Origin of the sequence: Alterileibacterium massiliense, from assembly GCF_900104645.1 — a bacterium.
Taxonomy (GTDB): domain Bacteria; phylum Bacillota; class Clostridia; order Peptostreptococcales; family Anaerovoracaceae; genus Alterileibacterium; species Alterileibacterium massiliense.
On record NZ_FNWE01000002.1, the window covers coordinates 634,388 to 692,058 of the forward strand.

Sequence of the window (57,671 nt, forward strand, 5' to 3'; positions counted from 1 at the left end):
GTTTTTATAAGTGCTTTTTTGGAATTTCTTGTTTTATTTTTGCTTTTCATTAAGATGAACCTCAAAATACTCGTGATAATACAATTAAGTTATAATAGATAAATTCATGCAAATTATACCATTATATGGAGTTATATTTAATATATTGAGATAAATAAATAATTATTTCACATATTTAACTACAAACTATTTTTCTTTGTGTTATAATAGCATAAAGAAAGAATTCTAGGAATCGTAAGACTAATTTAATGTTTCTGAAAGGAGATTTTTTCGAAATGGTTAATGAAAAGTATTATGGCTATGGTACAGCCCCATCTGTAATTAGAGATTTATTCGCTTATGGACTTGAGGCTGCAAAGAAGGTAGGCAAGGAAAATGTATATGATTACTCACTAGGTAATCCAAGTATTCCTGCTCCTGCAAAGGTTAATGAGAAGATTAAAGAATATGCTGATGGAGATTCAATTGCTCTACATGGCTATTCAGTAGCTGCTGGACATGAAGATGTTCGTCAGAAGCTTGCTGACAACCTAAATGAGAGATTTGATGTAAATGCAAAAGCTTCAGAGCTATTCATGACTTGTGGTTGTGCACCTGCACTTATTTCTACAGCTAAGGGTATTGCAGCAGATGAGAATAGCGAATTTATCGTTATCGCTCCATATTTCCCAGAGTACAATATCTTCTTTGGTGCTGCTGGAAAAGTTAAGGTAGTTCCACCTGACACAGAGCATTTCCAGATTAATATGCCTGAGCTAGCAAAGGCTGTTAATGAAAAGACAGTTGCTGTTGTTATCAACACTCCTAACAACCCATCAGGTGTTGTTTATACAAGAGAAACGCTACAGAAGATTGGTGACTTCCTCAAGAAGAAGGGTGAGGAATTTGGACACCCAATCTATATCTTAGCTGATGAGCCATATAGAGAGCTTGTATATGGTGGCATAGAAGTACCATTTATTCCAACTATCTATGACAACACAATCGTTTGCTATAGCTGGTCTAAGTCACTATCTCTTCCTGGAGAGAGAATTGGTTATGTTTATGTTCCTGAAAAATGTGCAGATGGCAAAAAGGTATATGCTGCTGTTGCAGGTGCTGCAAGAGAGCTTGGACAGGTTTGCCCTCCAACATTGATTCAGAAGGTTGTAGGCGACTGCGTAGGTTGTATGCCTGACCTAGAAGCATATGATGTTAATAGAACTCTTCTATACAACAGCTTGATTGAATATGGTTATGAAGTTGCTAAGCCAGACGGTGCATTCTATATGTTTGTTAAGGCTCCAAATGGTGACGCAAATGCTTATAGCGAAAAGGCTAAGCTTGAGCACAACTTGCTCGTAGTTCCTGGAGATGGATTCGGATGCCCTGGATATTTCAGACTATCATACTGCGTATCTAAGAAGACAATCGAAGATTCACTTCCAGCATTCAAGGCAATGATTGAAAGCTACAAATAGTAGTTTCTGATTATTATCTAGAATAGAAAATTTTAGCTTTTAAAGAGGTATGGGAAATCCTATGCCTCTTTTTTATTTTCTAATTAATTCTATTTAATTCTGATTAATTCTTGCTATCTCTGATTAATTTTTGCTAATGATGATTTAATTCTGATTGATTCTGGTTTTTTGTTAATCAGTATTCTTTTGAAATTTATCTCTATGAGAAATTTGAGATTTTTATTAAATTCACTGGTGATAACAAAATATTTATAATTAGTTTAGACTAAAAAAATTTAAAAAAAGACTTGCAAAATTATCTAAAAATATTATACTTAATTCGGTTAGTTAAATATAACAATTTAAATAAATATTTGGGAGGAATTTATGGAATTAAATTTTTGCAAGTCAAAGCTACTTTCTTTGATAGCTATGGTAATCATGGTCTTATCTTTAGCACCATTTAATGTTTTTGCTAATGATACAAATGCAAATGATGTAAATCCTATTGATAATAATGGTGAAAAATTTGTTATGATGAATGTTCCATATAGTGATTTTTATGGAGAGCAAGTTGATGCTGTAACTTCTGCAACAAAGAAAAAGACACAAAATGAAAGATTGGTTGCTGGTTCTTATCACACACAAGATGGAAGCAAAATTTTGGGAGTTACCTGCCCGGTTAAGATATCTGATGGAATTGATTTAAGTAAATATAAAAAAGTAAATTCTGAAGCAGAGCTTTTCTCAGCCGAGGATTATTCTTATGCCGATATTAATTATGTTCCAAGCTTTTATCTTGAAGCAACAAACAATGCTGGAGCATTAAAATTTAATATTCCTAAGAGCGTTGAAGACGCAAAGAAAGAAGTAAATCCTGATGTTGGTGAAGTCATTACAGATGATCATCATGTAGATTACGCAATCAAACTTAAAAATGCGGAAACATTTTTGCTAGATAGCACAAAGGTATTTGGAGTAAAAATTAAGGGATACGGAAGTGGTTATTCCAAGAAAACAAAGAATTTAACTCAGCTAAATAATATCTTCGCAAAAAACCAAATAGGTGGTTCTAAGGAAGATTTTGGAGACTTTATTGGTGGAGTAATTGAAAAGATTATCTATTATACATCTGACGGAATCTATGAAATTAATAATATAAGATTGAATGTTCCTAAGATTGTAGATAATAAGAATGGAGAAGCTCTTAAGGTCGATGACGCACCTTATGGCACCGGCAGTACAAAGGTTAAAGTAAATTTACCTCAACACTACATAGCAACCTATTATCTCGATGGAAATGAAATAGAAATTGATAATGGTAGAATTGTGACTAAGAATCTTTCAATTGGAACGCATAAGTTAACTGCAAAGGACAGGTTTAAAGAATTTTCTAATATTGATGCTATATTTACAATTACAACTGATAAGATGCCCGCTAAATACGACGGAAGTAAAGCAATAATAAAAAATGATAATGCTACAGATGAAGAATTTAATGCCTATCTTAATAATATAACAAGGGTACAAATCAAGGTAGGAAATAAGGTTAAATCATATAAAATAAATGGTCGACACGGAGTTCCAATTATAGATAAGAAGACTGGCGAGCTCGATTTTGAATCTGATAAGGTTGCAAGAATAAAAGCAGATTTCCCAGATCTATCAAAAGCAGAAGTTACAATAATGTCAGCTGGTTATCCTGAACTTTCATTTGAATTGAAAGAAAAAACAGAAGATATTAATGGCGGTAATCAAAATGACGATAAAAAAATAAATGATAATTCTGATAAGAATAAGGTTGATACAAATAAAAATAAATCAAGTAAACCTCAAACTGGCGATGAAAGTTCATTTATTTCTTTAATATTACTTGGAATTATAATATCAGGACTTGGAATATCTTCATTAAAAAAACAAAGATAAAAATAATACAATTTAAACATTATTAAAAAATATTATAGCTATGGCAAAAGGCAATAAAAAAAGAACGATGGGAGACACTTCCATCGTTCTTGGCGTAATTAACTTTTACGCTGTGGGGACGGGTGAGAATTATTTATCTGACTTTAGATTGTTTAAGCGTTTTTCGAGTCTTGAAACATTCCTAGCTGCAGAATTCTTGTGAATAACATTCTTTGATGAAGCCTTCATAAGAGTTTTCTGTGCAAGCTTAAATGATTCTTCAGCTTTTGCTACATCATTATCAGCTTCAGCTAGAGCAAAGTCCTTAAGTGCTTTTTTATAATGAGCCTTAGCCTTTGCATTGCGTACTCTCTGCTTTTCCTGAGTCAGAACTCTCTTTTTTGCGGATTTAATATTTGCCATTTTATTCCCCACTTTCTTTAAAATAATGTATTAATTCGCAACGGCAATTATACAATAGCAAATTAAATAAAGCAAGCTTAATACACTTTTTTAGCTCATATTCCTTATGTTATAATGAGACGAAAAGCTTCAAAAACAAATCAACTAACTAAAAGAAGATAAAAATCATTAAAAAAATATTAAGTATGAAGAACTAAAATAAGTAAAAACATAAATTATTAAGAACCAAAAAGTAAAAAAAGAAATATCAAGATTTAAAAGGAAATAAAAATATGAATTATCTCGATAAAATTAGAAATTTTAGCATTATCGCCCATATAGACCACGGAAAATCAACTCTTGCAGACCGTCTGATTGAAACCTGCGGGCTTGTGGAAAGCCGTATTATGACCAATCAATATCTTGATAATATGGATATTGAAAGGGAGAGAGGTATTACAATAAAGCTTCAGACGACTAGATTAAGCTATAAATCTAAAGATGGAGATGAGTACATATTAAATCTCATCGATACCCCAGGTCATGTGGATTTTAATTATGAAGTGTCAAGAAGCCTAGCAGCCTGTGACGGAGCAGTTCTTGTTGTCGATGCAACTCAGGGAGTAGAAGCACAAACACTTGGTAATGTTTATCTCGCATTAGATGAGGACTTAGAGATAATGCCTGTGCTCAACAAGATGGATTTGGAAAGTGCAAGACCTGAGGAATGTAAAGATGAAATCGAGGAAATAATAGGGATCGAGGCAAGCGACGCTTCTTGCATATCTGCAAAGACAGGAATGGGAATAGATACCTTGCTAGAGGATTTAATACATAAGATTCCTGCCCCTAAGGGGAATCCCGATGGGAAGTTAAAAGCTCTTATTTTTGATTCCAAATATGATAGTTATAAAGGTGTCGTAATATACACAAGGATATTTGACGGAAGGGTAAAAAAGAATGACATCATCGAGCTTATGAATACAAAGAAGCAATATGAGGTCACAGAAGTGGGCTTTTGCATACCGGAAATGAAACCGGCTAAAGAACTCAAGGCAGGAGAGGTAGGATATATATGTGCAAGCATAAAGCAGGTTAGAGATGCAAGAGTTGGAGATACTATAACACTTGCAAAAGATAGAGCAGACCAACCTTTAAAGGGATATAAAAAAGCTAATTCTATGGTATTTTGCGGAATATATCCTGCAGAAGGTGAAAAATATGAAAATGTTAAAGAAGCTCTTGAAAAGCTTCAGGTAAATGATGCTGCTTTTAATTTTGAACCAGAAAATTCGACAGCCTTGGGATTTGGATACAGGTGCGGATTCTTGGGATTGCTCCACATGGATGTCATAGTTGAAAGACTTGAAAGGGAATTTGATTTAGACATAATAACCACACTGCCGAGCGTAATATATAAGGTGATAATGAAAAATGGCAAGGAAATTATGGTTCAAAATCCGTCCAATTTACCTGATCCTGCGGAAATTGAAAGTATTGAGGAACCGATAGTTCTTGCAGATATAATGACTCCGAAGGAATATGTCGGTTCTGTCATGACGATATGCCAAAAGAGGCGTGGGCTTATGACGAAGATGGAATATCTTACGGAAACAAGGGTTCAAATTCACTACGAAATGCCTTTAAACGAGGTTATTTACGATTTCTTTGATGTGCTAAAATCTAATACCAAAGGTTATGCCTCGCTTGATTATGAATTTTTAAAATATAAGAAAGCCAAACTCGTTAAACTCGACATACTACTCAATAAACAGCTGGTCGATGCCTTCAGTACGATTGTTCCTGAAGAAAGTGCATATGCAAAAGGCAGGAATATGTGTGCTAAGTTAAAGAAATTAATTCCAATGCACCAGTTTGAAGTGCCAATACAGGCTGCAATTGGAAATAAGGTTATCGCAAGGGAGACGGTTAGAGCATATCGAAAAGATGTAATTGCAAAATGTTACGGAGGAGATATTTCAAGAAAGAAAAAATTGCTTGAAAAACAAAAAGAGGGAAAGAAAAGAATGCGTCAGTTTGGAACAGTCGATGTACCTCAGGAAGCTTTTACAGAGGTTCTTAAATTTGGCGATGATGAATAAAAAATCAGGGATTTACATACATATACCTTTTTGCTTGAAAAAATGTAGCTATTGCGGTTTTCTGTCAAAAGAGATAAGAAAAGATGACGATATAGGAGAAATAGATTTTTACATAAATAATCTTCTAAAGGAAATAAAGATTAGAAAAAATGACACAAATGGTAGCATTTTTGATACGATTTATTTTGGAGGTGGAACGCCGTCATTACTCAAAACGAAGCAGATAGAAAAAGTGCTCGATATACTTTATTCAAATTATAAATTTGATGAAGATATTGAGATTACCTTGGAAGCAAATCCCGAAACATTGAATAAGAGCAAGCTCAAAGAAATTAAATCTACAGGAATTAACCGCCTTTCTATGGGCATTCAGAGCTTTGATAATAAGGTTTTAAAAAGGATAGGCAGAATACACACAGCGGAAAAAGCGATAAGTGAATATAACAATGCAAGGGAAGCAGGTTTTAAAAATATAAGCATTGACCTAATGTTCTCTTTACCAAATACGGGAATTAATGATGCGAGGGAAGATTTGAAAAAAGCTGTCAATCTAGACCCTGAACACATATCATTTTATAGCTTGCAACTTGAAGAGGGGACTAAGTTCTTTGAGGAGTTTGAAAAGGGGGAGCTTGATGAGATTCCTGATGAGATAGATCGAAAAATTTATCATAGCGGAATTGAGATTTTAAAATCGCATGGTTATGAGCAATATGAGATTTCAAATTTTTCAAAAGCAAATTCAGATATAGGAATTAATTATCATTCAAGGCACAATTCAAAATATTGGAACATGAGCCCTTTTTCAGGATTTGGGCTTGGTGCAAGCTCCTATTTTTATTCAAAAGAAGAAAAAAATGAAGAATTTTCTGGAAATTTAAGGGTAGAGAATTACTCGGATATGAAAAAATATTCGGAAGCGATAAAAAGCGGAATAAGGCCATTCTCAGTTAAAAATGCAAATACATATGATGATGATTTGAGCGAGGCTATTTTTACTGGGCTGAGGAGAATAGATGGCATAAAATATGATGAAATAGGTGTGCTATCAAGAGAAGAATTTGAAGATATTTTTAAAGAGTCAAGGGATGAATTGTTAAAATTTGAGTCATTAGGATATATAGAGATGAATGATGAGGGCTTGAAACTAACAGAGAGAGGGATTGATATAAGCAATAAGATAATGTCGATTTTTGTATAATTAAGAGGTTGAAAATATGATTGATAATGAAAATAAATATATCATGGCACTAGACGAGGGAACAACAAGCGTAAGGTGCATAATTTATGACAAGGTAGGTAAGCCTTTAAGCGTTGCACAGTCTGAATTTGAACAAATTTTCCCAAAACCTGGCTGGGTTGAGCAAGATGCGATGGAAATCTGGGCTAAGCAGATTGCTGTTGCTAGTGATGCTCTATTAAGGGCAAATTTAAATTTTAAGAACATATCGGCGATAGGAATAACTAACCAGCGTGAAACGACTATCGTGTGGGATAAGAATACGGGTGAACCTATTTACAATGCTATTGTGTGGCAGTGCAGGAGAACTTCAGAATATGCTGATGAGCTAATTTCTGGCGGTTATATGGAGATGATTCAAAGAAAAACCGGACTGATAATAGATGCTTATTTCAGTGCAACCAAGCTTAAATGGATTCTTGAAAATGTCAAAGGTGCAAGACAAAGAGCTGAAAGAGGAGATCTTTTATTTGGTACGGTAGAAACTTGGCTAATTTGGAAGATGACCGGTGGAAAGGTTCACATAACAGATTATTCAAATGCAGCTAGGACGATGATGTTTAATATTCACACTTTAGACTGGGATGATGAAATCCTTGAGCTTTTAAATATACCAAGGATAATGCTTCCAAAACCTGTTCCAAGCTCGGGAATTGTCGGAAATAGTGTGAAGGAAATTTTTGGAGGAGAGATTCCAATAGCTGGAATGGCTGGAGATCAGCAGGCCGCACTTTTTGGAGAAACCTGTTTTAAGATTGGAGAATGTAAGAGCACATTTGGGACCGGAAATTTTCTTCTTCTTAATACCGGAGAGAAACCTCTAATATCTAAGAATGGACTTTTGACAACAATTGCTTGGGGTATAAATGACAAGGTATATTACGCACTTGAAGGGTCTGTCTTTGTATGCGGTGCGGCAGTTCAATGGCTTCGTGACGGTCTTGATTTTATGAAAGCTTCTCCAGAATCGGAGGAAATGGCAATGAGTGTTAATTCATGTGGCGGAGTATATGTTGTTCCTGCCTTTGCGGGACTTGGAGCACCTTACTGGGAAGCAGATGCAAGAGGAGCAATATTTGGCATTACAAGGGGAACTACAAAAAATCATATTACAAGGGCAACCCTAGAGAGCCTTGCATATCAGAATCAAGATTTAATTTCTGCAATGTCAGCAGATTTGGGAATTTCTATTGAGGAACTTAAGGTAGATGGAGGAGCATCTGAGAATGATTTTCTTATGCAATTTCAAGCTGACATATCTAGAATGAATATTATCAGGCATAAACAGACGGAATCGACATCACTTGGAGCGGCATATTTAGCAGGTCTTGCAACGGGTTATTATGAAAGCATGGAAGAGATAATTAAGAATAGTGAAATCGATAAAATCTTTTCACCATATATGAGCATGGAGGATAGGGACGAACGATTAAAAGGCTGGCATGATGCGGTGGACGCAACTATAAGGCTTGCAAAGAAGTCATAGAATGATGATTTAATAATTCGTCACAATTTACGAGCTAAATTATTGCAAATTATAAGCTGTATTATTACAAACCATATTATCACAAACCATATCATCGCAAGCCATATTATTTCAAATAGTAATATTATTAGTCATATTGTTTCATTAGTCATCTTGCCTTATTAGTCATATTGCTTATAAATCGTATTGTGATGCCATAGAAAATAGGTGCTTTTTATATTTTTCAAGGACGCCTTGAGAGCCACCGATAACTTTTATAGTATCACCGAGGCTGAGCAAATTATAATATAATCCATCTGTATCACGGCTTATTATTGTGAAGGTTCCAGCTTCTCCAGGAAGCGGATTTACATTAGTAAGTCCCATCTTGTCATATAATACATTTGCATCAGCACCGCTTTTCCTATTTATCCTTACCTTTACTAATACGGTCTTTTCGCCGTGGAAATTATTGGTATTATTTTCATGAAAATTTTTAATTTGCTCCGTTAAATCTCCAGATGGGGTATTAGATGGCGGTATCCTGTCGGTTTTCAATATATCAATATTATACATATGGTCCAATCTATATGTTTTAAGCTTAGAATCACCTGTATAATTTTCAACATAACCAATTAGATATAAAAATTTATCACTAATTTTAATGCTATATGGGCTCATCAATCTTGCAGGCTTTGAATCCTTTTTTATTCTCTTAAAATCGTCCAGCTTTGAATAATTAAATCTAATCTTCTTTTTATCATAAATTGAATATAGAACTAGGCTCAAATTATCTCTAAAACTACTTATCTTTGAATAATTCTTTTCTGACGGAGAGAGGTTTGCACTAGCAATTTCTCTTTCTTTTTTACTCGTCATATTCATTAGAGTACTGGAAATTTTTTTAATGTCACTATATTCAAGGAAGCTCTCCTGTGATATTACATCTATCAAAATTTTTATTTGCCATGCCTTGAAATAGTTGTTTTCAAAACTTCCATAGACACCACGACCAAGTTGCTTATTAGGATATTTTGCCATTATTAGGCCCGCAGCAGAAAGAGCTTTCAAATCATCTGTAACAGAACCTTTTGCGACAGATATATTGTATTTATCTTCAAGTAGCAATATGATGTCATCTCTTGTCATCGCAGTATTCTCATCAATTTCTTTTAAAATTTTATATATTAATAATAATCTGTCTTTGCTTTGAACCGAATTCTTTTCCAATTTATCCACTTTATTCACTCCTGAAATTAAAAAAATTTTAATCTATAAAATAAATTTATCCCATTATATTTTTTAATTATAACACATTTTAGTGCAAAATTTTGAACTAATGCCAATAGAGCTTGTGATAATATCGGGCTGTAATAAAGAATAGATTTGATTAGTTGAGAGGAGATGGGTAAAATGAGTCGTAAGGTTATGGAAAATTTAAAGATTTTTTTAATAACAATAGGAGTTATGGTTTTGGTTGGCGGGGCTGATTCTATCGGAGATTTGATTTTTTAAGCTCTTTATTATCTGAAATTTCAATTTTTCCAATCAATATTACTCCATATATATTTTAAAGGTGGTTGAATTAGATGAATATACTTGTTGTAAGCGATACGCATGGGCAGATACAAAAAGCGGTTACTATGTACGAGAGATTAGGACAGGGAATTGATATAGATTTGATAATTCACTGCGGGGATCATAAGAAAGATGCAGTATTGATGTCTAAACTCTGTAATAAGGAAGTCATATCGGTAGCAGGGAATAATGATGGAAAGCCGGATGGGGAAATTGATTTGGTTAAAACGCCTGCCGGATTAATTCTTGTGACACATGGTCATACAGAAAATGTATCGCCTGATAATTACGATGAATTAATCAAATTGGCAAAACTCTACGAAGCTAAATGCGTATGTTTTGGACATACTCATGTTCCATTGTACAAAGAAATTGACGAAATAATTTTGCTAAATCCCGGAAGCATAAGCAGACCTCGTGACGGTTCAGAAGGAAGCGTAGCTTTTATCACTGCTGATAAAGAGTTTAATGCTTCGATTATTCCTTATATGCCATAAAACATAAAGATAAAGCAAAAGAATATGCAAAAGAATATAATAAAAACAAAGAGTATATAATAACTAAGTAAAAATATGAAGTAAAGCCACGAAATAAAAATATGAAATAAAGCAATGAAATCATCAACGCACATTTTGGCTGCCGGATATATAACAATGGCAGCATCTTTAAAAATGAATATGAGGTTGGACGAAACATTTGTCGTATTAGCTATGTCATCAGCAGGCTCAATATTACCTGATATTGATAAGAAAGGCTCAAAGATAAGTGAAAAGAACTTAGTAGCGGGAATTAGCGGTAGCTTATTAAGAATATTTACCTCTCACAGGGGTTTTACTCATACAATTGTAGGAGCAGGATTGATTAGCATCTTGATTACCTTAGCTATAAATCTGCTGCCGCTTAATCTAGATAATAATATTAATTCTATTATTGGAATGAGCTTATTTTTTGGTATGCTGTCACATATAATTCTTGACTCCTTAAATCCGAAAGGTGTCATGCTTATTTGGCCATTATCAAGGAAAAGATTTAATCTTATGAATATTAAGACAGGAAGTATTAGCGAATTTATTTTTAGAATGATACTTTGTTTTGGCTTGATAATTTTTGCAATATATTTTCTAATGGAGAAAGGAATGTTTAATTTATAAATATGGATATACATAAAATACTTACCCTATGTGATCATACCTTGCTAAAACCTGACGCAAGATGGGAAGATATAAAGGAGCTGGCTGATGAAGGCATTTATTATAATACCGCATCTATTTGCCTGCCGCCATGCTATGTTAGAAAAGCTAAGGAATATGTAGCAGATAGAATTAAGATAACTACTGTAATAGGGTTTCCCCACGGAAATCAGACAAAAGATACAAAGGTTTATGAAGCTAAAAAAGCGATTGAAGAAGGTGCTGATGAGATAGATATGGTAATAAATATCGGTGCTTTAAAGTCAGGGGATACAGATTATGTGCTTGATGAGATAAAAGAGGTTAGAAAAGCAAGCGAGGGTCATATTCTTAAAGTTATAATTGAAACCTCCCTCCTAAATGATGAAGGAAAGCTGATTATGGCTGACATTGTTTCAAAATCAGGTGCTGACTATATAAAAACTTCGACCGGTTTTACTGGAGGCGGGGCAAGGGTAGAGGATATAAAATTAATCAAAGAAAATATTTCTGACGAGCTTAAAATAAAAGCCTCAGGTGGGATAAAGAGTATAGAGGACGCTGAAAAGCTTTTGGAAGCAGGAGCTTCTAGGCTTGGTACAAGCAAGATAGTTAAAATATGCAAAGCTAATGACAAGAGGTGATCATGATGAATGAAATTAAATGCCCCAATTGCGGAACCACTTTTAAAGTAGATGAGAATAGCTATGCTGATATAGCTAGGCAGGTTAGAGATGAGATTTTTAATAGAGAAATAAATGAAAGGCTCGCACTGTATGATAAGGAAAAGGAGTCTGCAATAGCTTTAACAAAAGCCAATATTGAGAAGAAAAATGAAATGGAGCTCAGCAGGATAAGAGAAGACAATCTAAATGAAATAAAAAAGAGGGAAGATGTAATAAATTCACTAAGCTCAAAAATCGATAAATTTGAAAGCGAAATCAAAATAAAAGAAATTGAAGCAGAAAATGAAATGCAGTCCATGAAATCCGATTACGAAAGGAGATTAAAGGATAAGGAAGAAGAGGTAGAGAGATATAAGGATTTAAAAATAAGGCAGTCTACAAAAATGGTAGGTGAGACCCTCGAACAGCACTGCGAGATAGAGTTTAATAAAATAAGAGCAGCTGCCTTCCCTAATTCATATTTTGAAAAGGATAATGAAGTAATAGGTGGAACAAAGGGAGATTATATTTATAAAGAGTTTGACGATGCTGGAAATGAAATTCTTTCGATAATGTTTGAGATGAAAAATCAGATGGAGCAGACGAGAGCTACTCAAAAACATAAAAATGAGGACTTTTTTAAAAAACTAGATGATGACAGAATTAAAAAGAATTGCGAATATGCGGTTCTGGTTTCTCTACTTGAAGAAGAAAATGATTTTTACAATGATGGGATTGCAGATGTTTCATATAGGTATCCGAAGATGTATGTAATAAGACCGCAATTTTTTATTCCACTCATTTCAATTCTAAGAAATGCTTCTGCTAAGGCTCTTGACTATAAGAGGGAGCTTGAACTGCTCAAGACTCAAAATATTGATATAACAAATTTTGAAAATGATTTAAATGAGTTTAAAGAGAAATTCGGTTATAATTACAGGCTCGCAAGTGACAAATTTAATAAGGCGATTGAGGAAATAGATAAGACGATAAAGATGCTTGAAAAAACCAAGGCTAATCTGCTTGGTTCAGAAAATAACCTAAGGCTTGCTAATAACAAAGCTGAAGAATTGAGCATTAAAAAATTGACGAGATCAAATCCCACGATGAAGGCGAGATTTGAGGAGCTTAAAGATAAGTAAGATAAAATGAAATAATATTTTTAGGGAAAAAGTTATTAAAAGATATTATAGTTTGTTGCCTATTTCAGCTCGTGATTGCTTAAAAAAGCTAAAAAATCTCAGAAGTTTAAGTTAAAAAATCCTTTGAGTAAATGTTAAAATAAAAATCCCCTAAAGCGAAAATAAAAACAAAAAATTCCATAAGGAAATTTGAAATAAAAAACCCTTGAAGCCTTGGAAAATCCAATACTTACAAGGGTTATATATCTTGGTACCGCATCCGGGAATCGAACCCGAGATTCAGCCGTGAGAGGGCTGCGTCTTAACCTCTTGACCAATGCGGCATATTAAACTGATTAAATATGCGATAGTTATATTACAAAAAAAGCCAATAAAAGTCAAGGGATTTATGAAAAATCAAGAAACATTTTCGATCATTCTGGATTAAATAAAATTTTAAAATAAATAAAACAAATATAAATTATAAGTAGAGTAACAAGGATGGCAATTTATAGAACAATTGTATATAATATAGACATAATAAATTAGATAATTCGATTTTAAAGTGAGAGGAGAGTATGATGTTGGATAAAAAAGTTGCTAATCTTATAAATGAACAGATTAACGCAGAGCTTTACTCTGCATATCTCTATCTGGATTTTGCTAATTACTATCACGATGAGGGGCTTGATGGCTTTGCTAATTGGTATGATATTCAGGCACATGAGGAGCTTGACCATGCAATGCTTATGAGGACTTATCTTTTTAATAATGGTTATAGGGTAACTTTTGACGCAATTGACAAGCCTGATAAGAAGTGTAATAAGGCAAGCGATGCACTAAAATTCAGTTTAGAGCACGAGGAATATGTTACAAGCCTGATCAATAAGATTTATAAGGCTGCTGCTGAAGTTGATGATTATCGCACAATGCAATTCTTTGACTGGTTCGTAAAGGAGCAGGGCGAAGAAGAAAAAAATGCAGATGATATGATAAAGAAGTATGAGCTATATGGAAAGGATCCAAAAGGTCTTTACGAGCTAAATAAGGAATTGCTCGGTAGGGTATATACAGCTCCGTCATTGACAATCTAGTGTTTTCATTAAAATATAAAAAATTAAACTCATTATATAATCATTAAAAAGTCAAAAATAAACGATGGCATAGTTTAAAGCCATCGTTTTTCTATACCATATTTATAATTTGAATTTTTTATAATATGTCTATATGTTCTCCTGCTAATGCCTTGTTCATGCTCCTAACTGCACAGAACTTACCGCACATAGAGCAGGTATCGCTATGATCTTCTTCCGGCAACCTGTCATCACGGATACTCTTTGCGGTCTTAGGGTCTAGAGCACAAGCATATTGAGCATCCCAGTCAAGATTTCTTCTTGCATCAGCCATTTTGTCATCAATTTCTCTTGCCTTTGGTATTCCTTTTGCGATGTCAGCAGCATGAGCTGCAATTTTAGATGCAATTATACCATTTTTTACATCTTCGAGATTTGGAAGTGCCAGATGTTCAGCAGGAGTTACATAGCAAAGGAAGGCTGCACCATTCATAGCGGCAACAGCTCCGCCTATAGCTGAGGTGATATGGTCATAACCAGGTGCGATGTCAGTAACTATAGGTCCAAGGACATAGAATGGAGCTTCCATACATATACCTTGCTGTATTTTCATATTTGCTGCAACTTGATCGAGTGGCACATGACCAGGCCCCTCTACCATTACCTGAACATTGTGATCCCAAGCTCTCTTTGTCAGTTCTCCAAGTCTTACCAATTCTTCTATTTGGCATACATCTGAGGCATCCGCAAGGCAGCCCGGCCTGCAAGCATCACCAAGAGAAATTGTAACATCGTGCTCCTCGCAGATGTCAAGAATTTCGTCATAATATTCATAGAATGGATTTTCTTCACCTGTCATACTCATCCATGCAAATACTAAGGAGCCACCTCTGCTCACAATGTTCATCTTACGCTTGTGTTTTTTTATCTGCTCAATTGTTTTTCTGGTTAAACCACAGTGAAGCGTAACAAAGTCCACGCCATTTTCTGCATGAAGTCTTATTACATCTAAGAAATCCTGAGCTGTCAGCGTATCTAAATCTCTCTGATAGTGTATTACGCTGTCATATACAGGAACAGTACCTATCATAGCTGGGCATTCGCTAGTTAGCTTTTTTCTAAAAGGCTCTGTGTCGCCGTGACTTGAAAGGTCCATTATTGCTTCTGCTCCAAGGTCTACAGCTTTCATAACCTTTTGCATTTCAATATCATAATCTTTGCAGTCACGAGAAATGCCTAGATTAACATTAATCTTGGTTCTTAACATACTGCCAATACCCTCTGGACTTATGCACTTATGAGATTTGTTACAAGGTATTGCAATTTTTCCCTCGGATACGAGTTTAAGAATTTCGCTGGCAGAAAGGTGCTCCTTTGAAGCAACAATCTCCATTTCCTTTGTCACTATTCCCTTGCGAGCAGCGTCCATCTGCGTTGTGTAAATTTGTTTCATTAATAAGTACCTCCTTACGGTCCTTTAGCTTACATTTTTTAGCATAAATATTTAGATTCCATATAAAGCTATATGAGAAAGCTATAGATTTTTTTTAGCGTATTGAAGGTGGTGCTCCCAATCAAACGCTTAAAATAAAAGATAGATTAAAGATAGTGCAATAAAAAAGCAAGGTGCCATTATCTCACCTTGCAAAATATTTAAATACATAATATACGGTATTTCAAGGCAATTCCTACGCTGGCATTATCCATATCAGGTTAGTGGGTCTAGGATATAATTTATCCTATCTCAGCAAAATTTAGCACCCCATGCACTTGCATTTTTATTAAATTATCTATTTGCACAATCTAGCACAAAATCAATCAGTTGTCAATGATGTGTATCATTGTTGTATCAATAAGACAACCCAGTATTGGGATCCAAGTATTCATTTAACCTAAAATCATATGCTTCACGAGCCACTTTTTCGTTAGGAAATTCTGGATTCTTAATTCCTATTTCATTTGCAAGCCAGATAGTAAAATCAGGATTGAGAATTAACAATGGACCAATTAAATATGTTGACATAAAGTTTTTATATCTAATTCCCTCAGCATTGGTTTCATCGTTAAATGCTACACCTCTAATGGTATTAAATAAGGGCTCATATTCATTATCATAGTAACTTTTTGTAAATTGACTTTTATAACCTACAATTTTTGTGTCACAAAATTCTCCGACATAAAGTGAATTGTATCTTTTTAGCAAATCTCGCCTTGCATGGTGATGAAAAATATCAAGGCATTTTATTATTTCACCCTCTGAATCTATGATTTTTGATCCGAATAATTCAAGAGAATTACCAGTTAAAAGCATATGCTGTCCCGCTTCAATAGCATCAATAATATCTTTTTTATATTTGAAAAGCTCGTTCAGCATGATTAACTGTGCTTTTTCTGTCATAGTTCCCCTGTAGACAAGGTTAACATCATTTGATTTGATAAACCTAGGGGTGCTTCCGATATTGGTCTCAATAATCTCACAATTATCAGAACATTTGGATAGAATTTTTATATTTGCAATATCACCATATAGAGTACTAAGCTCAGGATATAATAATTCTATTTTCATTAACGCACCTCCAAATTATTTTCCTTTTCTTTTAATATAGACAATATTTTTTCCCTTACAGCAGGTGCGGGGGTCAATGGATCAGTGCCATAAAGAAGATATATATTGTCACCTTCAAAAAATTGCAGTTCATCAACTCCGTCTAATGGATTTTCAACACAGGCTATACAAGATTCATCAATTCCTGCATCCAAAAGCCTCAACTTATAATCATATCTTCTGTCATGGCATACAACAATTTTTTTTATTCGTTCATCCGCCAACAATTCAAAATCACAATCATATAACCAACATGTGTTTTCAGACCAGCTTTTAGCATCTGCAAAATTATTGCAGTAGATAAGAATCTCTTTATCACCATCTTGTTGTGATATATACTCCAAAACTCTTGAAACAGCGTACGCATTTCTGTCTTTACAAAGCATAGATTGAAAAAATATATTGCCTATAAGAATTTTATCAAGTCTGGATTTTACTATTTCTATACTTGATAATGCGTCGCTTATGTTTTGGAAATTATAACCAAGCTCATGTAAAAGTGTAATAACAGATAATTCATTATAAAGATTAAAAACACCCTCATTCAACATGTTAAAACTTTGACTTTCATCACCATAAGAAACTTTGAAAGTTTTTGTATCAAAATCATAATTGCTTCCAGTGTAATCATATTTTGGAGATTTATAATCACAAGATGTGCAGTGAGCCTTACCTATATTGCTATACCTATTATATTCATAAGTTAGCTTTGAATGACATATTGGACAAATTTGCATATCATCTATCAGGTTTGTACATTTAGTCTTATCTTTCGGAAGAGAATCTATTCCATAATAAATTCGAGGGTTGACAGGTGATAAATTTGATGAAATTAGGTCATCAGCATTTAATATCAATTTCGTTTCTTTTGGCATATATCGCTCAAGAATATAAGAAATGAATTCTGGATGACCATTTCGCATAATTGAATCACGAGAAAGATTTGTAACCAAAAGAATATCAAGATTAATATGTGGAAATATTAATCTTGCCGACCGCTCATCGAGCTCCAGCACAGCGGTGTCGTGTTTAAGTAGTCCAAATATTGATATATTATTTATAAAGGATGTAGAAATACCAGTTACTGTATTAGAGCCTTCACTGTTATTTAACACATTATTGCCCAACTTATTAAGTGCATCACGCAAAAGATTAGAACAGGTTGTTTTACCATTTGTACCGGTAACACCAATAATTAAATTGGGTTTTGGTATATATTGAAGAAAATTCGGACATATTTTTAGTGCTAATGCTCCAGGGAAATCAGTTCCATTATGCCCCGTTATCTTTAGAATTGGCTTTGATAACTTTGCTAAAAACAAGGCAAAGAAGTATCTAAGGTTTTTCATTAAAGTGCTCCTTAATTTATAAAAACAATACTATTAGGTATTATTTATATTTAAAGCTTGGCACAAGCTTCTTTATAGTAGGCATTATACCGATTCCGTTAGGTGTCTGACCTGGAAGCTGCCAAAAATCATGTGCACAGTAGGTATTACCTTCAATAATAGCAGGGCCATTAGGCGTGATAGCCACATCCCAACCAACATATCTGATTTGAGGTATTACCAAAGAAGCTTTAAGTATCATTTTTTTAGCTTCGCTAAACATAGGAGTAACAAAGCCAACAAGCGGTTCATGTGAATTAGGATGTTCTGAATAGAGCCCTTCAGCTTTTGTGTCGCCCGAATGTGCAGGATATAAAAATTCACCAGTATTAATATCAACAGGGCCGTGCACGCCGTAATTATCAACAACTCTTCCGTTTACTCCAAATTTTTGAACAGCATATATCAAATTAGGATTTCCATCATCATCTATTAAAGTTATCATACGCATAGTATTTACCGAGCCAGAGTATACCTTTTCTAAATCTGGATGGTTTTCTATCACATCTTCAAGTGTACCAAAACCTTTGTCAGTGACATATTTGTAAAAATCTTCAAAATTTTTAAAATTAGAAGTTTTAATTTTTTCACAACCAATTCCACATTCTAAATCGTTCATTTTGCAAAAAATTTGGTTCCTAGAATTAAAGAAATCTTCAACTTGATTTTTTGTAGCAACTTCAAGACTTATAAATTCTCTTCCTATGTAATCTTTGAATATATCATTAAATTCATCCTTATTATCAAAATAATGAGCATAGGATTCATCGTTTACCTGAGATATTAATTTTTTGCTTCGAAATCTTGTCAAATAAGTATCTCTTTGTTTGTCATTCAAATTCCAAAATTGAAAAATAACATAATCATAATATCCAGCATCATATTTAATTTTAGATTTCACCATATCAGTAAAACAATATAATTTGCTATTACCAGATAATCTATGAGCTTCATTTATACAGTTAATAAATTTTTTAATACTTGCATTTTTTAATACTTTTGCATGATAAATTAATTTTTTTTCTTTCATTTTTTTACTTCACTCTCCAATATTTATATATGTGTGTATAGTAACATAATTTTAAAAATTAATAAACATAAATACTAACATATATAAAGCATTCTAAAATTAAAAACAAACAGATTTATTCTTGGATACTTGCCTAAAAAGAATTAAATTGTTATACTACCGTGGACGATTTATATTTATCCATCATAGCAATTTGCATGACAGGACTTTTATATAGTTTTATATAGATCGTTCAAATCTATATTTTATTTCAATAAGGGATTCCCATATCTATCGCAGGGTTCCCGTGGCTCATCGCTGTATCCGACAAAGGAACGGCAGAAGGAGGATTAAAAATGAAAAATAAGTTAACAAACCCAAAGTATTTAGCACAGCTTGCACTTCTCATAGCAATTGAGATTGTTATGAAGCTAGTAGGGCTTGGAAGTGTACCGGTAGGACCACTCTATATGTCCTTTCTTACCTTGCCAATAGCAATCGGTGCGATTTTAATGGGACCTACTGCAGGAGGAATACTTGGAGGAGTATTTGGAATTGTCAGCTTTAAAGATGCAATTACAGGTGCCTCTGTAATGACAGGAACATTTTTCCAATTTGCACCGGTTAAGACATTTGTACTCTGCGTTATAATGAGAATACTCATGGGTATCTGCGTTGGTCTTATATTCAAGGCTCTTGATAAATCACTCAAGGGAAATACCGCCTCATATGTTATCGGATCTCTGAGTGCACCTATTCTTAACACCATATTCTTCATGGGATTCATAGTGCTTGCGTTTTACAAGACCGATTACATTCAGAATCTTGTTGCAAATCTAGGAGTGCATAATCCACTCTCATTTGTAATTGCATTGGTTGGAGTTCAGGGCTTAACTGAAGCAGTTGTCTGCTGTATTTTAGGAACAATTATCACTAAGGCTTTAGCAAAGGCTTTAGGTGAAAGCATAAAAACAGAATAATATATGTAAAAACGGAATATTATATAAATAATAAGTATTTAGGATAAAATAACACATATAATAAAACATATAAAATAAAAAAGGCAAGTTATAAAATGAAGATATGGCTCATAAGACATGGTGAAACAAATCTTAACAAATTTAAGCTTATGCAGGGAAGAACCGATGAACCTCTTAATGATAAGGGAATTGAGCAAGCCTTGATAGCAAGAGAGCTTGTCAAGGATATTAAATTCGATTCGGTATATGCAAGCCCGCTTGATAGAGCCATAGAAACTGCATCGATAGTAGCTGATATTCCAAGAGAAAAGGTCAAAATTGACGAAAGAATTACGGAAGTAAATTTTGGCAAGTATGAGCTACATAAATATTCAAGATTAGGGATAAAGATGTCACTTTACTGGGCTCTTCCGGAGATCTTTTCGGCACCAAGCGGGGTGGAAAACACTGAGTCCATGACTCTGAGGAGCAGGTCTTTTTTATCCGAGCTAGAGAAAATGGAATATGATAACATATTGATAGCATCTCATGGTGGCATACTTAGAGCATTGAATGGCTATCTAATGGACAGGAAAAATGGTCTACGGTGGAGGCCTAAGATGAGCAATTGCGAAATTAGGGTATATAGTTCCATAAATGGTAAACATACATTTCTAAGCGAAATGAAGTAGATTAAGAAAAAGCTTTAAATGACGAAGGTTGTTTAAAGCTTTTTTAATGCGATATTTACACTATAATCAAAATATATTATAATACCATTAGTTTTTTAAAAAACGAACGATATATAATTATTTATTAAGGAGGATTATCTAAGATGAAGAAAAAGATTTTTAGTATCCTTGTTGCTATTATGATTATTGCGATGGCATTAACTATGACTGCTTGCAATAAGGACAAGGATAAGAATGATGATTCAAAAGACAAAACTATTACCTTTACAGATGATGCTGGAAGAGATGTTGAGATTCCTAAGAATATCAAGAGGATAGCACCTTCAGGACCACTGGCTGAGCAGGTAATAGGTTCTGTTGCACCTGACAAGATGGTCGCAATATCTAAGAAACCAATGGGAGAGAAAGAACAGAAAATTCTAAAGAAATTTATGAATCTACCTGAGATTGGTCAGTTCTATGGAAAGCTACCATTTAATGCAGAGTCACTAGCATCGGCTAAGCCTGACATCGTTATTGATATAGGTGAGCCTAAGGACACTGTAAAAGAGGATATGGACGCTATAAGTGAAAAGAGCGGTACTCCTACGATATTTATCGAGATGAATTTTGATAATGCTGACGAGGCATATAAAAAGCTAGGTAAGGTTGTCGGAGAAGAAAAGAAGGCAGAGAAGCTTGCTAAATATGTTAAGAGAGTAAATGATGAGCTTGATTCAGGTATGAAAAAAGTTGGAGACAAAAAGCTAAGCTTTGTTTATCTAACTGGTGACAATGGACTTGGTTCAAATCCTAAGGGTTCATTCCATATGCAGATGCTTGACACTATAGGAGATAATGCTTTTGTAAGTCAGGAAAAATCTTCTAAGGGTGGTGCAAATGAGATTTCACAAGAAGAGTTGCTTAAGCTTAATCCTGATGTAATCATCTTTGGACCAGGAAGCATATATAATGATGTAAAAAATGATCCTGTTTTCTCACAGCTAACAGCAATCAAGGAAGGAAAATATGTAGAAGCTCCATCTCTTCCATATAACTGGCTAGGCTTCCCACCATCGGTAAATAGATTTATGGGAGGACAGTGGGTTGCACAATTATTCTATCCTGATCAGTTCAAATATGACCTTCAGAAGAGAATTACAGAATATTACGATCTCTTCTATGGATATAAGCTATCAGCAAAGGAATATAAAGAGATTACTAAGAACGCATTTTTCAAATAATTTAAGTATAAAGGAGACAATTTGATTAGCTGGAAAGGAAAGACATTAACAGATTTTGTGAGAGCAGGTCAATTTGAGCCATATGCTTCTGACATAGTAAATAACATAAGGGAATATATTGAGGGTAAGGAGATAATTGACGCAGGGTGCGGACCGGGCAATATAAGCAGGGTCTTAGCAAAATATGCAAAATCGGTAATTGGCATTGACACCCAGTCTTATCCAATTGAATTCGCAAAAGACCTATATTCAAACATAGGCAATTTATCATTCAAGGTCGGAGATTTTTTCGACCTTGAATCTAATTCATGCGATGTTCTTGTCTGCGTGTCAGTTGGAAGAATAGACGAAAATAATTTAAAGCTACTTCGCGTACCGAAGGATCATTTAATATTTGTAAATACCCTTTCAAGTCAGTATTTTCCTAGTAAAAATCATAATAATTATGATGATTTTTATTTAAAAAAATTTAATTGCAAATATGAGACAAAGAGGATTTCAACATCATTTGGACAGCCATTTATAGATTTTGATGAGGCTATAGAATTTATCAAAAGGCATGATTTAGCTGATGACATAGAAAAATTTGCAGAGGAAAATTTAAAGAAGATAGATGGCAAATTCTCGCTATATCTTGAAAATAAGAAAGAACTTCAAATTACAATAATTGAAAGCGATAACCATGACAAAAGAAGAAAAGCTTAACAAGAGATTTAGAATATTAGTTATATTTCTCATATGCCTTTTATTTGCACTCGTTATATTTTCCTTTGGTGCAGGAAGATATGAGATTTCCGTTGGACAAATTTTTGATTCTATTTATAATAAGACAAGAAATATTCCTATTGACGATCCGACAACTGAAGCCATTCTATTTCATGTAAGACTACCTAGAATAGTGTTCTCAATCCTAGTTGGGGCAGCTCTTTCTGTTGCTGGAGCTTGCTATCAGGGTTTATTTAAAAATCCACTTGTCAGCTCTGATGTAATAGGAGCTTCGTCAGGAGCAGCCTTTGGTGCGGCACTTGCAATATTGTTCGGCTTATCAGCAGCAGGCATTTCACTCCTTTCTTTCGTATGGAGCATAATTGCCGTATTTGTCGTATATATGGTAGGAAATACACTAAAAGTTAATCACATTTTAGGTCTTGTTCTTTCGGGAATTATGATTGGAGCTTTGTTCAACTCAGGACTGTCATTTTTAAAACTCGTCGCCGATCCAATGGATCAACTTCCCCAGATAACATATTGGCTTATGGGCTCTCTTAGCGGAACAAAGACAAAGGATATTATTCCAATCGCCATAATAATGGCAGTAGCGATAATTGTTCTTTGGACAGCAAGGTGGCATCTTAACCTGCTCACATTTAGCGATGAGGAAGCAATCACCATGGGACTAAATATTAAGAGATTAAGGCTTACAGTAATTTTATGTGCTACGCTTCTCACTGCGGCATCAATATCTGTATCAGGAATTATCGGTTGGGTTAGCTTGGCAATTCCTCATTTTGCAAGATTGCTTGCAGGAAGTGATTACCGAAGATTATTACCTTTATCAATGCTAATAGGAAGCAATTTTTTGCTTGTCGTTGACAATATTTCAAGGCTAACATTTTCTTCTGAGATACCGCTTGGCATAATAACATCTCTTATAGGAGCACCGCTATTTTTATTCCTGCTTAGAAGAGAGGGAAGGGGTTATTGATGCTTGAAGTAAACAAATTAAATTTTTCATATGGCAAAAAAAATGTCCTTGATGATATTAATTTCAGCTTGGAATATGGCAAACTAATATGTCTTCTCGGTGAAAATGGAGCTGGGAAAAGCACCTTATTTAAGTGTATTTTGCAAATACTTGAAAATTACAAGGGAGAAATTTCGGTTGATTCTGCTGATTTAAGGCATATGAAGCGAGCTGAAATTGCAAAACTTCTATCATATATCCCTCAGGAACACAGGGGCGTATTTAATTATACCGTTGAGCAGGTAATATTGATGAGCACAACTACCGATTCCATGTTTAGAGTTCCCGGTAAAAAAGAGCTAAAGAGGGTTGAAAGGGTATTAGAGCAGATAAAGATAAGCGAGCTAAGATACCGTGGATATTTGGAGCTATCTGGTGGTGAAAGACAGCTCGTCCTTGTAGCAAGAGCCCTCGCTCAAGATGCTAAGATTTTGGTAATGGATGAGCCGACATCGAATCTGGATTTTAGGAATCAAACATATCTTATGACATTGCTTAAAAAACTTGCGTCAGATGGTTATACAATTTTTATTTCCATGCACAATCCTGATTTTGCACTGAGATATGCAGATGAAGTTGTTGTTTTGAGTAATAAAAAAATTAAGGCACAGGGTAAGCCTGACGAAGTAATGACAAATGAACTTCTTAGCGAAATTTATCAAACAGAGATTTTGGTATCAAAGATAGAAAATTCTGACAAAAAAACCTGTATTGCGAGAAGCAAGCTATAATGAAGACTTTACTAATAACAGGAAATATGGGCTCAGGGAAAAGCTCATTCATAAATAAGATTTTTATGTCGCAGGGGATACCACTTACTGGAATTAGAAGCGTAAGGCATTTTGAAAATCACAAATTTATAGGATATGACCTATCAATAATTGAGGATTATAAGACGATAAAAAGGTGGGAAATTGCAAGGATTAAGGGTGAAAAGATGCTTATAAATCCTAATTTCAAACCCGCTACGGAATTTTTAAATAATATTCAGAATAAAAACCTTATATTCATAGATGAGATAGGACGCTTTGAAAGAAATGATGAAGAATATTTGACAGCTGTTCGTTCTCTTGTAAATTCAGATATTAAATCTATTATTTCATTAAAAAAAGAAAATCTACCATTTAATAATAACTTGATAGATTTGTCAAAAAAAGATAAGGATATAGAATTTATTGACCTTGATGATACTGATTTAAGAGATTTAGATATAGTTTTGCAAGAATTTTCTTTTAAAAATATTTTGCAGAAAAAGGTTGCTATATTTTATGATGACGAAGCGAAAATTCATATGGAAAAAGATATATCAAATTATCTGTCAAAAGGTATATTAAAAAATATAGAGTTTAAAAGGATAGATGATATATTTAATCTGACATATGATGAATACTCGAAAAAATTAAATGATAATTATATTATTTATTGCTACACTCATAATATAGACAAGATGAAATTGACTTCCGATATAGGATTGATTCCTATAAAAAGCTTGAGTGAAATAATATCTTGAACTTATAAAATAATAAGCATTTAAGAATCAATCATACTAAAAAAGACATACTAGAAATACATACTATTATAGTAAATCCGTATGAAATCAATTTGTTTCATTCGGATCAAATTAATTTATAGAAAAAATAAAATAAAGATGATAGAATAATTAAAAATGGCAGTCTTAGATATTTGATATGCCAATAATTTACGAAATGATTTACCAATTGATAGAAAGGAATTTATATTAATATGAAAAAAGAGAAAATTTTGATATTAAATCTCGGATCGACATCAAGTAAAATTGCAGTTTATGAAGATGATAAGGAAGTGTTCAGTGAAACTTTAAGACATTCAAGAGATGAGATGTCTAAGTTTAATGATGTCCTTGAACAATTCGATTTTAGAAAAGAAGTAATATATAAGGCACTTGAAAAAAACAATATTCCGGTAAGCTCTCTCACGGCAGCCTGCTCAAGAGGGGGAAATATAATCGCCTGCCCTCATGGTGCAATTGAGATAGATCAGGATATGATAGATTATTTGACAAGACCCGACGACATGGCAAAGCACGCATCACTCCTCGGAAGCATGATAGCTTTCGATTTGCACAAGGAATATGGAATTCCAATTTGTATCTATGATGCAATAGGAACTGATGAGATGCAGCCAGTTGCTAGGGTAACAGGAATACCTGAAATTCCAAGATTTACAGTTGGACATACTTTAAACACAAGAGCTATGGCGATAAAATGTGCAGACGAAATCTTGCACAAGCCATTTGAGGAATGCACATTCATAGTTGCACATCTAGGAGGCGGAATTTCAATTAGATTATATAAGAATGGAATTAATATAGACTGCGTAAATGATGACGAAGGCAACTTCTCACCAGAGAGATGCGGAGGCGTTAGTGTAAAGGAACTTGCAAAATTCTGTTTTACATCAGGTCTAAGCTATGGCGAGGTTATGGATAAGCTCCATGGTAATGCGGGACTTGCTGCACATCTAGGAACAAAGGATGCTGTAACAGTAGAAAAGATGATAGAAGATGGCGATGAATATGCGAAGATAATATATGAAGGAATGTGCTATAGAATTGCAAAGGATATTGGTACGATGTCTATTCCGGTTGCAGGAAAAGTCGATAGAATTATCCTCACGGGAGGAATATCTCATTCAAAGATGTTAACAGATTATATATCAAATCTCGTTTCGTGGATTGCACCTGTTGAAATTATGGCAGGAGAATATGAGATGGAAGCCTTGGCTGCTGGAGCACTTAGAGTTCTTAGAGGAGAAGAAAAATTGCAGAACTTCGGTGAAATAAAAAAGACTGCTAAGGATAGAATTAGATTATGCAAGGGTGTTGAGCCATATAAAACGCCTGAGGTTAAATAATATTTTATAAATCTATATTTAGGGCGGTGGTTATTACTCATCGCCCTTTGTCTATTTTACCTATAACGAGGTCTAGGAGAGAATATGAATAATAAAAAATTATTCTTTGCATCTGATTATATGGAGGGTGCACACAAAAATATAATTGATAAACTTGTCGAAACAAATCTTAATAGCACTATAGGATATGGATATGATGAATATAGCAACTCAGCTAGAAATAGAATAAGAAAGGCTTGCGGCAAAGATGATGCTGCTGTTTGGCTATTAGTCGGAGGAACACAGACTAATGCAGTTGTTATTGGATCTATGCTAAGGCCATATCAAGGGGTAATTTCAGCTGTAACGGGACATATAGCTACGCACGAAGCGGGGGCAATTGAACATGGTGGGCATAAGGTTCTCGCTCTTGATTCAAAAAAGGGAAAGATAAGTGCAAATCAAATTGACAAATATGTAAGCGATTATTTGAAAGATGGTAACTGTGAGCATTTTGTAGTACCTGGAATGGTATATATATCTCAACCAACAGAATATGGAACAATATATTCATATGATGAGATGAAGGAAATTTCAGATATATGTCATAAGTATGATATGATTTTATATGTAGATGGAGCAAGGCTTGCATATGCACTTTCAAGTGAAGTCAACGATATAAGTCTAGAGGACTTAGCAGAGCTTAGCGATGTGTTTTACATTGGCGGGACGAAATGCGGAGCCTTATTTGGTGAAGCTGTTGTTATACCGGATTCAAGTCTTGTACCACATTTTTTTAACACAATAAAGCAGAATGGTGCCTGCCTTGCAAAGGGGAGAATACTAGGAATACAATTTGATGAGCTTTTCAAGGATGATATATATTTGAGGATAGGTGACTCAGCCGTAGCTTATGCAAAGATGATACAGAATTCTCTTAAAGAAAATGGATATGAAATTTATTTTGACTCACCAACTAATCAGGTGTTCTTCGTCATAGAAAATGATAAGCTAGAAGAATTTGGCAAGGAAGTTGAATATGCCTATGGCGAAATATATGATGACAATCATACCGTTATAAGAGTTGCCACAAGCTGGGCTACAAGAAAAGAAGATGTAGAGGAGTTAATCAAGATAATCGAAAAATTGTAAAGCATTATTTTTTTATATGCTATGATATGTTAATATTAACGCATGAACCCAGTGGAAAAGAATCAATTATCAGACAATTACATAATAGCATTGATATTGGCTATTGCAGGAGGCTTCCTTGACGCATACACATTTTTATGTCGCGGGGGAGTCTTTGCTAATGCCCAGACAGGAAATATCGTTTTGCTCGGAATCAATCTTTCTAAGGGAGATTTTTATTCTGCAAGACTAGCCTTTGCTCCAATTATAGCCTTTGTCCTGGGAGTAATTGTTACAGAAATTATTAAGGGTATTTTCAAAAAAGATGAGCTTAAAGCTCTGCACTGGAGGCATGAGATACTTCTCATCGAAATTTTGATTCTTTTTCTCGTCTTTTTGATACCGAGAGGTAACCTTGATTATATTGTTAATATTCTAATTTCCTTTGTATGCTCACTTCAGACTCAGACATTTAGAAAGATACATGGAAATAATTTTGCCTCGACTATGTGCACAGGTAATTTGAGAAGCGGAACAGATGCCCTTTGTAGATTCATAAAGGATAAGGAAGGGCGAGATTTAAGGAAGATGGCAGGATACTATGGTATAATATTATTTTTTATAATCGGAGCTATGGCAGGAGGTCTTATATCAAAAATATTTGAAAATATTGCGATATTTTTTCCTATAACCTGTTACATCGTTGCTTTTATATACATGGTCAGATGGGATAAGCTAAGTTATAAGGGAGAATAAATGTTTAAAAAGAATAAAGAAATGGATAAAAAAATAGATAAATTATCACATGATGTAATGCACAATGGAGCTACTGAGCGACCTTTTTCAAGCGAGCTTAATGACGAATTTAGAAAGGGTATTTATGTAGATAAGGAGGATGGAACTCCGCTTTTTTCTTCATCTGACAAATTTAATGCAGGCTGCGGATGGCCCAGCTTTTCAAAGTCAATAGGAAGTAATGAGATTGATGAAAAAATTGATACAAGCTATGGAATGATAAGGACTGAGGTAAAGAGCTCAAGCTCAGGGATTCACCTAGGGCATAAGTTCGACGATGGACCGCTTGAGATGGGAGGGCTTCGCTACTGCATAAATGGAGCTTCTCTTCTATTTATTCCATATGAAAAAATGGATGAAGAGGGTTATTCAGAATATAAAAAGTATGTGAAATAATATGTAAAGTAATATTTATATTTGTAGTTTTACTTGGCACTTTGTAGTTTTACTTAGCACTTTGAGTTTTATTTGATATTTGTAGTTTTGCATGATGTTTGGAGTTTTAAATGAGTTTTATTAAGAAGAATGGACTTGGAATTTTAATTTGTTTTATCATATCAATACCTGCATGGTTTTTTGGCAAGTATTTTCCGGTGATCGGAGGACCCATATTTGCAATTATTGCCGGAATGCTAATTGCCATACCATGGAAAAATAGGCAGGCCTTTGATTCCGGAATTAAGTGGACTTCAAAGGTAATTCTCCAATCTGCTGTTGTCATACTTGGATTTGGCATGAACCTCGGTGTAATAATCAAGATTGGCGGAGAATCTCTTCCAATCATAATTACAACGATAACGACATCTCTACTTATAGCATATTTTTTGCATAAGGCGATGAAAATAGATGGAAATATTGCGACGCTTGTTGGAGTAGGTTCATCTATCTGCGGTGGCTCAGCTATAGCTGCTACAGCACCGGTAATTGATGCCGATGATAGCGAGGTTGCACAAGCTATTTCAGTTATATTCTTCTTTAATGTAATTGCAGCCATAATTTTCCCACTTATTGGCAACTTAATAGGTTTTGATACTACAAGTGGTCACGCTTTTGGAATTTTTGCTGGAACAGCCGTTAATGACACATCATCTGTAACAGCTGCTGCTTCCACTTGGGACAGTATGTGGAATCTTGGAAGCGAGACGCTAGATGAAGCAGTTTTGGTTAAACTCACTAGGACACTTGCGATTATTCCTATCACACTCGGGCTTGCAATAATAAGGCAAAGAAAAAATAATAAAGAAGATAGCGAGGGAAGTATAAATAGGGAAGTGAGAGAAAATAAAAATGAATTCAAATTAAAGAATTCATTTCCGATGTTCATATTATATTTTATAATCGCAGCGATAATAACTACGATTTCTGTAAGCCTTGGAGTAAGCGATTCAATTTTTACTCCTCTAAAGTCATTATCTAAATTTCTAATAGTAATGGCAATGGCTGCGATTGGTTTAAATAGCAATATGATAAAACTGATTAAAACCGGTGGAAAGCCTATATTGTTAGGAGCTTCTTGCTGGGTAGGAATTACTCTTGTTAGCTTATTAATGCAAAAGCTTCTTCACATATGGTAGAGCAAATAATATTACATATAAAATGCAAATTAAATATAGCTTATAGCAACTTAAATATCAAGCAAAACTCCTGCCTTTGTTTCAGTAGCGTCTGCTATTATAAAAGCGGTATCTAAATCTTTTGCAGTAAAAATAGCTCCATGATTTGCCATGATAACTGCATTGCTATTTTCTAAATTTTCATTAACCGATTCGCACTGACGATCTGTGCTTGGTAAAGCAAATTCAGAAATATTTACATTTCCAATCAGGTCGTTCATTTGCTTATTGGTTATTCTAAAGCCTGCGTTTGCTGCTGCAAATATACTTAAAGCGATAGAATGGGTATGGATTATAGCATTGCAATCTGCCTTGGCATCATATATTGACTTATGTAATTTTGTTTCAGAGCTAGGGATTCTGCCATTGCTTGAATAATTTAGAGATTTAAGATTAACCTTAACAATATCTTCAGGCTTCATTTCATAATAATCTATTGCCGATGGTGTAATGAGCATTTCATTTTCATTAAGTTTTATAGATACATTTCCCCAAGTACCTTGAACTAGATAATTATCTGAAAGCTTTATAGCTGTTTCCACTATTTTATTTCTAAGCTTTGTTTCTTCCTCGTCATAAGGAATAAAAGGTGTTGCAGTTCCAATATTTTTCATAGAATAGTCACTGCTATAATACTTGTTAAAAGATTTTGAATCCCCTGCACTAATATATTTTATTCCGCCGAGCTTTTCTCCATATATCTCAGCTTGAATCGACTTGTCTACTACCAAGGCAGTAGAAATTGCAGAAGGTAAATCTTTACCAATTGCAAGTATTCCAGAATTTTTTACAATGCAAGCATTTGTGCTTTTTATAGCACGAAGTATTGAGCCTGCACTTCCTTTTTCAATTACCTTAACCTTAGGTCCAACAATTTCAGCTAAATCCATAAGAGCTGGTTTTAAAAACTTATTTGTTTTTGAAAAAGCAATGCTCGTTTCAGTATATAAAAATACAATTGCATTAACATCGCTTCTATTGCGAAAAACCTTGCCAAAGACTCCCGTTTTCGCCTTATATTCCTTAATATTATTTTCTAAAATAGAATCAAGCTGTAGATTTTCATCACTCATAAGGTAAGATGAGTAATCTAGGCGAAGGATTATCTGTCCAAAAGGTTTGTTATATCTATTATTAAATTTAGACTTGCTATCAAGTATTAGCTTAATACCATCTTCTCGGTTCATATGTATGCCTTTCTAAAAATCATCAATTTAATTATTTTAAAATTTTATCATAAAATACAATCATCTATGTAAAAATTATATAAAAAATTTAAATAAAAATATAATATAAGAGAATGTTTAAGTTAGAGATGTTAAATACATTGACTGTTAAGGGTCATTAATATATAGTAAAAATATAATTTGATTAAGGATAAGAGGTAGCTTTTGTTATGGACATTTTTTATGAGCCGGATAAGACATTTTATGATCTTTTAAATGAAAAGAAAAATTTTCTATTTGTTGGAGAGGCTGGTAGTGGTAAAAGTGAGATAGTTTTAAATACTGCAATCTGGCTTGCAAATCACAAAGACAAACCGGTTCATGTTTATGATATGGATCAGAGCAAACCTCTTTTCAGATCAAGAGATATGGCTGATAAATTTGAAAAGGCTGGTGTTCATATACATTTTCAAGAGCAATACTTAGATGCACCGGCAGTTGTAGGGGGAGTTCAGGCTTCTCTTATGAGGGACGAATATACAATACTTGATATAGGTGGCGGTGAATCTGCCGCAAGGGTAGCAGGCGTTTTTTCGCATATTCTTAGAGAGGATAGTGCAGCGCCTATTTATATTGTAAATTCTTATAGACCGTGGACTAGAACAGTGGAAAACATAGATGGTACTATGTCACATATTTTGAGGTCAATTAGGCTGAAGAGAATATACATTCTTGGCAATCCAAACCTAGGATATAGGACTACTGCAGATGAATTTATCAAGGGAGTTCATAAAATAGATGAGTTAATTGGTGAGTTTACTGCTGTGAACAGTGCTTGCGTTAGAGCAGGTATTTATGATGAAGTAAGGGAAAAGACGGATAAAACATTATTTCCTCTCGAGGATCTATATCTGACTTATGAATGGGTGGATAATTAAATTTTTTAATATATAAGGAGGTAAGGTTGATGGCTAAAGGTAGAGTTGAAATTAGTCCGGAGTCATGTAAGTCATGCAGTTATTGTGTGATGTCATGCCCAAAAAAAGTGCTTGCCATTGGCGATGAGGTTAATTCAAAGGGGTATCCTTTCGTTGTGGCTAAGAATCCTGATGATTGCATAGGTTGTGCAATGTGCGGGAATATATGTCCGGAATCAGCAATTGAGGTATGGAGAGGATAAGGAGGTAAAAAATGGCAGAAAGAGTTTTTATGAAAGGTACCGAGGCAATAGCTGAGGCAGCTGTAAGAGCAGGATGTCGTTTCTTTGCCGGTTATCCTATTACTCCGCAGAATGAAATTCCTGAATATATGTCTAGAAGACTACCGGAAGTTGGCGGACAATTTGTACAAGGAGAAAGTGAAGTTGCTTCGGTTAATATGCTATTTGGAGCAGCATCTACAGGTATAAGAGCAATGAGTTCATCATCATCTACGGGAATAAGTCTTTATTCTGAGGGAGTATCATTTAGTGCTTCAGCTAGAGTTCCAATCGTATATGTAAATGTAGGAAGAGGAGGTCCAGGAATTGGAGCAATTCAGCCAGCACAGCAGGATTATAATCAGGCTACAAAGGCGAGCGGAAATGGTGGATTTAGAATGATAGTTCTCGCACCTTCTTCTGTTCAGGAGTGCGTAGATATGGTATATGAAGCATTTGATCTCGCAGCTAAATATGAGAATCCTGTGCTTGTACTGACTGACGGCGTGGTAGGTACAATGATGGAGCCTGTTATACTACCTGAGATGAAAACAGATGAAGAGCTCGCCTCGCTAAGAAAGAAATTTGAACACAGAGCTATAATAGGTCACCCTGTTGGCAAACAGGCAGTTTGCAGAGCAGGACTGATGGGCTCAGGTCAAGAAAATGTAAATATTAAAGCTGCTGCTATGTATGATGACTGGGATTGCGAGATTAGAGTTGAGGAATACATGATGGACGATGCTGAACTAGTTATTGCATCATATGGAATATCAGCAAGAATTTGTAAGGCCGTAATAAACAAACTTCGCAAAGAGGGAATAAAGATTGGAATGATAAGACCTGAGAGAATATCTCCATTCCCATATGATACATTTGCTAAGCTTGATCCAAAGAAGATAAAAGGGCTTCTCGATGTTGAGATGTCAATTCCTGCACAGATGATTTGGGATGTAAAGCATGTTCTTAACAAGGATATTCCAGTAAGAGAATGTCTGAGATCAGGTGGACAGCTAATGACAAACAATCAAGTTGAGAATGCAGTTCGTGATTTGATTAAGGAGGTGCTTTAATGGAAAAAAAGGTATATTCTAGGACCAATGGTTTATTGCCAGGTGCAGTGTCTGGATTCTGCCCGGGCTGTATGCATGGTACAGTACATAAGCTTATAGGAGAGGCTGCAGAGGAGCTTGGACAGCTTGATCACCTAGTTCGTGTCGAGGGCGTAGGTTGCTGCGGACTTGGACAATTCTATGTTTCTCACGATGAAACTATTGCAGCTCACGGAAGAGCTTGTGCTGTTGCAACAGGAATAAAGAGATCAAGTCCGGAGTCACTTATATATACATATCAGGGAGATGGAGATCTTGCAGCTATCGGTCTTGCAGAAACAATGTCTGCAGCTAATAGAGGAGAAAATTTCACTGTAATATTTGTAAATAATGGTATTTATGGAATGACAGGTGGACAGATGGCACCTACAACCCTACTTGGAATGAAGTCTACAACAAGTCCGGGAGGAAGGGTTGCGGAAGAACACGGCTACCCAATGCATATGTGTGAAATTTTGGATACTTTAACAGCTCCAGTTTATCTTGAGAGAACATCGTGCGATACACCTCAGCATGTTATTGCTACAAGAAATGCAATCAAGAAGGCTTTTAAATATCAGCTTGAGGGAAAAGGTTTCTCAATGGTAGAAATCGTTACCTCATGCCCAACAAACTGGGGAATGAATACCCTTGATTCACTTGATTTTCTAAGAGATAAGATGTTTGCGGAATATCCTCTAGGTCTTATCAGGGATAATGGTTAAGGAGGGTCTTATAAATGGAAAGAAATTTAATGATTGCAGGATTTGGTGGACAAGGTGTAATGACGATGGGCAAATTGCTCGCACAGGCTACCTGTGATTCAACCGATTTAAATGTAACATTTTTCCCTTCATATGGTGCTGCCATGAGGGGAGGTACTGCAAATTGCTATGTTGTTATTTCTGATGAAAGCATAGGAGCACCTTCAAGCACATCAGTTGATGACCTGATTGTAATGAATGAGCCTTCACTTGATGCCTTCCTAGGCAATCTCAAGGAAAATGGCGTTCTATTCATTAACAGTACAATAGTTAAGAAGAAAATAGATAGGAAAGATGTAAATCTAGTAGAAGTTCCTGTTACAGAGATGGCTCTCGATATGGGAGATCCAAGAGTGCTAAATGTTATTATGCTAGGTGCATATATTGGTTATACAGATGTTGTGCCAACGGAGGTAGTTCTTGAGGGCTTGCACCATAAATTCAAGAATAAGCCTGATGCAATAAAATTAAATGATGAAGCATTTCAAAAAGGTTACGAGATTGGAATAAATGCAAAAAAGGATAGATAAGTTAAATTAAGACAGGGCACAGTATTAATTAATTAGCTTGAGTGGATGCTAACCTATATTTCCTAGGTGGCATCCATTTTGTTTTTGATTGAAAAAAAGAGCAAAAAAATGTATAATTAACCGATATTTATATAACAAATAATGTGAAGGTAGGTATATTTACATAAATGCTTGAAGTTTTAAATGGAATAATTAAAAATTTTAGGTTACTTGATGTTTTAGATATTCTAATAGTTGCATTTATCATATATAAAATCCTTGGTTTTATAAGAGAAACAAGGGCTATGCAACTGGTCAGAGGAATACTCGTTTTTGTTACGATTTTTTTCCTTTCTGATTTGCTCGACTTATACCTTCTCAATTATTTGATGAAAAGTCTTTTTACCTTAGGAATATTTGCTCTAGTTGTACTATTCCAGCCTGAGCTAAGGCGTGGACTTGAGCAGATGGGTAGAAAAAATTTGGTTAGATCGCAGTTCAAGAGTATTGAGAAAGAACAGGCGATAGAGTTTGTTAATAATATCGTAAGAGCTCTTGACGATATGAGTCGTACAAGGACTGGAGCACTTATAGCTATCGAAAGAAATACGATGCTCAATGATATAATAGAAACTGGAACTGTTATTGATTCCAAGGCTACTTTTAGATTGATTGAAAATATTTTTTATGAGGGTTCGCCTCTCCACGACGGTGGACTTATCATAAGGGGAATTAGGCTTAATGCTGCAAGTTGCGTTTTCCCTCTAACAAAAAATGAGATTGGAGTAAACCTTGGTACTAGGCATAAGGCGGGGGTTGGACTTAGTGAGGTAAGCGATGCACTTGTAATCATTGTATCGGAGGAAACAGGTGTAATTACTATTGCAGAAAATGGAGAGCTAAAGAGATTTCTCGACTCAAGCACGCTAGAAAAGATTTTATTGAATATATACTTGCCAGAAGAGCCAAAGAAGGTTCTGAACAAATTCTCCGGAGTATTTAATTTTAAGGGGGACAAGGGCAATGAAGATGAATAATAAGATAAAAAGCATTAATAAGCTGAGCCTAGTAATCTCAATTCTAATCTCGATTATCGCTTGGTTTTATGTTGTATATAATATCAATCCAACTATGAGCAGAACTTATAGAGATATTCCAGTTACCATCTTGGGAGAAGATGTGCTTGAGGAGAATAATCTTGCAGTTGCATCTCTCGACAATGATTATATTGATATTAAATTAAGGGCAAAGAGAAATATATTAGATAAAATAGAGAATAATTCAATCGCAGTAAGTGTTGATGTTTCAGAAGCAGGAAAAGGAGATAATAAGATTGCAATATCGATAATACCTCCGTCTGGAACAGTTTTATCGAAGCAAAGTGCAAAAAGCGTAACAGTTAAGGTGGACAGCCTAAAAAAAAGAAATTTAAAAATAAAAACATCGGTGTCAGGCAAATTACCTAGTGATGAAGAACTTGATTTAACTGATATAGAAGAAAAAACAGTCGAGGTAAAAGGTGCTAAAAGCTTAGTCGATACAGCTTCATATGCAGAGGCTACTGTCGATGTAAGTAAAGTGGATAAGAGTGAAAAGACAATAAGTGCAAAGCTAGTAGTAAAAAATGCAAGCAATAAGGCTTTAAAATATGTTAGATGCAGTCCGTCAAAGCTTAAAATCAAAGTTGTAAAAAGCAATAATAAGAAGGTCAAATTAAATGCAATAGTTAACAATCCTGATAGCGATTTAGTCGAGAGAACATATTCAGCTCCGGACGATATTTATATAAAAGGTGACAAGAAATCGCTTCAGAATATAGCTAGCATAGATACTAAAACAATTGATATAAGCAATATAAATAAGACGACGGATATTGAAATGGAATATAATTTGCCAAATGGAATCGCAATATCAAATAAGAGCAAGAAGATGATGCTTCATGTTGAATGCACCCCTTTAAAGACAAAGACTTTTAATATAGATTCAGAATCTGTTAGACTAAAAAATATTAGAGATGGTCTAAGCACTTCAACCAGTGGAAGTGTTGAAGTTACAATTTATGGAAATAATGAAGAATTAAATAGGATTCAGGATAGCGATATTATCCTTTCTATTGATTTGTCATCATTTAATGCTGGCACATATTCGCTAACACCTGAAATAACGAGTGCAGGCAGTGCTAGAAGGTCAGTGGTTACAGGGGAGATTAGCATTAAATTATATTGAAGATATTAAATTATAATTTGTAAAAGTATATAAATATGAATATTAGCTTTTTAATATATTTGAAATATTGATTTATGAAAGGGGAAAATTAATATATGGGAAAGATGTTTGGTACTGACGGAGTTAGAGGAATAGCAAATACCGAGCTTACTGCACAGGTTGCCTTTGATATAGGGAGGTCTGCAGCATATGTTCTCGGCAAAAGGTCAAAAAGACCTGTTTTTGTAATAGGCATGGATACGAGAATATCTGGAGATATGCTTGAAAATGCTCTAACTGCGGGTATTCTTTCGATTGGTGGAAATGTTTTGAAGCTAGGGGTCATTCCGACACCTGCAGTTGCTTATTTAGTTAAATATTTTAAAGCCGATGCGGGAGTTGTTATATCAGCTTCGCATAATCCATTTGAATACAATGGAATCAAATTTTTTAATAGCGATGGGTTCAAGCTTGACGATAACATCGAGGGTGAAATTGAAGATGTTATTTTTAATGGAATAAGAGAGGAAAAAGTCCTTATAGGAGGAGATATAGGTAGATGCCTAGATGCAGAGGAGGACGCAATTAAAATCTATACAGATTTCTTATTAAGCACAATAGATATAAGGCTTGACGGACTTAATGTTGTCTTAGACTGTGCTAATGGTGCTTCATATAGAACTGCAAAAATAGTATTTGAAAGCCTTGGTGCAAACCTCACTATTTTATCTGATGAGCCAAATGGTGTTAATATAAATGAAAACTGCGGTTCAACTCATACAAAGAATATTCAAAAAAAGGTTGTTGAGGTATCGGCAGACATAGGACTTTCTTTTGATGGAGATGCTGACAGACTCATAGTAATTGATGATAAGGGAAGGATCGTTGATGGAGATTATATCTTATCAATTTGTGCAAAAAAGCTCAAAGATGATGGAGAATTAAATGAAAATAGAATTACAGCATCGGTTATGAGCAATATAGGATTGCATAAGAAAATGGAAGAATATGACATAAAGGTTGACACAACAAAGGTTGGAGATAAATATATCCTAGAATCCATGCTCAAAACAGGCTCTGTACTCGGAGGTGAGCAAAGTGGTCATATGATTTTCCTAAATTATGCAACAGCAGGGGACGGTGTTATGAGTGCTTTGCAATTTCTAAAGGCCAATATAGCAAGTGGAAAAAAAGTAAGCGAACAGAGGGACGAGGTTATAATTTATCCGCAGGTACTTATTAATGCTAAGGTAGATAATAAGAATAAAGATATTGTTACATCTGATAAGGAAATTAGCGAGCAAATTAAAATAATCGAAGAAAAAATCGGAAATACCGGAAGAGTTCTAATTAGACCGAGTGGAACCGAGCCACTTGTAAGAGTTATGCTTGAAGGTGAGGACATCAAAATGCTTGAGGAACTTGCAGTAGGGCTTGCCACATCAATTGAACTTAAATTTAACAAAGCATAAACATACTTCAGCACCTATGATATATACGATATATAGAGGAGTTTATAATGGACATAATGGATATTTATCAAAAATGGCTAAGCAATAGACACCTAAATTCATCGCTCAAGAGAGAACTGATGAAAATAGTCGGAATGCGTGATGAAATAGAAGATAGATTTTATAGAACCCTAGATTTTGGAACAGCAGGAATCAGGGGAGTCATGGGTGCTGGAACAAATAGAATGAATATTTATACCGTAGGTGCTGCTGCAAGGGGATTTGGCGAGTGGATATTAGACAAAAATAAGGAAAAGCAAGGTATTATAATCTCCTATGATTCAAGAAACAACTCTCATGAATTTGCCTTAATAAGTGCAAGAATACTTGGAAGCATGGGTATCAATGTACATCTGTCAGACCAAATTAGACCGGTTCCAATGCTCTCATATGGAATAAGATATTATAAATGTGCAGGCGGGATAATGATTACCGCATCGCATAATCCACCGGAATACAATGGATTTAAGGCATATGGGGAGAGCGGTGGTCAGCTTATGCCAGATGAGGCATCTTGTGTAAAGACCAATATAGATTGCAACGAAGATATTTTTGAAGCGGTTGATAATGCTCTTCCTCTAGACGAATTAATAAGCAAGGGAATTATTAATTATATAGGCGATGAGTTAGACGAAGCATACGATAAAGAAATACTTTCATTTTTTAAAGATGAAGCGAAAGATAGGTCTTATAGAAATAAATTAAAGATTGTTTATACACCGCTTAATGGAGCGGGAAATATTCCGGTAAGAAGAATTTTATCAAAATTAGGATTTGAGCAGGTATTCGTTGTTAATGAGCAAGAAAAGCCCGATGGAAATTTTTCTACTATGAAAGTTCCAAATCCTGAGCTTCCTGACACCTTTGATTTAGCAATTAAAACTGCCACAGCAGTTTTTGCAGATATAATAATAGCAACAGACCCTGATTCTGACAGGCTTGGAATTGCTGTAAGAGATAGCGATGGAAACTATAGAGTTTTAAAGGGCAATGAGATAGGAATTATTCTTATGGAATATATTCTCACTATGAAAAACTCAAGGAATGAAATACCATCAAACGGTTTTTGCGTCACATCAATAGTATCAACAAAGCTAACAAAAAAAATATGTAAAAGATATGGTATAAAACTCTATCAAGTATTTACAGGTACGAAGCATATCGCAGATAGAATTAATGAGTTAGACGAGCATGGAGATGAAAAATTCATATTTGGCTTTGAAGAAAGCCACGGTTATATGGTAGATGCTAATATAAGGGATAAAGATGCGATTTCATCAGCTGCTATAATTTCTGAGATTGCAGCATTTAGCAAGTTCAGCAATATGACATTGCTGGATCAGCTTGATTCTATATATGCTCTATATGGTTATGCAGCTGACGAGAGTTATTCTATGATTTGCACTGGAGAAAATGGGCAAAAGCAAATTAAAAAAGCAATGGAATATTATAGAAATATTGCTGAAAATAATGATGGAAAACTCGGAGAAGAAGGTAGTAGATTAGGTGAAATACCAGTTACTAGGTATAGAGATTTTCTTCCAAAGTCAAATGTTTTGATGTTTGAGATTGGAGAGTATGACTTTATTACCATGAGACCTAGTGGGACTGAGCCTAAGCTTAAGATATACTTCGGCTGTTATGGCAAAAAAAATGAGGCAAGAATTAGACTTGCCAAAATTTCAGGAATGGTTCTTATGGATGTGAATAGGGTTATTGACTCTTTTCCCATAGAATCCTAGGATATATTCTTGCTTGCTTCATCTCTTCAATTGTTGCAACTACAAGAGGCTTATCCTCTTTATATGTTACGCCGAACCATCTGTCGGGAGAATGAAGAATTTCTACGCTCGCCTTGTTTTCAGCGACTTGATTTCCAATTGAAGTAGGTAGATAGAATTCTCCTTTTAGAGGATTATTATCCAAAATATCACGAAGGGCCTCGCTTAGGTCCTCTTTTATTATATCGATATATTCCTTCCCAAATCCCCAAAGGTTCATAGAGACTGAGGTTCCATCAGGGATTATGTCACACTCACCTTTCATATTTTTTCCAGTTATTACATCCTTAAATGTCCCATCTTTCTCCCTATGCACATCGGTATGTTCTTCTATATAAGTCAGGTAGTTATTTTTTTCTTTACATATTCCGCGAGAAACGGAGCCATTCTCTGACAGAGTATTTTCAATATTAAAACCGACCATGCAGTGATGAGTTTTATCAGCTTTGCTGCTTAAAAAATTATATATGAGCTGGAAAGCCTCGTTTCCATAGTAGTCATCTGCATTTATTACTGCAAATGGTGCGTCGATATAATCTCTCGCAGAATATATTGCGTGACCGGTGCCCCAAGGTTTTACCCTGCCATCTGGAACTTCAAATTCATCAGGAATATCAGATAATTTTTGAAAAACAAAATGATAATCCATCATGTCACCGATAGTAGATTTAAGATGATCTTCAAGAATAGGTTTAAGAGTCTCATTGATTACGAAGATTACCTTTTTAAAACCCGCTCTCCTTGCATCAAAGAGAGAGAAGTCCATGATAATATCTCCCTCATTGCTTATTGTATCTATTTGCTTATTACCACCATATCTGCTTCCAAGTCCAGCAGCCATTACAACTAGAATAGGTTCCATAATTACCTCACTATTTAAATCATATTAATTATTTTAAATCTTATATTAGTCAATAATTAAAAATATTAAATTAATAAAAATCTATGTTAATCAAATTGCTTTATAATTAGTAAACTATTTAGAATTTGATATAGCCTTTAATAATCTATTTTTTACCTTGTCTTCTCCCAATATCTGCTGAATTGTCCAAATATCAGGAGAATTTGATCTGCCCATTATAGCTATTCTTATAACCGTACTTACATGACCGACATGACCTTTGAAATCATCAGGATTTTTCTTATAATCCTTAGGCTTCCCTGCATACCCAAGGTCTGTTGCGATATTTCTAATTTTATCAAACCAGGCACTATTATCATCATTATGATCATAAGTATCAAGATAGAGCCTTAAAATATTATTAACATCATCATTTTTAACTATTTCCAGAGGGAACTCGTCTTCAATTTTAAAAGAGTTATCCCAGAAATAGCTTATAAAATCAATTATCTGCCTAGCATAAGCGAGATCTTTTCTTGGTTTTTTATCATTTCTGCCTATATCAAGAATTTTCTCAAGATATTCTATATCGTCAAATAAATAAGAATATTCAGGTGCAAAATCTGTAGACCAAGACCTAAGCCATATAGCAAGCTCGCTTGCAGGTATTCTTAGGAGGGTATCCTTGCTCACATCATTTAGCTTATTTAAATCAAATAGGGCACCTGAGGTATTCATCTTTGAAGTTGTGAATTTAAATTTATCAGAATCTAGATCAGGATTATCTCTACGCCATTCCTCATAATTTGAATTGAGAATTGTGAGCAGGTATTCTCTGACCGCTTCTGGATGATAGCCCATGTCTCTATAAAATGAAAGGCTTAATTCAGGGTCCTTTCTCTTGCTGAGCTTCCTCTTGTTGCCATTCTCGTCTAGTTTCATTAGCTGAGCTGTATGGCAATAAATCGGAGGCTCGAAACCAAGTTTTTCAAAGAGTTCAATATGTATAGGAAGAGATGGTAGCCACTCCTCGCCACGAATAACATGGGTTGTTCTCATAAGGTGATCATCAACCACATGAGCAAAATGGTATGTCGGAATACCTGTTGCCTTTATTATGACTACATCTTGAAAGTTTTCAGGGAGATTAAGTACGCCTCTTATCTCATCGAAAATCTCAGTCCTCTTTATATTTTCACCCTCAGCATTTGGAGTACCAGTTGACTTCAGACGAATTACAAAGCTGTCACCCTTTTTTATCCGTGAAATAATTTCTTTTTCTATTTCAGGCGACTTATCCCAATCTCTATATTTTGAATAACCCATGTAAATACCAGGGCTTATCTTTTTTTCCTCTTGTGAGGTGCGAATATCTGATATTTCATTTTCGCTCAAAAAACATGGATAAGCATTGCCATCTGCAATCAGCTTTTTTGCAAAGGAGCGATATATTTCTCCACGCTCGCTCTGAATATATGGTCCATATTCTCCGTTCTCACCGTAGGCAGTAACTCCTTCATCAAAATTTATGCCAAAGAAATCCAAGCTCGATATAATCGTGTCGACTGCATTATCCACATAACGCTTGTCATCTGTATCTTCGATTCTCAGGTAAAAAACCCCATCGCTTTGGTGTGCAAGTCTTTCGTCAACAAATGCCCCATACAAATTACCAAGATGTATGAAACCTGTTGGGCTTGGACCAAGCCTTGTTACCATAGCATTATCAGGTAGTTTTCTCTTTGGATATATTTTTTCATAATCTGACGGTGATTTTCTAATATCAGAAAAAATAAGTTCGCTTAACTCTTTGTTATTCATCTATTTCTCCATACAAACTAAATCATCAAATTCTTTGCTATTATACAAAAAATAATAAATCTTTTCAATTTTAAGCTTTTCTTTAAGTTTTTCTCCATTATCAGGGTTGTAAACTGGAGCTAATGACGGAAAACTCAAGCATATAAAATTAAACATATTTTAAAAATATCACGCATATTTTAACTATATAAGGAAACATATTAAAGGAGCATATAGAAAAGCATATTAAAGATAAATATATAAATGACGAAATCTATAAAAATTTTTGCGGTTAAAGCGATAAAATTATTGGAGACATAAAACCATGTATTTATGGTATAATACTATGATTATGAAAAGTAATATGGAGATAGATTGATGAGCATAATCAAGATTATTTTTGCAATAATGCTAAGCTTGCCAATACTCATATTTGGCAGATTTTTGATTGGCTTATTTGCTAAGGAAATAGGTGCGGGTTCTTCTAAAAATAAGAGGAGGAGCGACCGATGAACAAGTCTATAACTAGAGGTTATTTTATAACAGTTGAAGGATCTGACGGGGTAGGCAAAAGCACTCAGATTCATAATATAGAAAATTATTTTTTGAAATTAGGATATGAAGTTCAGCTTACAAGAGAGCCGGGAGGCACTAGTATAGGAGATAAGCTTAGAGACATTCTTCTTGATGTGTCAAATGATGAGATGAATGAGATGACGGAGATGCTCATATATGCCGCTTCTAGAGCACAACATATCAAAGAGCTTATAGAGCCGTCACTAAAAAAAGGCAAAATAGTAATATCAGATAGATATATCGATTCTAGTATAGCTTATCAGGGATATGGCAGAAGGCTAGGAGAAGATGTTGTTAAAATCGTAAATGAGTATGCAAGCTTTGGGCTTATTCCTGACCTCACTTTTTGGCTTGACCTAGATCCCGAGCTTGGCAGGAAGAGGATACTTTCTAGGTCAATTATTCAAGATAAGGATGTAACATTTGATAGGATTGAACTTGAAAAAAATGATTTTCATAATAGAGTAAGAGAGGGATACAAGGAGATAGCGAGGAAAAATCCTGAGAGGGTGCATAGGATAGATGCATCATTAAAAGCTGATGATGTATGGGAAGAGATAGAGCTAATATTGAGGAAAATTATATGAACTATTCTCATTCATATATAATTGAATATCCAAAGGGAGACAGAAGAGATGAGCTTTTAACAAGGGAAATTAAGAATCTTCTTAAGACAGATAGAAATGTAGGGCCATATCAGCATGAAGATGTTCATTATATGACATCTACAGGAAAGCTTGGATATAAGGTAGTTGATGTTGACCAATTTATAAAATCTCTCAAAATGATGCCTCATGGCAATATTTCTGTCGGAGTGATAGATGATGCGGATTTAATGAGTGAGATTGCTCAAAATAAGCTTCTTAAAACGATAGAAGAACCGCCTGATATGGCTGTAATTTTTCTTGTTGTATCAAATAGACAAAGGCTTTTAAGCACAATAAGGTCTAGGTGCAAGGTCAAGATATATGGATCTTATGAAAATTATCGAGATGAAAATAAAGAACCAGATTTAGTAGATGATGCAGTAGAAAAAGATAAAAAATTAAATTATTTGAGCAAGTCATTTTTTGAATTAAAATATTTTTATCAATTTAGAAACTCGCTTGATAAGGAAGTTGAGGATAAGGACTTTGCCTTAAGATTTATAGATGAGATAGAAAAGAATTTATTTGAATATTATTTGGAAGATGCAAGTGATACAAATTATCCATATTTAATAGGTAAGTGCGAGGATACGAGAATAGATATAATGAATGGGATGGGCTTCAAACAGGCATTAAAGAGATTATTTTTGCTCTTTCATTAAATTCATTAGATTGGATTTAATATATGTTTTTTAAACAGGCGATAAAAATAATTAATCAAAAAATATACACAAACATATAAACAGATAAATATTTAAAAGAGAAATCTGATATATACTAGATACTTATTTAAACTAAGGAGGAAGAATGGTTGAAATAGTTGGGATTGGTTTTATGAACGGTGGGAAATCATATTATTTTGACCCAGAAGGAGAGATATTTGAGCTGGGAGAGCTTGTAATAGTTGAAACTGCAAGAGGACTCGAATTAGGTCATGTTCTAATTAAGAATATGGAAGTAGATGAATCTGAGCTCAAAGCACCGCTTAAACCGATAATAAGAAAATCCACTGAGCAGGATATTAGTAAATATAAAGAAAATCAGGCGAAAAAACCTGAAGCGATTAGAATTTGTCAAGAAAAAATTCTAAAGCATAAGCTTAATATGAAATTAATAGATGCAGAATATACTATTAATGGTTCAAAGCTGATTTTTTACTTTTCGTCTGATGGAAGGGTTGATTTTAGAGAACTTGTTAAGGATTTAGCTTCATATTTTCATACCAGAATTGAGCTTAGGCAGATAGGTGTCAGAGATGAAGCAAGGATAATGGGCGGCATAGGAATTTGTGGAAGACCTTTCTGTTGTCATAAATGGCTACATGACTTTGAGCCGGTATCGATAAAAATGGCAAAACAGCAAAATATTAGCCTTAATCCTGCAAAAATATCTGGCTCATGTGGTAGGCTAATGTGTTGTCTTAATTATGAAAATGATACATATAAGGAGCTTTCCAAAGGTATGCCTAGTGAGGGTGAGAGAATAATGACGCCTGACGGGCTAGCAAAGGTATGCAAGATTGATCTCTTTTCTGGGAAAATAATGGCTAGACTTATTTCTAAAGACGAAGAAAGTGGTGAAGACACGATAAATCCTGAAGTAAATATATATTTTAAAAAAGAGATTAAGAAGATAGAAAAGAAAAAGCATAAAAATAGCCATAGCAAAGATGAATATGCTGGTTTAAGCGAGGAAGAAAAGTCGGAGCTGGAAAAACTTAAGATGGCTGAAGAATAGCTGAGATTGAACGCCTCATTAATACAGTGTATAATATTTACATATAAGTATAAGTTTTTTTATTAAGAATAGACAAGGAGAATTCTATGATCACGATCAGTATTAAAGACGCAGTATTTCTTGTTTTGTTAGTTGCACTGCTAGTGCTAATCATATATTTAATAGTTATGGTTGCAAATTTAATTAAGACATTAAAAAAGGCTAATTTGGTTATTGATGATGTTCAAAGAATGTCAACAATTGCTGCTGATAAGACCGAGAGCGTAAATAATAAGTTGGACAAATATGCGGATAAAGTTTCTAATTTTGTAGGCAAGGTTAAGTCAGAGGGAAGCTCAATTAACAGGCTTTACAATAGAAAGCTAAATAGAAATTCTGCTAAGATGGATAAGATGAACAGAAGAAGAATAAGAAGAAAAAATAGACCTGACAAAGAAAGATTGACAGATTATACAAAATAACTTATAGGACATATTACTTAGGTTCTAATAAATATCAATTTTCTTAAGATAGGAGCAATAACAGTTGGCAAAGTTAATTGTAGAAAATAATGGTCCACTACATGGAATAGTTGAAATAAGCGGTGCAAAAAATGCAGTTCTTCCTCTAATGGCTGCAACTTTACTTACCGATGAAAAATGTAGTATAAATGGGATTCCTGATTTAACTGATGTGTTCGTTATGAAAGATATGCTCACAAGCTTTGGTGCAAAGGTTAAAGCAGAAAAAGATGATAATGGAATATCGAGAATAGATGTTCAAGCTGATGATATAACAAATATAAGAGGAAGCAAGGAGCTCGTGTCAGAAATGCGAGCATCTACAATGGTAATGGGTCCATTGCTTGCTAAGTGCGGTAGATGTGTTATGCCACTCCCTGGTGGATGTGCGATTGGCTCAAGACCAATAGATCTTCATCTCAAAGGATTTAAGGCACTTGGAGTAACAGTAATTGAAAATAGCGATGAGTCGGTTATAAGCTTGGTTACATATGCTGAGGGACTAAAGGGAGATATAATATATCTTGATTTTCCAAGCGTTGGAGCTACAGAAAATATTCTTATGGCAGCGACTCTTGCAAAGGGAACGACTGTTATAGAAAATGCTGCAAAAGAGCCGGAGATAGTTGATCTTGCGAATCTTTTAAATAAGATGGGAGCAAAGATAAAGGGTGCTGGAACAGATACTATTAGAATTACAGGAGTGGACAAACTTCATGGAGCTGTTCATACCGTAATACCTGATAGAATAGAAACAGCCACCTTCATGCTTGCTGCTGCCATAACAAGGGGTAAGATTTTAATAAAAAATGCCATACCAGGTCATGTCAGACCAATAATTGCCAAGCTTAAAGAATGCAATGTAGATGTAGAAATTGTTGATGAAGGAATCTATGTGAATGGAGCGAATAAGGAGCTAGTCGCAACTGATATAAAAACCCTACCATATCCGGGTTTTCCAACTGATATACAAAGTCCATTTATGGCATTTTTGACCACAGTTGATGGCGAGAGCAAGGTTAAAGAAACCGTTTTTGAAAATAGATTTATGCATGTAAATGAATTAAATAGAATGGGAGCAAAGATTAGCACAAGGGATAGAGAAGCTTTCGTCCACGGTAATACAAAGCTCGTCGGTGCAAAAGTAAGAGCTACTGACCTAAGAGCAGGGGCAGCAATGGTTCTTGCGGGACTTGTTGCAGAAGGAGTTACCGAAATTAGTGAGATTTATCATATTGAGCGTGGATATGAAAATTTTACAAAAAAGATGAAAAATCTTGGAGCTAAGATTGAGCGTGTAGTTGAAGAGGGAGACAAAGTTGAACGCCATGTAGGTATTTAACCTCATGGATTCATTTTGATTTTTGCAGATTTTTTAATAAAAATGATAAATTCGGGGGACTAAGATGGCTAATATGGAATTTCTCAAAATGCTTGCAAAAGAATTTCCAAATCATAGAGCGGTAAATACTGAGATTATTAATTTAAATGCGATAATGGCACTTCCAAAGGGAACAGAGTATTTTTTGAGTGATATTCATGGAGAATATGATGCTTTTCAATACTTTGTTAGAAGTGCTTCAGGAACTATCAGAATGAAGATAGATGAGAATCTTAAAGACCTTTCTGAATGTGAGAAGGAACAGCTTGCAGCACTTATCTATGACCCCGAAAATGAGATAAAGAGAAGGGAAAAATCTGAGAAGGATTTTGACGGTTGGACGAAAAAAATTCTTCAAGAGCTACTTGTAATCTGCAGGAGTGTTTCAACGAAGTACACAAGGGCAAAGGTTAGAAGGCTTCTTCCTGTTGACAGCGGATATGCGATGAGCGAGCTACTTTTCTCAGATGATGCCGATAATAGAATAGCATATTATAATTCTATTGTAGAAACTATTATCGATGTAAATGCTTCAAGGACATTTATCAAGGAGCTTGCGACAGTAATATCAAAGCTTGCAGTTGACCAGCTTCATATAATTGGCGATATATATGATAGAGGACCAAAGCCACATCTCGTAATGGATTTTCTTATGTCAAGAAGAGCTGTTGATGTACAATGGGGAAATCACGATGTGGTATGGATGGGAGCAGCCTGTGGTAACAGACCTTGCATTGCAAATATTATAAGGATGAATGTCAGCTATAATAATTTCGATATGCTCGAGTATGGATACGGTTTTAACCTAAGACCACTTGCTACATTTGCACAGGAGATATATGGAAATGATCCATGCAAGAGCTTTATGCCCCATGTTTTAGAAAAAAATAGGTTTGATCCTATACCTGAAAAACTCGCAGCAAAGATGCACAAAATGATTGCGGTAATTCAGTTCAAGGTAGAGGGGCAGTCTATATTAAGACATCCTGAATATGAACTGGACCACAGACTTTTACTTGACAAGATAGATTATGACAAGGGAACGGTTAATTTATATGGCAAAACATATGAATTGAAAGATGTTCATCTTCCTACTGTCGATCCTGAAAATCCATACGAATTGAATGCAGAGGAAGAAGAGGTTATGTCTGCTCTTGAAGCATCCATACTTAACTCTCAAAAGCTTAAGGAGCATATGCACTTCATGTTTAGCCACGGCTCTTTATACCATATATCAAATAACAATTTATTATTCCATGGCTGTATTCCAATGACGGAAGATGGAGAGTTTAAAAAGGTTAAGGTTGATGGCAAAGAGCTTTCTGGTGCAAAACTATTTAGATACCTTGATAAGGCTATGAGAAATGCTTATTACAATTCAAAGGATGATGAAGAGCGAGCAGAAGCTGGAGAGCTTATGTGGCGTCTATGGCTTGACAAGGATTCACCGTTATTTGGGAAAGACAAGATGACAACATTTGAAAGATGTTTTACAAGTAGCAAAGAAGCTAAAAAAGAAAATACCATGCCATATTATAGCTTGATTGAGAGGCAGGATATATGCGAAAAAATTCTTGAAGATTTTGGAATTGATTCTGATAAAGGCGTTATTTTAAATGGTCATGTTCCTGTGAAAATAAAGGACGGAGAGAGTCCAATCAAGGGTAATGGCAAATTATATGTCATAGATGGTGGAATAAGCAAAGCGTATCAAAAGACAACAGGCATAGCAGGTTACACATTCATATATAACTCTAGATTTATGGCACTAGCAGAGCATATGCCATATGAAAAGCTTAAAAGTGATGGAACGCAGGTATTTCACAGCCCAAAAGTACAAGTAGTTAAAGATATGGGAAGAAGGATAATAATTCGCGAGACAGATATAGGAAAAGAATTGCAAAAACAGGTAGATGAGCTGACCGACCTAAATAGTGCATTTAAAGAGGGTGACATCAAGGAAACTTATCCTCTGACAGAGATGAAATATAAAATTCAATATGTTAAATAATTATAAATTATAAGGAGGCAAGGATATGACACTTAGACAAATACTCGGAGGGATATTACTTTTTGTTAGCCTTTATGCGATGTATAAAATTGCAAGAAGACCGAGAGATTAGATAATTTGATTTTGCTATAATTTCGCAGGTTTTATAAATTTGTGAAGATTAAATTTGAGATTTTTTTATACTGTAGCATCGCTATATTAGCGGTGCTTTTATTATATTATAAGTAATAAGAAAGCAAAATTGACATTAGGTCGGTACACCGATATAATGTAAGAAAATATAAAAGATAATTACTGGAAATGTAGAGGTTGAGAAAATGACTTTTCAAGAATTTTTAGAACAAGAACATATAACAAAATATCATCTTTCAAAAATTAGCGGAGTGCCGAAATCAACAATTAATGATATTTGCACAGGGAAAAGTGAAATTAAGCGTTGCTCAGCAATAACTGTTTACAAACTTTCTTTAGCTCTAGGATGCACTATGGAGTATATTATGTCATTAGAGTCAAATTTTGATTTAATAACAGGGATGCCAAAGGATAAAACCTATTTAGAATATGGTTTGCCTGAATTTTTAAAAAAATCGATTAAAACAATGAAAAATACATGGGAGAAAATTGATTCCGGAGAAAAATATACTCATTGGGATGGAGATTATTGTAATTTGCAAACCGATATTAATAATGCAGAAGTAAATCAAATTATCAGCGAAGAACAAGCATGGTATCTTAGAGAAAAATATTTAAGAATAGAAAGGATGTAATTTATGAAGGAAATAGATTTTACTGATTTAGATAAGCGTAAAAAATTGTATGATGGAGCAAATGGAAATAAAATTTCTATCATATATAATAATGAACAATATATGTTGAAATTTCCACCAACTGCAAAAATAAATAAAAACATGAATTATAGTAATAGTTGCTTTTCTGAATATATCGGTTGCAAAATTTATGAAAGTTTAAAAATTCCTGTTCAAAAAACAATTCTTGGTACTTATAAAGTAAAAGGTAAAAATAAAATAGTCGTAGCGTGCAAAGATTTTACAAAACATGGGGTAGTTTTACAAGATTTTGCTTCGTTAAAAAATCAAATGATTGATTCAGAAAGAAACGGATATGGGACGGAGCTTTTTGATATTCTTAATACAATTGATGAACAAAATGTAGTTAATAGAGAAGAACTTTTAGACAGATTTTGGGATATGTTTGTTGTAGATGCTTTTATTGGTAATTGGGATCGCCATAATGGTAACTGGGGATTTTTATATGATAGTAGAACTGATAGTATGGAAATTGCACCAGTCTATGATTGCGGTAGCAGTTTATTTCCACAAGCTGATGAATTAATAATGAAGGAAATACTTACAAATGATAATGAATTAATGTATAGGGTTTTTGAGATCCCGACTTCCGCAATTATGCTTAATGGGAAAAAGATAAAATACTTTGATTTTATTGTGTCTATACAAGATGAGAATTGTAATAGAGCAATAAGGAGAATAACTCCTAAAATTAATATGGAGGATATTAAATCGATTGTATTTAGCACACCATATATAAATGATTTACAAAAAAAGTTTTACTATACAATATTATCGGAAAGAAAATCTCGCATTTTGGACTTTACATTGAGAAAATTAAAAAGTATATAAGTAAAACAGATTGTAAATTAATAAAAATTTATTTATTACTAAAATAAGGAATGAACCATAATAAATAATGAATAAGAATAAAAAATACAAAGTAACAAAAGAAGTAATAAGAACAACAGGCAAAGAAAAAATTACTGGTTAAATTGGCTGGGGGTTATTTATTGGACTGATAATTTATTTAATTAAAGAAAGGGGGGGTGTAGATATGGCTAGCAAAGAAAGAAAAGCAACATATAGTCCTGAAGCTGATAAAAAATGGAAAGATGCGAATAGGGAACGCAGGAATTATTTAAGTGGCAGAGGGGCAGCAAGGTCATTTATAAGAAATAAGGCAACATTAGAAGATTTAGACGAACTGATAAGATTGATTGAGGAAAGAAAAGAAAGTATAGCAGATAACAATCTCACAAAGGAGTTTTAGATTTTATCTAAAACTCCTTTTTATTAATACAAAAGAATAAAAAATCTAGCGTTAACTTTGCAAAAGGGTCCTGCCAAGGGTCATGCCATTAGGGGTCAAAAAAGGCACATTTGGGAAGTTTTCAAAGGGTATTTTTTTATAAAATCAAGATATTAAAAAAGCCTTGAACTACTGAAATTAGAGTGTTTTCAAGGCTTAAAAAATTTGGTGCACCCGTAGGGGCTCGAACCCTAAACCTTCTGATTCGTAGTCAGACACTCTATCCAATTGAGCTACGGGTGCAGATTTTTACAGCTTTATAATTATACAAAATTGATACTAATGTGTCAAATCTTTAAATGGGTTAAAGAATACCCAATGAATATCTAATGATTATCTATTGATTATCTAATTTAGTAGTTTTTATGACTATAATAAAATTTAGTATGATATAATCAAGTTGAACAAATCGCAGATTAATTTAACTGGAAATTGAGGAAATTTATATGGCATTTGCACATTTACATACACATAGCGAGTATAGCCTTCTCGACGGAATGTCTAGAGTAAAAGAGATACCAAAGCACATTAAGAGCCTAGGAATGGATTCCGTTGCACTCACAGATCACGGTGCGATGTTTGGAATTATTGATTTCTATAAGGCTTGCAAAAATGAGGGCGTTCATCCGGTAATCGGTTGTGAGGTATACACCGCAGCAAGAAGAATGACAGATAAAGACTCGAATTATGATAGACACAGCGGGCACCTGATTCTTCTAGCTGAAACAAATGAAGGTTACCACAATTTGATGAAGATAGACTCTGAAGCATATATCAAAGGGCTTTATTACAAGCCTAGAGTTGATAAGGAACTTTTAAGAAAATACCACAAGGGAATAATATGCCTTTCAGCCTGCCTTGCAGGTAAGGTTCAATATAAACTTTTGATTGGTGATTATGATGGAGCAAAAAAAGAGGCACTTGAGCTTCTTGACATATTTGGAGAAAACAATTTTTTCCTAGAAATTCAAAATCACGGTCTGCCTGAAGATAGAAATGTAATAGAGGGCTTGCTAAAACTATCCAAAGATACCGGAATTCCTCTTGTAGCAACTAATGACTCTCACTATACGAGAAAAGAAGATGCAAAGGCACACGATGTTTTGCTTGCTATAGCGACAAATGCTGATGTCGATGCTGATGACAGGCTTACCTTTGCTACAGAAGAATTTTATTTAAAAAGCGAAGAAGAGATGAGGGAGCTTTTCCCTGAGGCTCAGGACGCAATAGATAGAAGTGAGGAAATTGCCAAAAGATGCAATGTAGATATTAAATTTGGTGAATATCATATACCTAATTATGAACCGCCAGAGGGTTTTACCACAAAAGAATATCTTAGGAAACTCTGCTTAGATGGGCTGAAAAATAGGTATGGCGAGAAAGAAGCTCTTAATCTTGAAAGCGTTCCAAGAAAGAGGCTTGAAAAAGAGCTGTCCGTTATAGAACTTATGGGATATGTTGAATATTTCCTGATTGTATGGGATTTTATTAATTATGCTAAAACTAAAGGCATTCCAGTTGGGCCGGGAAGAGGCTCTGCCGCAGGTAGCGTTGTGTCATATGCTTTAAGAATAACCGAAGTAGACCCGATAAAATATAATTTAATCTTTGAGAGATTTTTAAATCCGGAAAGAATTAGTATGCCTGATATTGATATTGATTTCGATATTGAAATGAGGCAAGAGGTTATAGACTATGTAATAAAAAAATATGGGAAAGAAAATGTAGGGCAGATAATAACCTTTGGAAAATTAAAGGCGAAGATGGCAATTAGAGATGTTGCAAGAGCTCTTGGGGCAAGCTATGCCGAGGGAGATGCAATAGCCAAGAGCATACCTAATGTCTTGAATATAACAATTTCTGATGCCTTAAAGATAAATAATGAGCTTCAAGTTCAATATCAAGAAGACCCTGAGGTAAGAAAAATTCTCGATATGTCGATGGCACTTGAGGATTTACCAAGGCACGCATCAACGCACGCTGCTGGCGTTGTAATATGTCAAAATCCTTTAGATGAGTATCTGCCCTTGTATTATTCCGAAAGCAAGGGAATTTCAACTCAATTTACAAAGGAAACGGTTGAGGAGCTTGGACTTTTGAAAATGGACTTTCTCGGCCTTAGAAATCTAACTGTAATAAGAAATGCGATTGATTTAATTAAGAAAAAAACAGGAAAAGCTATAGATTTTAATGAAATGGAATTTGATGACCCAAAGGTGTTTAAGATGATTTCTGAGGGTAATACGCAGGGGGTTTTTCAGCTTGAAAGCGTAGGAATGACAGCTTTTATGAAAGAACTTAAGCCGACCTGCTTTGAAGATATTGTTGCGGGAATAGCATTATATAGACCTGGTCCAATGGATTCTATTCCAAAATATATACATAATAAAAAATATCCCAAGGACATTAATTATGTTGATGACTCGCTCGCACATATTTTAGATGTTACCTACGGTTGCATAATTTATCAAGAGCAGGTAATGCAGATTGTTCGTGAACTAGGTGGTTTCTCATATGGTCGCTCAGACCTTGTGAGAAGAACGATGTCAAAGAAAAACAAAGAGGCGATGAATGCGGAAAGAGAAAATTTCGTTCATGGCAAGAAAAATGAAGATGGTTCTGTTGAAATAGAGGGTTGCATTTCTAGGGGTATATCTGAAAAGGCGGCAAATACCATTTTTGATGACATGGCAAGCTTTGCTGAATATGCTTTTAACAAATCGCACGCAGTTGCCTATGCTGCAATCTCATATCAAACAGCATATATTAAGTGCTATTATCCTGTAGAATATATGGCGGCACTTATGACGAGCATGATAGGTGATGAAGCTCACATCAGTTCGTATATAAGGAATTGTAAAGAAATGGGAATTGAAATTTTTCCACCTTCAATTAAAGAAAGTTATGGAGAGTTTACTGCAGAATATGATTTTAATAAAGAAGGCAAAAAAACAAATGGAGTAAGATTTGGACTTCTTGGTATAAAGCATGTTGGCTCAGGCATTGTCAATTCAATAATAAAATCTCGTGAAAAATATGGCAGTCCAAATGATATTTATGAATTTGTCGCCAACCTCGATGTAAAAGAGCTAAATAAGAGGGCTATTGAGAGCCTGATAAAATCGGGTGCGATGGATTGCTTGAATGATAATAGAGCCTCCATGATGATGGTTTATGAAAATGCAGTATCTTCAGCACAGCTTTCGGCAAGAAATAGTACAAAGGATCAAATATCAATTTTTCAATTAGATGACAAGGCAAAAGAAGAAGTATCACTTGCAAGAGATCTTCCGAAAGTAAAGAATTTTGATAAAAATGCTCTTTTAGCAATGGAAAAAGAAGAACTTGGAGTATATATTAGCGGGCACCCACTTGATGACTACAAGGAATTATTAAATAGGAATGTTAATTGCTATAGCAGTGATTTAACGATAAAAAAGGGTGATGAAAACATAGAAAACCAAGGACAGGACGGTATAGAATATCAGCAGGAAAAGAAGTTTAGGGATGGAGATAAAGTTATCATTGCAGGTATGCTCACCGGAGTTAAGAAGATGATGACTAAAAAAGGGCAAGAGATGGCTAGGTCTCTAATCGAAGATTATTATGGAACAATTAATCTTATATTTTTTCCAGAAACATTTCAAAGGAATAGAAATCTTATCAAGGAGGATTCAATTGTTGCAATTAAGGGAAAAATCAATTACCAATCAGAGGGTGAAGCTGATATTTTGGTAGAAAAAATTGACTTAGTGGAGAATATTTCAGAGTTAAGACAAGATAAAAAAGTAGGCCCTCTTAAGATAAAGATAAGCACAGATATTCGAGATGATGCTGGTGGAGATAGAGCTATACTTGAGAAGATATTTGAGCTATTATCTAATTATCCGGGCAATAGAGATGTTTTAATTTATCTACCGATGAGAAAAGCTACAAAGCTAGGCACTAAGCACAGGATAAATTTAACGGAGGAACTCAAAGATAAACTGGTTAAATGGTTTGGTGAAAAAAATATAAAGGAGTAATTTAAGTATGAAAAAATCTGTATTGATTTTTTACAATTCAAAAAGAGGAAGTACAAAAACCTACGCTGACTGGATTGAAAAAGGTATAATATCTTCATGCGATGAAAAGGGAATAGAGGTTGTTTGTGAGAAGTCAAATTTTGCAGAAACAAATCTCGAAGAATTAAAAGAATATGATGTAATAATTTTTGGAAGCTGGCTTAGGGGAAGCGGTATTGTTGGTCTTAACTCGGTGAAGCCATATATTGATGGACTTCAGAAAAGGACTATAATATACTGCTGCGGAATATCAGAATATAATCCCGCAAATTACGCACAGATTATGGAGATAAATTTCAATGACAAGATTGATATGAGCGATGTAAAATTGTATTACTGCATCGGAGCTTATGACCCTAATAAGGTAAAAGGCATCGATAGGCTGATGATGTGGATTGCAAAGAAAATTTTAATCAAAGGAACAATTAAAGAAGAATCTGATGCGGGAATGAGAATGAAGAAGATTATAGAAGAAGGTGCAGATTTAAAAGATGAAAAATATGCAAGGCAGGTAATCAAGGGTGCAATGGAGATAATAGAAAAATAGAAAAACATACAAAACATAGAGAATATACAAAACATACAAAATATACAAATGGACAAATAAAAGAGGGAGGCATTCATTTTGAAGTGCATCCCTCTTTTTCTTTATATTCTTTTATCAGACTTTCATCAGAATTTTTTTATTAAAATTATCTATTAATGAAATCCTATTCCAAGACCTAGAGTAATCAATCTAATAACAAATAGAATTGCTGAGACCCACATTACAGGAGCAATTTCATTAGCTTTCTTTGTTAGAATTTTTAAGATTACCCAGCTCAACATTCCGAACATTATTCCGTTAGCAATAGAGTATGTGAATGGCATCATAACTATTGCAAGAAATCCGCTGACTGTATCTGCAATATTATCTTCAAAGTTTACATTTTTGATTGCACTTAACATCAAAAGACCAACATATACAAGAGCTGGAGTTGTTGCAAATGCAGGAATAGCAAGGAATATAGGCGAGAAGAATAGGGCTAGAATAAATAGTACAGCTGTAGTAAGCGAAGTTAGACCTGTTCTACCTCCAGAAGCAACACCTGCACTGGATTCAACGAAACTAGTAACAGTTGATGTACCTAGGCAAGCACCAGCGATTGTTCCAAGAGCATCAGACATCAGAGCCTGCTTAGCTCTAGGTAAGTTTCCATTCTCATCTAAGAGATTTCCCTTGCTTGCAACTCCTATCAATGTTCCAACTGTATCAAATAAATCTACAAATAGGAATGAAAATGTTATAACAATAAATTCGATTAAGTTTTCTCCAATCCACTTAAAATTAAAAGCAAATAGTGTAGGAGCGTGAGGAATTAAATTTTTAGCAGAAAATACAGGATATAACGAGAAAGCCTCAGCTTCAATATTTACTTGATACCAACCCGTAGCTTGTGCAATCATTCCTAGAATCCATGTTGATAAGATACCTATTAGAACTGCTCCTTTTACATTGTAATGTACAAGAAGTGCAATTATTACAAAACCGATTAGTGCTAGAATAAACTGAGGAGATTTAACAGTACCCATGGTGACAAGA

Annotated in this window: 54 protein-coding genes, 2 tRNA genes and 1 riboswitch (2 of these 57 running past the window's edge); of the genes, 43 read left to right on the plus strand and 13 right to left on the minus strand. The window is 34.5% G+C overall.

Annotation, left to right across the window (positions count from 1 at the left end):
• Positions 1-50 carry the start of a glycoside hydrolase family 25 protein gene (locus BQ5371_RS04825; protein WP_071132779.1) on the minus strand. It extends 1,036 nt beyond the left edge of the window, so the window shows 50 of its 1,086 coding nt (coding positions 1-50); its start codon is at positions 48-50; its stop codon lies beyond the left edge, outside the window.
• A 225-nt stretch (positions 51-275) separates the two neighbouring features.
• On the opposite strand from BQ5371_RS04825, the gene BQ5371_RS04830 reads away from it, so the two are divergent.
• Both BQ5371_RS04830 and BQ5371_RS04835 read left to right on the plus strand, forming a co-directional pair.
• Positions 276-1,460 carry a pyridoxal phosphate-dependent aminotransferase gene (locus BQ5371_RS04830; protein WP_071132780.1) on the plus strand — a complete coding sequence of 395 codons (1,185 nt, stop codon included), beginning with the start codon at positions 276-278 and terminating at the stop codon, positions 1,458-1,460.
• A gap of 366 nt (positions 1,461-1,826) precedes the next feature.
• The gene (locus BQ5371_RS04835) at positions 1,827-3,365 is read left to right on the plus strand and encodes an LPXTG cell wall anchor domain-containing protein (protein ID WP_071132781.1); all 1,539 of its coding nucleotides are present in this window, start codon (positions 1,827-1,829) and stop codon (positions 3,363-3,365) included.
• Between the two features lie 129 nt (positions 3,366-3,494).
• On the opposite strand, the gene rpsT is transcribed toward BQ5371_RS04835, so the two are convergent.
• A complete protein-coding gene (rpsT, locus tag BQ5371_RS04840) occupies positions 3,495-3,767 on the minus strand; it encodes a 30S ribosomal protein S20 (RefSeq protein ID WP_071132782.1) in 273 nt (90 codons plus the stop codon).
• Between the two features lie 272 nt (positions 3,768-4,039).
• Here rpsT and lepA point away from each other — a divergent pair, with 272 nt between their 5' ends.
• From lepA to glpK, 3 genes are read left to right on the plus strand one after another with little or no spacing between them, the layout of a single operon-like run.
• Positions 4,040-5,848, plus strand: a complete 1,809-nt coding sequence (gene lepA / locus BQ5371_RS04845; RefSeq protein WP_071132783.1) for a translation elongation factor 4 — start codon at positions 4,040-4,042, stop codon at positions 5,846-5,848.
• The gene (hemW, locus tag BQ5371_RS04850; protein WP_083377435.1) at positions 5,796-7,049 is read left to right on the plus strand and encodes a radical SAM family heme chaperone HemW; all 1,254 of its coding nucleotides are present in this window, start codon (positions 5,796-5,798) and stop codon (positions 7,047-7,049) included. The genes lepA and hemW overlap by 53 nt, the downstream gene beginning before the upstream one ends.
• Positions 7,050-7,065: 16 nt before the next feature.
• A complete protein-coding gene (glpK, locus tag BQ5371_RS04855) occupies positions 7,066-8,574 on the plus strand; it encodes a glycerol kinase GlpK (protein WP_071132785.1) in 1,509 nt (502 codons plus the stop codon).
• Between the two features lie 174 nt (positions 8,575-8,748).
• On the opposite strand, the gene BQ5371_RS04860 is transcribed toward glpK, so the two are convergent.
• The gene (locus BQ5371_RS04860; protein WP_071132786.1) at positions 8,749-9,792 is read right to left on the minus strand and encodes a helix-turn-helix transcriptional regulator; all 1,044 of its coding nucleotides are present in this window, start codon (positions 9,790-9,792) and stop codon (positions 8,749-8,751) included.
• Between the two features lie 350 nt (positions 9,793-10,142).
• On the opposite strand from BQ5371_RS04860, the gene BQ5371_RS04865 reads away from it, so the two are divergent.
• The 4 genes from BQ5371_RS04865 to BQ5371_RS04880 all read left to right on the plus strand — a co-directional run bounded on the left by BQ5371_RS04865 (position 10,143) and on the right by BQ5371_RS04880 (position 13,107).
• Positions 10,143-10,628 carry a metallophosphoesterase family protein gene (locus BQ5371_RS04865; RefSeq protein WP_071132787.1) on the plus strand — a complete coding sequence of 162 codons (486 nt, stop codon included), beginning with the start codon at positions 10,143-10,145 and terminating at the stop codon, positions 10,626-10,628.
• 114 nt (positions 10,629-10,742) lie between these two features.
• Positions 10,743-11,282 carry a metal-dependent hydrolase gene (locus tag BQ5371_RS04870; protein WP_071132788.1) on the plus strand — a complete coding sequence of 180 codons (540 nt, stop codon included), beginning with the start codon at positions 10,743-10,745 and terminating at the stop codon, positions 11,280-11,282.
• A 2-nt stretch (positions 11,283-11,284) separates the two neighbouring features.
• Positions 11,285-11,944 carry a deoxyribose-phosphate aldolase gene (gene deoC / locus BQ5371_RS04875; RefSeq protein WP_071132789.1) on the plus strand — a complete coding sequence of 220 codons (660 nt, stop codon included), beginning with the start codon at positions 11,285-11,287 and terminating at the stop codon, positions 11,942-11,944.
• 5 nt (positions 11,945-11,949) lie between these two features.
• Positions 11,950-13,107 carry a DUF2130 domain-containing protein gene (locus BQ5371_RS04880; protein WP_071133132.1) on the plus strand — a complete coding sequence of 386 codons (1,158 nt, stop codon included), beginning with the start codon at positions 11,950-11,952 and terminating at the stop codon, positions 13,105-13,107.
• A gap of 248 nt (positions 13,108-13,355) precedes the next feature.
• Here BQ5371_RS04880 and BQ5371_RS04885 read toward each other — a convergent pair.
• Positions 13,356-13,430: transfer RNA gene (locus BQ5371_RS04885), tRNA-Glu, on the minus strand.
• 237 nt (positions 13,431-13,667) lie between these two features.
• Between BQ5371_RS04885 and BQ5371_RS04890 the strand changes: the two genes are divergently transcribed.
• Complete coding sequence (locus tag BQ5371_RS04890) at positions 13,668-14,180, plus strand: ferritin (RefSeq protein WP_071132790.1); 513 nt, start codon at positions 13,668-13,670, stop codon at positions 14,178-14,180.
• Positions 14,181-14,298: 118 nt separating this feature from the next.
• Here the strand turns inward: BQ5371_RS04890 and thiC are convergent, their stop codons facing one another.
• From thiC to BQ5371_RS04910, 4 genes are all read right to left on the minus strand, one after another.
• On the minus strand, positions 14,299-15,612 hold the full coding sequence (gene thiC, locus BQ5371_RS04895) for a phosphomethylpyrimidine synthase ThiC (protein WP_071132791.1): 1,314 nt from the start codon (positions 15,610-15,612) through the stop codon (positions 14,299-14,301).
• 214 nt (positions 15,613-15,826) lie between these two features.
• A riboswitch (TPP riboswitch) is annotated at positions 15,827-15,934 on the minus strand.
• Between the two features lie 74 nt (positions 15,935-16,008).
• Positions 16,009-16,725, minus strand: a complete 717-nt coding sequence (locus BQ5371_RS04900; RefSeq protein ID WP_071132792.1) for a hypothetical protein — start codon at positions 16,723-16,725, stop codon at positions 16,009-16,011.
• Entirely contained in the window at positions 16,725-18,113 is a 1,389-nt protein-coding gene (locus BQ5371_RS04905) for a Mur ligase family protein (RefSeq protein ID WP_071132793.1), read from the minus strand. The genes BQ5371_RS04900 and BQ5371_RS04905 overlap by 1 nt, the downstream gene beginning before the upstream one ends.
• A 40-nt stretch (positions 18,114-18,153) precedes the next feature.
• Positions 18,154-19,182: a sugar-transfer associated ATP-grasp domain-containing protein gene (locus BQ5371_RS04910; RefSeq protein ID WP_071132794.1), complete on the minus strand. Its 1,029-nt coding sequence runs from the start codon at positions 19,180-19,182 to the stop codon at positions 18,154-18,156.
• A gap of 335 nt (positions 19,183-19,517) precedes the next feature.
• Here BQ5371_RS04910 and BQ5371_RS04915 point away from each other — a divergent pair, with 335 nt between their 5' ends.
• The 12 genes from BQ5371_RS04915 to BQ5371_RS04970 all read left to right on the plus strand — a co-directional run bounded on the left by BQ5371_RS04915 (position 19,518) and on the right by BQ5371_RS04970 (position 30,150).
• Positions 19,518-20,141, plus strand: coding sequence for an ECF transporter S component (locus BQ5371_RS04915; RefSeq protein ID WP_071132795.1), 624 nt, complete (start codon positions 19,518-19,520; stop codon positions 20,139-20,141).
• Between the two features lie 95 nt (positions 20,142-20,236).
• Positions 20,237-20,812, plus strand: coding sequence for a histidine phosphatase family protein (locus BQ5371_RS04920; RefSeq protein WP_071132796.1), 576 nt, complete (start codon positions 20,237-20,239; stop codon positions 20,810-20,812).
• A 143-nt stretch (positions 20,813-20,955) separates the two neighbouring features.
• Positions 20,956-22,035 carry an ABC transporter substrate-binding protein gene (locus BQ5371_RS04925; protein WP_071132797.1) on the plus strand — a complete coding sequence of 360 codons (1,080 nt, stop codon included), beginning with the start codon at positions 20,956-20,958 and terminating at the stop codon, positions 22,033-22,035.
• A gap of 21 nt (positions 22,036-22,056) precedes the next feature.
• Positions 22,057-22,740: a class I SAM-dependent methyltransferase gene (locus BQ5371_RS04930; protein ID WP_071132798.1), complete on the plus strand. Its 684-nt coding sequence runs from the start codon at positions 22,057-22,059 to the stop codon at positions 22,738-22,740.
• Positions 22,718-23,740: a FecCD family ABC transporter permease gene (locus BQ5371_RS04935; RefSeq protein WP_071132799.1), complete on the plus strand. Its 1,023-nt coding sequence runs from the start codon at positions 22,718-22,720 to the stop codon at positions 23,738-23,740. Before BQ5371_RS04930 ends, BQ5371_RS04935 begins: the two co-directional genes overlap by 23 nt.
• Entirely contained in the window at positions 23,740-24,510 is a 771-nt protein-coding gene (locus tag BQ5371_RS04940; protein WP_083377436.1) for an ABC transporter ATP-binding protein, read from the plus strand. Before BQ5371_RS04935 ends, BQ5371_RS04940 begins: the two co-directional genes overlap by 1 nt.
• The gene (locus BQ5371_RS04945; RefSeq protein WP_071132801.1) at positions 24,510-25,289 is read left to right on the plus strand and encodes a nucleoside-triphosphatase; all 780 of its coding nucleotides are present in this window, start codon (positions 24,510-24,512) and stop codon (positions 25,287-25,289) included. Before BQ5371_RS04940 ends, BQ5371_RS04945 begins: the two co-directional genes overlap by 1 nt.
• Before the next feature lie 233 nt (positions 25,290-25,522).
• Positions 25,523-26,671 carry a butyrate kinase gene (gene buk, locus BQ5371_RS04950; protein WP_071132802.1) on the plus strand — a complete coding sequence of 383 codons (1,149 nt, stop codon included), beginning with the start codon at positions 25,523-25,525 and terminating at the stop codon, positions 26,669-26,671.
• A gap of 84 nt (positions 26,672-26,755) precedes the next feature.
• On the plus strand, positions 26,756-27,802 hold the full coding sequence (locus tag BQ5371_RS04955; protein WP_071132803.1) for a threonine aldolase family protein: 1,047 nt from the start codon (positions 26,756-26,758) through the stop codon (positions 27,800-27,802).
• Positions 27,803-27,844: 42 nt separating this feature from the next.
• Complete coding sequence (locus tag BQ5371_RS04960; protein WP_071132804.1) at positions 27,845-28,537, plus strand: YoaK family protein; 693 nt, start codon at positions 27,845-27,847, stop codon at positions 28,535-28,537.
• Positions 28,538-28,972, plus strand: coding sequence for a peptide-methionine (R)-S-oxide reductase MsrB (gene msrB / locus BQ5371_RS04965; RefSeq protein WP_071132805.1), 435 nt, complete (start codon positions 28,538-28,540; stop codon positions 28,970-28,972).
• A 110-nt stretch (positions 28,973-29,082) separates the two neighbouring features.
• Complete coding sequence (locus tag BQ5371_RS04970) at positions 29,083-30,150, plus strand: YeiH family protein (protein ID WP_071132806.1); 1,068 nt, start codon at positions 29,083-29,085, stop codon at positions 30,148-30,150.
• Between the two features lie 50 nt (positions 30,151-30,200).
• Here the strand turns inward: BQ5371_RS04970 and BQ5371_RS04975 are convergent, their stop codons facing one another.
• Entirely contained in the window at positions 30,201-31,376 is a 1,176-nt protein-coding gene (locus BQ5371_RS04975) for a class II aldolase/adducin family protein (RefSeq protein WP_071132807.1), read from the minus strand.
• A 209-nt stretch (positions 31,377-31,585) separates the two neighbouring features.
• On the opposite strand from BQ5371_RS04975, the gene BQ5371_RS04980 reads away from it, so the two are divergent.
• The 9 genes from BQ5371_RS04980 to BQ5371_RS05020 all read left to right on the plus strand — a co-directional run bounded on the left by BQ5371_RS04980 (position 31,586) and on the right by BQ5371_RS05020 (position 40,375).
• Positions 31,586-32,293, plus strand: a complete 708-nt coding sequence (locus BQ5371_RS04980) for a hypothetical protein (RefSeq protein WP_071132808.1) — start codon at positions 31,586-31,588, stop codon at positions 32,291-32,293.
• 29 nt (positions 32,294-32,322) lie between these two features.
• Positions 32,323-32,535, plus strand: coding sequence for a 4Fe-4S dicluster domain-containing protein (locus tag BQ5371_RS04985; RefSeq protein ID WP_071132809.1), 213 nt, complete (start codon positions 32,323-32,325; stop codon positions 32,533-32,535).
• 11 nt (positions 32,536-32,546) lie between these two features.
• Positions 32,547-33,626 carry a 3-methyl-2-oxobutanoate dehydrogenase subunit VorB gene (vorB, locus tag BQ5371_RS04990; RefSeq protein WP_071132810.1) on the plus strand — a complete coding sequence of 360 codons (1,080 nt, stop codon included), beginning with the start codon at positions 32,547-32,549 and terminating at the stop codon, positions 33,624-33,626.
• Positions 33,626-34,369, plus strand: a complete 744-nt coding sequence (locus BQ5371_RS04995; protein WP_071132811.1) for a thiamine pyrophosphate-dependent enzyme — start codon at positions 33,626-33,628, stop codon at positions 34,367-34,369. Before vorB ends, BQ5371_RS04995 begins: the two co-directional genes overlap by 1 nt.
• A 14-nt stretch (positions 34,370-34,383) precedes the next feature.
• Positions 34,384-34,938 (plus strand): 2-oxoacid:acceptor oxidoreductase family protein, encoded by a 555-nt coding sequence (locus BQ5371_RS05000; protein WP_071132812.1) that lies wholly within the window; start codon positions 34,384-34,386, stop codon positions 34,936-34,938.
• 167 nt (positions 34,939-35,105) lie between these two features.
• The gene (gene cdaA, locus BQ5371_RS05005; protein WP_071132813.1) at positions 35,106-35,954 is read left to right on the plus strand and encodes a diadenylate cyclase CdaA; all 849 of its coding nucleotides are present in this window, start codon (positions 35,106-35,108) and stop codon (positions 35,952-35,954) included.
• Positions 35,941-37,143: a CdaR family protein gene (locus tag BQ5371_RS05010; RefSeq protein ID WP_071132814.1), complete on the plus strand. Its 1,203-nt coding sequence runs from the start codon at positions 35,941-35,943 to the stop codon at positions 37,141-37,143. The genes cdaA and BQ5371_RS05010 overlap by 14 nt, the downstream gene beginning before the upstream one ends.
• 95 nt (positions 37,144-37,238) lie before the next feature.
• Positions 37,239-38,594 (plus strand): phosphoglucosamine mutase, encoded by a 1,356-nt coding sequence (gene glmM / locus BQ5371_RS05015; RefSeq protein WP_071132815.1) that lies wholly within the window; start codon positions 37,239-37,241, stop codon positions 38,592-38,594.
• Positions 38,595-38,641: 47 nt separating this feature from the next.
• Complete coding sequence (locus tag BQ5371_RS05020) at positions 38,642-40,375, plus strand: phospho-sugar mutase (protein ID WP_071132816.1); 1,734 nt, start codon at positions 38,642-38,644, stop codon at positions 40,373-40,375.
• Here the strand turns inward: BQ5371_RS05020 and BQ5371_RS05025 are convergent.
• Both BQ5371_RS05025 and BQ5371_RS05030 read right to left on the minus strand, forming a co-directional pair.
• Positions 40,347-41,276 (minus strand): nucleotidyltransferase family protein, encoded by a 930-nt coding sequence (locus BQ5371_RS05025; protein ID WP_205408032.1) that lies wholly within the window; start codon positions 41,274-41,276, stop codon positions 40,347-40,349. The genes BQ5371_RS05020 and BQ5371_RS05025 overlap by 29 nt on opposite strands.
• Before the next feature lie 114 nt (positions 41,277-41,390).
• Positions 41,391-43,076, minus strand: a complete 1,686-nt coding sequence (locus BQ5371_RS05030) for a glutamate--tRNA ligase (RefSeq protein WP_071132818.1) — start codon at positions 43,074-43,076, stop codon at positions 41,391-41,393.
• A gap of 357 nt (positions 43,077-43,433) precedes the next feature.
• On the opposite strand from BQ5371_RS05030, the gene BQ5371_RS07105 reads away from it, so the two are divergent.
• The 10 genes from BQ5371_RS07105 (at position 43,434) to BQ5371_RS05075 (ending at position 51,986) form a co-directional block, all read left to right on the plus strand.
• The gene (locus tag BQ5371_RS07105; RefSeq protein WP_268873206.1) at positions 43,434-43,568 is read left to right on the plus strand and encodes a hypothetical protein; all 135 of its coding nucleotides are present in this window, start codon (positions 43,434-43,436) and stop codon (positions 43,566-43,568) included.
• The gene (gene tmk, locus BQ5371_RS05035) at positions 43,565-44,218 is read left to right on the plus strand and encodes a dTMP kinase (protein ID WP_083377437.1); all 654 of its coding nucleotides are present in this window, start codon (positions 43,565-43,567) and stop codon (positions 44,216-44,218) included. Before BQ5371_RS07105 ends, tmk begins: the two co-directional genes overlap by 4 nt.
• Entirely contained in the window at positions 44,179-44,940 is a 762-nt protein-coding gene (locus BQ5371_RS05040; protein ID WP_071132819.1) for a hypothetical protein, read from the plus strand. The genes tmk and BQ5371_RS05040 overlap by 40 nt, the downstream gene beginning before the upstream one ends.
• Positions 44,941-45,085: 145 nt before the next feature.
• The gene (locus BQ5371_RS05045) at positions 45,086-46,015 is read left to right on the plus strand and encodes a PSP1 domain-containing protein (protein ID WP_071132820.1); all 930 of its coding nucleotides are present in this window, start codon (positions 45,086-45,088) and stop codon (positions 46,013-46,015) included.
• A gap of 86 nt (positions 46,016-46,101) precedes the next feature.
• Entirely contained in the window at positions 46,102-46,476 is a 375-nt protein-coding gene (locus BQ5371_RS05050; protein WP_071132821.1) for a hypothetical protein, read from the plus strand.
• Positions 46,477-46,540: 64 nt separating this feature from the next.
• Entirely contained in the window at positions 46,541-47,857 is a 1,317-nt protein-coding gene (gene murA, locus BQ5371_RS05055; protein WP_071132822.1) for a UDP-N-acetylglucosamine 1-carboxyvinyltransferase, read from the plus strand.
• A 64-nt stretch (positions 47,858-47,921) separates the two neighbouring features.
• Complete coding sequence (locus tag BQ5371_RS05060; protein ID WP_071132823.1) at positions 47,922-49,907, plus strand: fructose-bisphosphatase class III; 1,986 nt, start codon at positions 47,922-47,924, stop codon at positions 49,905-49,907.
• Positions 49,908-50,224: 317 nt separating this feature from the next.
• A complete protein-coding gene (locus BQ5371_RS05065) occupies positions 50,225-50,674 on the plus strand; it encodes a helix-turn-helix transcriptional regulator (RefSeq protein WP_071132824.1) in 450 nt (149 codons plus the stop codon).
• Between the two features lie 3 nt (positions 50,675-50,677).
• Entirely contained in the window at positions 50,678-51,565 is an 888-nt protein-coding gene (locus BQ5371_RS05070; RefSeq protein ID WP_071132825.1) for a HipA domain-containing protein, read from the plus strand.
• 205 nt (positions 51,566-51,770) lie between these two features.
• A complete protein-coding gene (locus BQ5371_RS05075) occupies positions 51,771-51,986 on the plus strand; it encodes a hypothetical protein (RefSeq protein ID WP_071132826.1) in 216 nt (71 codons plus the stop codon).
• A gap of 205 nt (positions 51,987-52,191) precedes the next feature.
• Here the strand turns inward: BQ5371_RS05075 and BQ5371_RS05080 are convergent.
• Positions 52,192-52,268: transfer RNA gene (locus tag BQ5371_RS05080), tRNA-Arg, on the minus strand.
• A 203-nt stretch (positions 52,269-52,471) separates the two neighbouring features.
• Between BQ5371_RS05080 and BQ5371_RS05085 the strand changes: the two genes are divergently transcribed.
• Positions 52,472-56,050 (plus strand): DNA polymerase III subunit alpha, encoded by a 3,579-nt coding sequence (locus BQ5371_RS05085; RefSeq protein ID WP_071132827.1) that lies wholly within the window; start codon positions 52,472-52,474, stop codon positions 56,048-56,050.
• Positions 56,051-56,057: 7 nt separating this feature from the next.
• The gene (locus BQ5371_RS05090) at positions 56,058-56,636 is read left to right on the plus strand and encodes a flavodoxin domain-containing protein (RefSeq protein ID WP_071132828.1); all 579 of its coding nucleotides are present in this window, start codon (positions 56,058-56,060) and stop codon (positions 56,634-56,636) included.
• Positions 56,637-56,788: 152 nt separating this feature from the next.
• Here BQ5371_RS05090 and BQ5371_RS05095 read toward each other — a convergent pair whose 3' ends face one another.
• Positions 56,789-57,671: the 3' portion of an NCS2 family permease gene (locus tag BQ5371_RS05095; RefSeq protein WP_071132829.1), read on the minus strand. The gene runs 491 nt beyond the window's last position; 883 of the gene's 1,374 nt are visible here — the last part of the coding sequence; the start codon falls outside the window, past its right edge; it ends in the stop codon at positions 56,789-56,791.

Coding starts and splice junctions, on each gene's coding strand:
- buk (WP_071132802.1), top strand. CDS start 25,523: ATGAAAAAAGAGAAAATTTTGATATTAAATCTCGGATCGACATCAAGT.
- BQ5371_RS05030 (WP_071132818.1), bottom strand. CDS start 43,076: ATGAATAACAAAGAGTTAAGCGAACTTATTTTTTCTGATATTAGAAAA.
- BQ5371_RS04915 (WP_071132795.1), top strand. CDS start 19,518: ATGAAAAATAAGTTAACAAACCCAAAGTATTTAGCACAGCTTGCACTT.
- BQ5371_RS04970 (WP_071132806.1), top strand. CDS start 29,083: ATGAGTTTTATTAAGAAGAATGGACTTGGAATTTTAATTTGTTTTATC.
- BQ5371_RS04865 (WP_071132787.1), top strand. CDS start 10,143: ATGAATATACTTGTTGTAAGCGATACGCATGGGCAGATACAAAAAGCG.
- BQ5371_RS05085 (WP_071132827.1), top strand. CDS start 52,472: ATGGCATTTGCACATTTACATACACATAGCGAGTATAGCCTTCTCGAC.
- BQ5371_RS04880 (WP_071133132.1), top strand. CDS start 11,950: ATGAATGAAATTAAATGCCCCAATTGCGGAACCACTTTTAAAGTAGAT.
- tmk (WP_083377437.1), top strand. CDS start 43,565: ATGAACAAGTCTATAACTAGAGGTTATTTTATAACAGTTGAAGGATCT.
- BQ5371_RS04945 (WP_071132801.1), top strand. CDS start 24,510: ATGAAGACTTTACTAATAACAGGAAATATGGGCTCAGGGAAAAGCTCA.
- BQ5371_RS04995 (WP_071132811.1), top strand. CDS start 33,626: ATGGAAAAAAAGGTATATTCTAGGACCAATGGTTTATTGCCAGGTGCA.
- cdaA (WP_071132813.1), top strand. CDS start 35,106: ATGCTTGAAGTTTTAAATGGAATAATTAAAAATTTTAGGTTACTTGAT.
- BQ5371_RS05000 (WP_071132812.1), top strand. CDS start 34,384: ATGGAAAGAAATTTAATGATTGCAGGATTTGGTGGACAAGGTGTAATG.
- lepA (WP_071132783.1), top strand. CDS start 4,040: ATGAATTATCTCGATAAAATTAGAAATTTTAGCATTATCGCCCATATA.
- BQ5371_RS04985 (WP_071132809.1), top strand. CDS start 32,323: ATGGCTAAAGGTAGAGTTGAAATTAGTCCGGAGTCATGTAAGTCATGC.
- BQ5371_RS05075 (WP_071132826.1), top strand. CDS start 51,771: ATGGCTAGCAAAGAAAGAAAAGCAACATATAGTCCTGAAGCTGATAAA.
- thiC (WP_071132791.1), bottom strand. CDS start 15,612: ATGAAACAAATTTACACAACGCAGATGGACGCTGCTCGCAAGGGAATA.
- BQ5371_RS04960 (WP_071132804.1), top strand. CDS start 27,845: ATGAACCCAGTGGAAAAGAATCAATTATCAGACAATTACATAATAGCA.
- BQ5371_RS04835 (WP_071132781.1), top strand. CDS start 1,827: ATGGAATTAAATTTTTGCAAGTCAAAGCTACTTTCTTTGATAGCTATG.
- BQ5371_RS05090 (WP_071132828.1), top strand. CDS start 56,058: ATGAAAAAATCTGTATTGATTTTTTACAATTCAAAAAGAGGAAGTACA.
- msrB (WP_071132805.1), top strand. CDS start 28,538: ATGTTTAAAAAGAATAAAGAAATGGATAAAAAAATAGATAAATTATCA.
- BQ5371_RS04940 (WP_083377436.1), top strand. CDS start 23,740: ATGCTTGAAGTAAACAAATTAAATTTTTCATATGGCAAAAAAAATGTC.
- glmM (WP_071132815.1), top strand. CDS start 37,239: ATGGGAAAGATGTTTGGTACTGACGGAGTTAGAGGAATAGCAAATACC.
- BQ5371_RS04975 (WP_071132807.1), bottom strand. CDS start 31,376: ATGAACCGAGAAGATGGTATTAAGCTAATACTTGATAGCAAGTCTAAA.
- BQ5371_RS04955 (WP_071132803.1), top strand. CDS start 26,756: ATGAATAATAAAAAATTATTCTTTGCATCTGATTATATGGAGGGTGCA.
- BQ5371_RS05045 (WP_071132820.1), top strand. CDS start 45,086: ATGGTTGAAATAGTTGGGATTGGTTTTATGAACGGTGGGAAATCATAT.
- BQ5371_RS04910 (WP_071132794.1), bottom strand. CDS start 19,182: ATGAAAGAAAAAAAATTAATTTATCATGCAAAAGTATTAAAAAATGCA.
- glpK (WP_071132785.1), top strand. CDS start 7,066: ATGATTGATAATGAAAATAAATATATCATGGCACTAGACGAGGGAACA.
- BQ5371_RS05020 (WP_071132816.1), top strand. CDS start 38,642: ATGGACATAATGGATATTTATCAAAAATGGCTAAGCAATAGACACCTA.
- BQ5371_RS04935 (WP_071132799.1), top strand. CDS start 22,718: ATGACAAAAGAAGAAAAGCTTAACAAGAGATTTAGAATATTAGTTATA.
- rpsT (WP_071132782.1), bottom strand. CDS start 3,767: ATGGCAAATATTAAATCCGCAAAAAAGAGAGTTCTGACTCAGGAAAAG.
- BQ5371_RS05040 (WP_071132819.1), top strand. CDS start 44,179: ATGGGAAGAGATAGAGCTAATATTGAGGAAAATTATATGAACTATTCT.
- BQ5371_RS05065 (WP_071132824.1), top strand. CDS start 50,225: ATGACTTTTCAAGAATTTTTAGAACAAGAACATATAACAAAATATCAT.
- BQ5371_RS04900 (WP_071132792.1), bottom strand. CDS start 16,725: ATGAAAATAGAATTATTATATCCTGAGCTTAGTACTCTATATGGTGAT.
- BQ5371_RS04905 (WP_071132793.1), bottom strand. CDS start 18,113: ATGAAAAACCTTAGATACTTCTTTGCCTTGTTTTTAGCAAAGTTATCA.
- BQ5371_RS04920 (WP_071132796.1), top strand. CDS start 20,237: ATGAAGATATGGCTCATAAGACATGGTGAAACAAATCTTAACAAATTT.
- hemW (WP_083377435.1), top strand. CDS start 5,796: ATGTACCTCAGGAAGCTTTTACAGAGGTTCTTAAATTTGGCGATGATG.
- BQ5371_RS04925 (WP_071132797.1), top strand. CDS start 20,956: ATGAAGAAAAAGATTTTTAGTATCCTTGTTGCTATTATGATTATTGCG.
- BQ5371_RS05070 (WP_071132825.1), top strand. CDS start 50,678: ATGAAGGAAATAGATTTTACTGATTTAGATAAGCGTAAAAAATTGTAT.
- BQ5371_RS07105 (WP_268873206.1), top strand. CDS start 43,434: ATGAGCATAATCAAGATTATTTTTGCAATAATGCTAAGCTTGCCAATA.
- BQ5371_RS05025 (WP_205408032.1), bottom strand. CDS start 41,276: ATGGAACCTATTCTAGTTGTAATGGCTGCTGGACTTGGAAGCAGATAT.
- BQ5371_RS05050 (WP_071132821.1), top strand. CDS start 46,102: ATGATCACGATCAGTATTAAAGACGCAGTATTTCTTGTTTTGTTAGTT.
- BQ5371_RS04830 (WP_071132780.1), top strand. CDS start 276: ATGGTTAATGAAAAGTATTATGGCTATGGTACAGCCCCATCTGTAATT.
- vorB (WP_071132810.1), top strand. CDS start 32,547: ATGGCAGAAAGAGTTTTTATGAAAGGTACCGAGGCAATAGCTGAGGCA.
- BQ5371_RS04870 (WP_071132788.1), top strand. CDS start 10,743: ATGAAATCATCAACGCACATTTTGGCTGCCGGATATATAACAATGGCA.
- BQ5371_RS05060 (WP_071132823.1), top strand. CDS start 47,922: ATGGCTAATATGGAATTTCTCAAAATGCTTGCAAAAGAATTTCCAAAT.
- BQ5371_RS04890 (WP_071132790.1), top strand. CDS start 13,668: ATGTTGGATAAAAAAGTTGCTAATCTTATAAATGAACAGATTAACGCA.
- BQ5371_RS05010 (WP_071132814.1), top strand. CDS start 35,941: ATGAAGATGAATAATAAGATAAAAAGCATTAATAAGCTGAGCCTAGTA.
- deoC (WP_071132789.1), top strand. CDS start 11,285: ATGGATATACATAAAATACTTACCCTATGTGATCATACCTTGCTAAAA.
- BQ5371_RS04980 (WP_071132808.1), top strand. CDS start 31,586: ATGGACATTTTTTATGAGCCGGATAAGACATTTTATGATCTTTTAAAT.